The 57,671-nt window shown below is 63.0% G+C and carries 49 protein-coding genes, 1 tRNA gene and 2 pseudogenes (2 of these 52 cut by a window edge); 27 read left to right on the plus strand and 25 right to left on the minus strand.

Annotation, left to right across the window (positions count from 1 at the left end; genetic code table 11):
• Nucleotides 1–1,180: the 5' portion of an MFS transporter gene (locus tag AC5ZGW_RS00250; RefSeq protein ID WP_130227453.1), read on the minus strand. The gene continues 113 nt to the left of window position 1, outside the view; only the first 1,180 of its 1,293 coding nucleotides appear in the window; the start codon lies at nt 1,178–1,180; the stop codon falls past the left edge of the window.
• A gap of 241 nt (nt 1,181–1,421) precedes the next feature.
• Between AC5ZGW_RS00250 and AC5ZGW_RS00255 the strand changes: the two genes are divergently transcribed.
• A complete protein-coding gene (locus AC5ZGW_RS00255; RefSeq protein WP_130227454.1) occupies nt 1,422–2,480 on the plus strand; it encodes an AI-2E family transporter in 1,059 nt (352 codons plus the stop codon).
• A 99-nt stretch (nt 2,481–2,579) separates the two neighbouring features.
• Here AC5ZGW_RS00255 and AC5ZGW_RS00260 read toward each other — a convergent pair whose 3' ends face one another.
• The 4 genes from AC5ZGW_RS00260 to AC5ZGW_RS00275 all read right to left on the minus strand — a co-directional run bounded on the left by AC5ZGW_RS00260 (nt 2,580) and on the right by AC5ZGW_RS00275 (nt 9,249).
• Nucleotides 2,580–5,231, minus strand: a complete 2,652-nt coding sequence (locus AC5ZGW_RS00260) for a flavin-containing monooxygenase (RefSeq protein WP_130227455.1) — start codon at nt 5,229–5,231, stop codon at nt 2,580–2,582.
• A gap of 316 nt (nt 5,232–5,547) precedes the next feature.
• Entirely contained in the window at nt 5,548–6,138 is a 591-nt protein-coding gene (locus AC5ZGW_RS00265; RefSeq protein WP_130227456.1) for a GNAT family N-acetyltransferase, read from the minus strand.
• Between the two features lie 264 nt (nt 6,139–6,402).
• The gene (locus AC5ZGW_RS00270) at nt 6,403–8,703 is read right to left on the minus strand and encodes a TonB-dependent receptor (protein WP_130227457.1); all 2,301 of its coding nucleotides are present in this window, start codon (nt 8,701–8,703) and stop codon (nt 6,403–6,405) included.
• 198 nt (nt 8,704–8,901) lie between these two features.
• A complete protein-coding gene (locus tag AC5ZGW_RS00275) occupies nt 8,902–9,249 on the minus strand; it encodes a DUF2946 family protein (RefSeq protein ID WP_349645094.1) in 348 nt (115 codons plus the stop codon).
• Here AC5ZGW_RS00275 and AC5ZGW_RS00280 point away from each other — a divergent pair.
• The 8 genes from AC5ZGW_RS00280 to AC5ZGW_RS00315 all read left to right on the plus strand — a co-directional run bounded on the left by AC5ZGW_RS00280 (nt 9,145) and on the right by AC5ZGW_RS00315 (nt 16,074).
• Nucleotides 9,145–9,405, plus strand: coding sequence for a hypothetical protein (locus tag AC5ZGW_RS00280; protein ID WP_165435331.1), 261 nt, complete (start codon nt 9,145–9,147; stop codon nt 9,403–9,405). The genes AC5ZGW_RS00275 and AC5ZGW_RS00280 overlap by 105 nt on opposite strands.
• 270 nt (nt 9,406–9,675) lie before the next feature.
• Nucleotides 9,676–10,494: a chromate resistance protein ChrB domain-containing protein gene (locus tag AC5ZGW_RS00285; RefSeq protein ID WP_130227459.1), complete on the plus strand. Its 819-nt coding sequence runs from the start codon at nt 9,676–9,678 to the stop codon at nt 10,492–10,494.
• Nucleotides 10,491–11,882, plus strand: coding sequence for a chromate efflux transporter (gene chrA, locus AC5ZGW_RS00290; protein WP_130227460.1), 1,392 nt, complete (start codon nt 10,491–10,493; stop codon nt 11,880–11,882). The genes AC5ZGW_RS00285 and chrA overlap by 4 nt, the downstream gene beginning before the upstream one ends.
• Before the next feature lie 78 nt (nt 11,883–11,960).
• A complete protein-coding gene (locus tag AC5ZGW_RS00295; protein WP_409334847.1) occupies nt 11,961–12,191 on the plus strand; it encodes a PepSY domain-containing protein in 231 nt (76 codons plus the stop codon).
• Nucleotides 12,192–12,260: 69 nt separating this feature from the next.
• A complete protein-coding gene (locus AC5ZGW_RS00300; protein ID WP_130227461.1) occupies nt 12,261–13,205 on the plus strand; it encodes a DUF1259 domain-containing protein in 945 nt (314 codons plus the stop codon).
• A 94-nt stretch (nt 13,206–13,299) separates the two neighbouring features.
• Nucleotides 13,300–13,989, plus strand: coding sequence for an ABC transporter ATP-binding protein (locus tag AC5ZGW_RS00305; RefSeq protein ID WP_245474834.1), 690 nt, complete (start codon nt 13,300–13,302; stop codon nt 13,987–13,989).
• The gene (locus tag AC5ZGW_RS00310; protein WP_130227463.1) at nt 13,976–15,355 is read left to right on the plus strand and encodes an ABC transporter permease; all 1,380 of its coding nucleotides are present in this window, start codon (nt 13,976–13,978) and stop codon (nt 15,353–15,355) included. The genes AC5ZGW_RS00305 and AC5ZGW_RS00310 overlap by 14 nt, the downstream gene beginning before the upstream one ends.
• Nucleotides 15,352–16,074, plus strand: a complete 723-nt coding sequence (locus AC5ZGW_RS00315; protein WP_245474835.1) for a hypothetical protein — start codon at nt 15,352–15,354, stop codon at nt 16,072–16,074. Before AC5ZGW_RS00310 ends, AC5ZGW_RS00315 begins: the two co-directional genes overlap by 4 nt.
• 74 nt (nt 16,075–16,148) lie before the next feature.
• On the opposite strand, the gene AC5ZGW_RS00320 is transcribed toward AC5ZGW_RS00315, so the two are convergent.
• The gene (locus tag AC5ZGW_RS00320) at nt 16,149–16,301 is read right to left on the minus strand and encodes a hypothetical protein (RefSeq protein WP_165435332.1); all 153 of its coding nucleotides are present in this window, start codon (nt 16,299–16,301) and stop codon (nt 16,149–16,151) included.
• Nucleotides 16,302–16,782: 481 nt separating this feature from the next.
• On the opposite strand from AC5ZGW_RS00320, the pseudogene AC5ZGW_RS00325 reads away from it, so the two are divergent.
• A pseudogene (locus AC5ZGW_RS00325) lies at nt 16,783–18,380 on the plus strand (GMC family oxidoreductase).
• A gap of 17 nt (nt 18,381–18,397) precedes the next feature.
• Here the strand turns inward: AC5ZGW_RS00325 and AC5ZGW_RS00330 are convergent.
• Nucleotides 18,398–19,669, minus strand: coding sequence for a cytochrome P450 (locus tag AC5ZGW_RS00330; RefSeq protein WP_130227464.1), 1,272 nt, complete (start codon nt 19,667–19,669; stop codon nt 18,398–18,400).
• Nucleotides 19,670–20,820: 1,151 nt separating this feature from the next.
• Here AC5ZGW_RS00330 and flhA point away from each other — a divergent pair.
• Together flhA and AC5ZGW_RS00340 are read left to right on the plus strand one after the other, a co-directional pair.
• Nucleotides 20,821–23,049, plus strand: a complete 2,229-nt coding sequence (gene flhA, locus AC5ZGW_RS00335; protein ID WP_130228853.1) for a flagellar biosynthesis protein FlhA — start codon at nt 20,821–20,823, stop codon at nt 23,047–23,049.
• A gap of 310 nt (nt 23,050–23,359) precedes the next feature.
• Nucleotides 23,360–23,554, plus strand: a complete 195-nt coding sequence (locus AC5ZGW_RS00340) for a hypothetical protein (RefSeq protein WP_130228852.1) — start codon at nt 23,360–23,362, stop codon at nt 23,552–23,554.
• Between the two features lie 128 nt (nt 23,555–23,682).
• On the opposite strand, the gene AC5ZGW_RS00345 is transcribed toward AC5ZGW_RS00340, so the two are convergent.
• From AC5ZGW_RS00345 to fliI, 4 genes are all read right to left on the minus strand, one after another.
• A complete protein-coding gene (locus AC5ZGW_RS00345) occupies nt 23,683–24,582 on the minus strand; it encodes an anti-sigma factor (protein WP_130228851.1) in 900 nt (299 codons plus the stop codon).
• Between the two features lie 18 nt (nt 24,583–24,600).
• The gene (locus AC5ZGW_RS00350; protein WP_130228850.1) at nt 24,601–25,146 is read right to left on the minus strand and encodes a sigma-70 family RNA polymerase sigma factor; all 546 of its coding nucleotides are present in this window, start codon (nt 25,144–25,146) and stop codon (nt 24,601–24,603) included.
• 178 nt (nt 25,147–25,324) lie between these two features.
• Nucleotides 25,325–25,741 (minus strand): flagellar export protein FliJ, encoded by a 417-nt coding sequence (fliJ, locus tag AC5ZGW_RS00355; protein WP_028162102.1) that lies wholly within the window; start codon nt 25,739–25,741, stop codon nt 25,325–25,327.
• Nucleotides 25,742–25,849: 108 nt separating this feature from the next.
• Nucleotides 25,850–27,175, minus strand: a complete 1,326-nt coding sequence (gene fliI / locus AC5ZGW_RS00360; RefSeq protein ID WP_028162101.1) for a flagellar protein export ATPase FliI — start codon at nt 27,173–27,175, stop codon at nt 25,850–25,852.
• A 369-nt stretch (nt 27,176–27,544) separates the two neighbouring features.
• On the opposite strand from fliI, the gene ctrA reads away from it, so the two are divergent.
• The 6 genes and pseudogenes from ctrA to AC5ZGW_RS00390 all read left to right on the plus strand — a co-directional run bounded on the left by ctrA (nt 27,545) and on the right by AC5ZGW_RS00390 (nt 31,451).
• Complete coding sequence (gene ctrA / locus AC5ZGW_RS00365) at nt 27,545–28,246, plus strand: response regulator transcription factor CtrA (RefSeq protein WP_016848562.1); 702 nt, start codon at nt 27,545–27,547, stop codon at nt 28,244–28,246.
• Between the two features lie 181 nt (nt 28,247–28,427).
• The gene (locus AC5ZGW_RS00370) at nt 28,428–29,024 is read left to right on the plus strand and encodes a DUF4126 domain-containing protein (RefSeq protein ID WP_130228849.1); all 597 of its coding nucleotides are present in this window, start codon (nt 28,428–28,430) and stop codon (nt 29,022–29,024) included.
• Between the two features lie 137 nt (nt 29,025–29,161).
• Nucleotides 29,162–29,554: pseudogene (locus tag AC5ZGW_RS00375) on the plus strand (DUF350 domain-containing protein); the annotation flags it as partial.
• A gap of 2 nt (nt 29,555–29,556) precedes the next feature.
• Complete coding sequence (locus AC5ZGW_RS00380) at nt 29,557–29,943, plus strand: hypothetical protein (RefSeq protein WP_130228847.1); 387 nt, start codon at nt 29,557–29,559, stop codon at nt 29,941–29,943.
• 115 nt (nt 29,944–30,058) lie between these two features.
• Nucleotides 30,059–30,286 carry a hypothetical protein gene (locus tag AC5ZGW_RS00385; protein WP_130228846.1) on the plus strand — a complete coding sequence of 76 codons (228 nt, stop codon included), beginning with the start codon at nt 30,059–30,061 and terminating at the stop codon, nt 30,284–30,286.
• A 7-nt stretch (nt 30,287–30,293) separates the two neighbouring features.
• Nucleotides 30,294–31,451 carry a glutathionylspermidine synthase family protein gene (locus AC5ZGW_RS00390; protein WP_130228845.1) on the plus strand — a complete coding sequence of 386 codons (1,158 nt, stop codon included), beginning with the start codon at nt 30,294–30,296 and terminating at the stop codon, nt 31,449–31,451.
• A 170-nt stretch (nt 31,452–31,621) separates the two neighbouring features.
• Here AC5ZGW_RS00390 and AC5ZGW_RS00395 read toward each other — a convergent pair whose 3' ends face one another.
• The 6 genes from AC5ZGW_RS00395 to chpT form a co-directional block, all read right to left on the minus strand.
• Nucleotides 31,622–32,494, minus strand: a complete 873-nt coding sequence (locus AC5ZGW_RS00395; RefSeq protein ID WP_130228844.1) for a CheR family methyltransferase — start codon at nt 32,492–32,494, stop codon at nt 31,622–31,624.
• Nucleotides 32,491–33,654, minus strand: coding sequence for a protein-glutamate methylesterase/protein-glutamine glutaminase (locus AC5ZGW_RS00400; protein ID WP_130228843.1), 1,164 nt, complete (start codon nt 33,652–33,654; stop codon nt 32,491–32,493). Before AC5ZGW_RS00400 ends, AC5ZGW_RS00395 begins: the two co-directional genes overlap by 4 nt.
• Before the next feature lie 85 nt (nt 33,655–33,739).
• Nucleotides 33,740–34,105: a response regulator gene (locus tag AC5ZGW_RS00405; protein WP_028165519.1), complete on the minus strand. Its 366-nt coding sequence runs from the start codon at nt 34,103–34,105 to the stop codon at nt 33,740–33,742.
• Nucleotides 34,106–34,186: 81 nt separating this feature from the next.
• Entirely contained in the window at nt 34,187–34,657 is a 471-nt protein-coding gene (locus tag AC5ZGW_RS00410) for a chemotaxis protein CheW (protein WP_130228842.1), read from the minus strand.
• Between the two features lie 28 nt (nt 34,658–34,685).
• The gene (locus tag AC5ZGW_RS00415; RefSeq protein ID WP_474418699.1) at nt 34,686–37,424 is read right to left on the minus strand and encodes a hybrid sensor histidine kinase/response regulator; all 2,739 of its coding nucleotides are present in this window, start codon (nt 37,422–37,424) and stop codon (nt 34,686–34,688) included.
• A gap of 292 nt (nt 37,425–37,716) precedes the next feature.
• Nucleotides 37,717–38,361 carry a histidine phosphotransferase ChpT gene (chpT, locus tag AC5ZGW_RS00420; protein ID WP_165435464.1) on the minus strand — a complete coding sequence of 215 codons (645 nt, stop codon included), beginning with the start codon at nt 38,359–38,361 and terminating at the stop codon, nt 37,717–37,719.
• Between the two features lie 140 nt (nt 38,362–38,501).
• Here chpT and cysQ point away from each other — a divergent pair, with 140 nt between their 5' ends.
• Complete coding sequence (gene cysQ / locus AC5ZGW_RS00425) at nt 38,502–39,326, plus strand: 3'(2'),5'-bisphosphate nucleotidase CysQ (RefSeq protein WP_130228840.1); 825 nt, start codon at nt 38,502–38,504, stop codon at nt 39,324–39,326.
• A gap of 10 nt (nt 39,327–39,336) precedes the next feature.
• Here the strand turns inward: cysQ and AC5ZGW_RS00430 are convergent, their stop codons facing one another.
• Nucleotides 39,337–39,843: a YHS domain-containing (seleno)protein gene (locus AC5ZGW_RS00430; RefSeq protein ID WP_245474975.1), complete on the minus strand. Its 507-nt coding sequence runs from the start codon at nt 39,841–39,843 to the stop codon at nt 39,337–39,339.
• Nucleotides 39,844–39,953: 110 nt separating this feature from the next.
• On the opposite strand from AC5ZGW_RS00430, the gene AC5ZGW_RS00435 reads away from it, so the two are divergent.
• From AC5ZGW_RS00435 to AC5ZGW_RS00445, 3 genes are all read left to right on the plus strand, one after another.
• Nucleotides 39,954–40,559 (plus strand): DUF1134 domain-containing protein, encoded by a 606-nt coding sequence (locus AC5ZGW_RS00435; protein WP_028165514.1) that lies wholly within the window; start codon nt 39,954–39,956, stop codon nt 40,557–40,559.
• Between the two features lie 117 nt (nt 40,560–40,676).
• Entirely contained in the window at nt 40,677–41,963 is a 1,287-nt protein-coding gene (locus AC5ZGW_RS00440; RefSeq protein WP_130228839.1) for a coiled-coil domain-containing protein, read from the plus strand.
• Between the two features lie 107 nt (nt 41,964–42,070).
• Nucleotides 42,071–42,145 (plus strand) — tRNA-Val (locus AC5ZGW_RS00445).
• Nucleotides 42,146–42,322: 177 nt separating this feature from the next.
• Here AC5ZGW_RS00445 and AC5ZGW_RS00450 read toward each other — a convergent pair.
• The 4 genes from AC5ZGW_RS00450 to AC5ZGW_RS00465 form a co-directional block, all read right to left on the minus strand.
• Nucleotides 42,323–44,599 (minus strand): xanthine dehydrogenase family protein molybdopterin-binding subunit, encoded by a 2,277-nt coding sequence (locus tag AC5ZGW_RS00450; protein WP_130228838.1) that lies wholly within the window; start codon nt 44,597–44,599, stop codon nt 42,323–42,325.
• Between the two features lie 11 nt (nt 44,600–44,610).
• Nucleotides 44,611–45,597 (minus strand): FAD binding domain-containing protein, encoded by a 987-nt coding sequence (locus tag AC5ZGW_RS00455; protein ID WP_496113847.1) that lies wholly within the window; start codon nt 45,595–45,597, stop codon nt 44,611–44,613.
• 3 nt (nt 45,598–45,600) lie between these two features.
• Entirely contained in the window at nt 45,601–46,272 is a 672-nt protein-coding gene (locus AC5ZGW_RS00460) for a 2Fe-2S iron-sulfur cluster-binding protein (RefSeq protein WP_130228357.1), read from the minus strand.
• Between the two features lie 96 nt (nt 46,273–46,368).
• Nucleotides 46,369–47,148, minus strand: coding sequence for a helix-turn-helix domain-containing protein (locus AC5ZGW_RS00465; RefSeq protein WP_245474918.1), 780 nt, complete (start codon nt 47,146–47,148; stop codon nt 46,369–46,371).
• A gap of 796 nt (nt 47,149–47,944) precedes the next feature.
• Between AC5ZGW_RS00465 and AC5ZGW_RS00470 the strand changes: the two genes are divergently transcribed.
• The gene (locus AC5ZGW_RS00470; protein WP_028165428.1) at nt 47,945–48,664 is read left to right on the plus strand and encodes a response regulator; all 720 of its coding nucleotides are present in this window, start codon (nt 47,945–47,947) and stop codon (nt 48,662–48,664) included.
• Nucleotides 48,661–50,196 carry a sensor histidine kinase gene (locus AC5ZGW_RS00475; RefSeq protein ID WP_130228355.1) on the plus strand — a complete coding sequence of 512 codons (1,536 nt, stop codon included), beginning with the start codon at nt 48,661–48,663 and terminating at the stop codon, nt 50,194–50,196. Before AC5ZGW_RS00470 ends, AC5ZGW_RS00475 begins: the two co-directional genes overlap by 4 nt.
• Before the next feature lie 80 nt (nt 50,197–50,276).
• Here AC5ZGW_RS00475 and AC5ZGW_RS00480 read toward each other — a convergent pair whose 3' ends face one another.
• The 3 genes from AC5ZGW_RS00480 to AC5ZGW_RS00490 all read right to left on the minus strand — a co-directional run bounded on the left by AC5ZGW_RS00480 (nt 50,277) and on the right by AC5ZGW_RS00490 (nt 54,842).
• Nucleotides 50,277–50,741 (minus strand): HEAT repeat domain-containing protein, encoded by a 465-nt coding sequence (locus AC5ZGW_RS00480; RefSeq protein WP_130228354.1) that lies wholly within the window; start codon nt 50,739–50,741, stop codon nt 50,277–50,279.
• A gap of 13 nt (nt 50,742–50,754) precedes the next feature.
• Entirely contained in the window at nt 50,755–52,575 is a 1,821-nt protein-coding gene (locus AC5ZGW_RS00485) for a glycoside hydrolase family 15 protein (protein WP_130228353.1), read from the minus strand.
• A gap of 101 nt (nt 52,576–52,676) precedes the next feature.
• On the minus strand, nt 52,677–54,842 hold the full coding sequence (locus tag AC5ZGW_RS00490) for an amylo-alpha-1,6-glucosidase (protein ID WP_130228352.1): 2,166 nt from the start codon (nt 54,840–54,842) through the stop codon (nt 52,677–52,679).
• Between the two features lie 469 nt (nt 54,843–55,311).
• Here AC5ZGW_RS00490 and AC5ZGW_RS00495 point away from each other — a divergent pair, with 469 nt between their 5' ends.
• The 3 genes from AC5ZGW_RS00495 to tal form a co-directional block, all read left to right on the plus strand.
• Entirely contained in the window at nt 55,312–55,932 is a 621-nt protein-coding gene (locus tag AC5ZGW_RS00495) for a histidine phosphatase family protein (protein WP_130228351.1), read from the plus strand.
• A 103-nt stretch (nt 55,933–56,035) separates the two neighbouring features.
• Nucleotides 56,036–56,728: an HAD family hydrolase gene (locus tag AC5ZGW_RS00500; protein WP_130228350.1), complete on the plus strand. Its 693-nt coding sequence runs from the start codon at nt 56,036–56,038 to the stop codon at nt 56,726–56,728.
• A gap of 4 nt (nt 56,729–56,732) precedes the next feature.
• Nucleotides 56,733–57,671, plus strand: partial view of a transaldolase gene (gene tal / locus AC5ZGW_RS00505; protein ID WP_130228349.1) — the 5' portion only. It continues 147 nt past the right edge of the window; the window shows 939 of its 1,086 coding nt (coding positions 1–939); the start codon lies at nt 56,733–56,735; its stop codon lies off the right edge, out of view.

Below are 57,671 nucleotides of genomic sequence, written 5' to 3' on the forward strand. Positions count from 1 at the left end.
CGGCGAGCGCGCCGATCAGGGTCGGGCCGGCCGCGCCCAATACGCGTCCCATGCTGAAGGCGAAGCCGGAGCCGGATCCCCGCAGGGCGGTCGGAAACATCTCCGGCAGCCAGATCGTGAACAGGCCGAACACGCCGTTGGTGAAGAAGCCGAGCACGGGAAGCAGGACCAGGAACAGCGCGAGATTGTCGAGACGCGCGATGGCGATCTCGTAGCTCACCACCACCGAGATCAGCGAGCCCATGAAGAACAGCACCGCCGTCCGGCGGCGACTCGCGAGATAGCCGGTGATCCAGGGCATCAGCAGGCAACCGGCCAGCGTGCCGACATTGGTGATGAGACCGGCCACCGCGCCCATCTGCTGCGCATGGGCTGGCGTTGCGCCCGCCGCGGTGAGCTTGGTGATGATGACCGTCGGCGCCCAGAAGTTGGATGACCATAGGCCGAAGATGATGCAGGCCATCATCAGCGCTGCCGCCCATGTGGTGCGCGCTTGCGCGCCCGAGAACAGCGCCGCAAGCGAGGTCTTCGTCTTGGATGCGCGGCTGTGCGCCGGCTCAGGAATATTTCTGCGCAAGTACGCGATCAAGAGCGCCGGCAAGATGCCGAGCATGAACATGCCGCGCCAGCCGAGCAGGCTTCCCCCGATCAGCGTGACGGCTGCGGCGAGAAACAGTCCGGTCGGCGTTGCCGTGTGCAGCCAGCCGGCGAGCCGCACCCTTGTGTGTTCGGGCACGGATTCCTGCAGTAGCGGCGTGCCCGCCGCCCATTCGCCGCCGACACCGAAACCGGCCATGAAGCGAAACAGGGCGAACATGACGACGCCGGTCGCAAGGCCGCACAGTGCCGTGAACAACGAATAGACCAGCACCGTCCAGCACATGATCCGGACCCGGCCATAGCGGTCAGCCGCCCAGCCCCACACCATCGAGCAAGCCCAGCCGAGCATGAAGATCGAGAACAGGAGGCCGCCATAAATGCCGATATTGGCGTGATTCGCCTCGATCCCGCTCGCCGGCAACAATTCCGAGAGCGCGCCGACCAGGATGTAGCTGTACATGGAGGAGTCGAAGCCATCGAGCATCCATCCGAACCAGGTCGCCCAGAACACTTTCCTGGGCGATACCGCCCCGCCCTCCGCGACCTCCGACGCTATCGTCTCAACGGCACTCTCGGTCATGTTTCCTCCACGTTTCTTTTTCGGGCGGACTATGACCGCGTTTGTACGATGCGACATCTCCGGCAAATGGGACGGAGGCATCTTGTGGGAGAATGGCAGCGGGCTGCGACGCCGTGCGCAAGCGAGCGCGATTTTTTCGAGGGGACCGGGACGCAATAAAGCAATATACAGGCCGTGAACAAAGTCGGCGCCGGGTTCGTTGTATCGACAGCGGCGCAGCAAAGGTGAAAGCGAGACGGCCGTGCGAAGGATTGAAGACCAGGGTTTCCTGCTGCTGCTGTTCGTCGTCACCCTGGCGTTCGCCTGGATCCTGCAGCCGTTCTATGGCGCGGTGCTCTGGGCCATCGTCGTGGCCGTCATCTTTGCGCCGGCCAACCGGAGGATATTGAGATCGGTGGGCGGAAGGGAGACCCTCGCCGCCTCGATCACGGTCCTGCTTATCATCGCGATGGTGCTGCTGCCGCTCGCGATCATCGCGACCTCCCTGGCTCGAGAAGCTGCCGGTCTTTACGCAAAGATCCAGTCCGGGGAGTACAACTTCTCCGCCTACGTCCAGCGGGTTTTCGATGCGCTGCCTGCGTGGGCGACCGGCTGGCTGGATCGCTTCAATCTGGGCGATCTTTCGGCCCTGCGCGAAGCGTTGACGTCCGGCCTCATGAAGGGCGGACAGGTCCTGGCGCCTCAGGCGCTCAGCATCGGGATGAACACATTCGACTTCGTGATCAGCCTGGGCATCATGCTGTATCTTCTGTTTTTCCTGTTGCGCGACGGCAAGGCAGTGGCTGATAGGATCAGAGAGGCCGTTCCACTCGAGGCCGATCGGAAGTCCGCGCTGTTCACGCGCTTCGCCGATGTCGTCCGCGCCACCGTCAAGGGTGGCGTGCTGGTCGCGATGGCCCAGGGCGCGCTCGGCGGACTGGCGTTCTGGTTCTTGGGCGTTCACGCGCCGATCTTGTGGGCCGTGCTGATGGCGTTCCTGTCGCTATTGCCGGCGATCGGCGCCGGACTGGTCTGGATCCCTGTTGCCATCTATTTCCTGGCCACCGGCGCCATATGGCAGGGCCTCGGTCTTATTGCCTATGGCGTGCTCGTCATCGGCCTGGTGGACAATCTGCTGCGTCCCTTCCTGGTCGGCAAGGGCACCAAGCTGCCCGATTACGTCGTGCTGATCTCCACGCTGGGCGGAATCGAAGTCTTCGGTCTGAACGGCTTCGTCATCGGCCCGTTGATCGCCGCCATCTTCATGGTGAGCTGGGAAATCTTCGCCACATCGAGGCGGACGTCAGGCGATAACGCGTAGCGCGTAGGATGGGTAGAGCGAAGCGAAACCCATCATTCATGCCGCTTGCTCCATCGCGATGGGTTTCGCTTCGCTCTACCCATCCTACTCCTTGTCTCGCTACTCCGCGGCCACGGCGATAGGCACTCTCCCCTCGTCACTCAGCCCGGCAAACCGGCGCAAGGCTTCGGCCATCCGTACACGTCCGCTGACGCCGGTGATGATCACGTCGACCATGGTGAAGGAACAGTGGAAGTGACCTCGCGCGTTGAGCTGCTCGACCGGCACGCCGGCAGCGGCGAGCGCTTCGGCATACGCCATGCCCTCGTCACGCAGCGGATCGAACTCGCAGGTCACCACGAAGGCCGGAGGCAAGCCCTCCAGCTTGCCGCGTAGCGGCGAGGCGCGCGGATCGGTGCGGTCGCCGGGCGAGCAGTAGAGATCCCAGAACCAATACATCAGCGAACGCGTCACGAAATAGTCCGTCGCATTCTCGGCATACGAGGGCCTTTCGAACGTACAGTCGGTGACCGGGGTCAGCAGGAGCTGGCCCGCAATCTCGGGGCCGCCGCGATCGCGCGCCAATTGGCAGGTGACCGCCGCGATGTTGGCACCGGCACTCCAGCCGGCGACCAGCACCGGTCCTGGCGCACCGCCGAGCTCGGCCGCATGCTCGGCAATCCAGCGCGTCGCGGCAAAGCCGTCCTCCGCTGCCGTCGGGAAGCGGTGCCAGGGCGCATGCCGATAGCCGACGCTGACGAAGATCATTCCGCTGCGCCGGCACATGTCGCGGCAGAACGGTTCGTCCGATTGCTCGTCGCCGAGCACCCAGCCGCCGCCGTGGAAATAGACCACGACCGGATGCGGTCCCGGCGTCGCCGGCCGATAGAGCCGATAAGGCAGCGGACCGTCATTGCCGGGAAGCGTGCCGTCGACGATCTCGCCGACCGGCCGGCCCGCGGGACGGCCCTTGTTGAACTCGTCGAGGAAGTCGCGCGCGCCCTGGGCGCCGAGGGACTCGATCGGCGGCAACTTCATATCCGCCAGCATGTTCAGCACCAGCCGCACATCCGGCTGCAGGCGAACGACCTCGCCGTCATTGCATTGCTCGGCAACGTTCGGACCCGTGAGCTTGAAGCCGAGCATGCCGCGGCTGACGATCTCGTTGCAGATGCTGCGATACGGGCCGACGCCGCCGGTATAGGGCATCACGCCGCGCGCCTTGCCCGGAACGTTCGCGCCCGTGTACCAGGTGTTGGCGAGCCGGTGCAGCGTGACCGTCGCGCAGTCGGCCATGTGCCGCGCCCAGCCGGCCTGCGCCGTCTCGGTGGCTTCCATCGTGGTGAAGCCCGCTTCGCGCAATGCGGTCAATCGATCGACCACCCAGTCGATGTGCTGCTCGATCGACACCGCCATGTTCGACAGCACCGACGGGCTGCCCGGCCCCGTGATCATGAACAAATTGGGAAATCCGGCAACGGTGAGCCCGAGATAGGTCTGCGGTCCCTGAGCCCAGACGTCGGACAGCGATTTTCCATCACGCCCCGTGATCGGATGCACGGCCTTGATGGCGCCGGTCATCGCATCGAAGCCGGTGGCGAACACGATCACATCGAGATCGAAGCTGCGCTTGTCGGTCGTGATGCCGGTCGCGGTGATCTCCTTGATCGGCTCCTGCCTCAAATTCACTAGCGTGACGTTGGGACGGTTATAGGTGGCGTAATAGTTGGTATCGAGGCAGGGACGCTTGGCGCCGAACGGATGATCGTGCGGAGTGAGCGCCTCGGCCGTATCAGGATCCTTCACGGCCGCACGGATCTTCTCGTGAATCAGTTCGCTGACCAGCGCGTTCCCATCGACGTCCACGCCCTGGTCGGCCCAGAGTTGCGTGAGCACGTGAACGAGATCGCCGGCGGCCCACGCCTTTTCGAAGCGCTCGCGCCGCTCGGCATCGCTCAACTGCCAGCTGACGACAGTTTGCTGCGGATATGGCACGCCCGTGAGCGACCAGCGCGCCTGCTCGCGGTAGCCGGCGCGATCGCCCTCCAGCATGGAAAGCCGATCAGCCGGCCGAGGGCCGTTGTGCGCGGGCAGTGCGAAATTCGGCGTGCGCTGGAAAACTGTGAGATGCGCCGCCTGCTCCGCGATCAACGGGATCGACTGGATCCCCGACGATCCCGTGCCGATGACCGCGACGCGCTTGCCGGCAAGATCGACGCCGTCATGTGGCCAGCGGCTGGTGAAATAGACGTCGCCCTTGAACTCCTTGACGCCATCGATCTCCGGCGGCTTGGGCGACGAGAGACAGCCCGTGGCCATGATGTAATTGCGGCAGGAGACGGCTGCGCCATTGTCTGTCGTGAGCAGCCAGCGTTCGATGGACTCATCCCACATCGCCGCCGTGACTTTGGTGCCAAAGCGGATATGGCGCCTGAGATCATAACGATCGGCGACGAAGCCGAGATAGCGCAGGATTTCAGGCTGCGTCGCGTATTTCTCCGACCATTGCCACGCGCGTTCCAGCTCCGGATCGAACGTGTAGCTGTAGTCGATGGTCTGAATGTCGCAACGTGCGCCGGGATAGCGGTTCCAGTACCAGGTTCCGCCGACGTCGCCGGCCTCCTCCAATGCCACCGTCGTGAAGCCGGCCTTGGCCAACCGGTGTAAGAGATAGAGGCCCGCAAAGCCGGCCCCTACCACTGCGACGTCGACCTGTTGCGCCGTGCCGTTTGTCGCCTCAGAAGCACGTGCTGCAACCATTGCGTCTGGCATGCCATCCTCCCGTGCATTTGATTTTTCGTGAGGCTACATCTGCTTCCCTCGGCTTGTCATCGGACAATTCAATCTTTGGTTGGTGCGCTGCAGCTACTCTTTGTTCTTGTTGGGAAACAGTCGAGCGCGATGACAGACCCTCATGGTGAGGAGCGCGTCTTCGCGCGTCTCCGGACGATGCTTCGCATCGCCTTGAGAACCATGAGGCGCCGATCTCGCCCGGAACTCATCCCTCGAGACGGCCGCAGTGCGGCCTCCTCGGGATGAGGTAGAAGCCGTGGCCCGGATTGGACTTAACGTTGGTGAACCGGCGCCGTCAGCGAGCCCGGCGCAGCATTGGAAACAGCGGCGGCGATGCCCCTACCTGGATCGTGCCGAGGACCTCGAAGCCGTGTCGCTGATACAGCGGGATGTTGGCCGGGTTGGTGGATTCGAGATAGGCCGCGACATGATCCCGATCGAACAGCCGAACGGCGTCCCCCAGCAATGCCCCACCACGGCCTTTGCGTCGATGCGCCGGATCGACGCCGATCAGCGGTAGATACCAATGAGTTTCCTTGGGATGATAGGCCGCCATCCCTTCGAAAACCGCAGCCATCTCGGACTCTCGCCCGGCCGGCATGGTCGCTGCGAGCGCCGCCTCGTCGGGTTCGATGCCCGGCGGCAGCCACAGTGCCGCGCCTGCATAATCGTCGACACAGCGCGCCGTGTCCTGCTCAAAGGCGCGGCCGCCGAATGCGCGCACCAGGGCCGGGAAAGATGCGAGATACTGATCCGGATCCGGATAGGCCCAACGCGTCACCGGATCGGCGCTGAAGGCAAGCACCAAAACGGAAATGGCCCGCTCGATATCGGCGGGCGCAACAGCAGTTACGACGGGACCAGAAACTGCGTTCGCCGGACTCATCACAACACCTCCATCGCGGCCCCATTGCCAGGTTCAAGACCAACATCGAACCACAAATCTGGGGCGTCAATCGGGAGAGGCGGTCAACAAGACGTGCGTGAGAGCGTTTTCGAGCGAAGTGGAAACCGGTTCGCGTGAAGAAAACGCGTCAAAACAAGAATCTAGAGCTTCGGTTCTGATGCAATCAGAACCGAAAATGCTCTAGCGGTTCGTCCGCGAAATGCGCGTCGGCGACGCGGAAAACCGCGTCGCCTCGCCAAGGATTCAGAAACTAACCGTCAGCCGGCCGTTGATCGAGCGCCCCGGCCCTTTGACATTGTAGCCATAGGCCGCCGACGATCCCATCATCGAGACCACCTTGTAGTCGACCAGATCGGCGCCGCCGAGCGGCAGGTAGTAATTCTGATCGAACAAATTGTCGATACCGAGATCGATCCGGACGTGCTGCCATTGATAGCCGGTGCGCAGATTGACCAGCGCGTAGGAAGGCGTCGTCAGTTCGTTGTGAACCTGGCTGACCTGGTCCTTGGAGCCGACGAGCTGCAGTTCGATGCCGTTGGTCCAGCCGCCAATTGCGTGCTCGAACGCAAGCTTCGCGTTGATCGGCATCACGTGGTAGAGGTCGACGCCGTCCTGCCGCCGGCCGCGCACATAGCCGAGCGTTCCGCGCAGCTCGCCCCGGCCGTAGCTCGCATTGTCCCACAAAGCGAGCCGGCCTTCGAGGTTCACGCCATACAGCGTAGCGTCGTGGTTGGCGAAACGCAGATAGACGAAGCCAGTGGTGGCGGTGAGGTTGTCCGGATTGTTGGCAAGGCAACTGCCGGTCGCGCAGCGATCGACGTCGATATAGTCCTGGACGTAGCTCGCATAGGGAGTGACGCTGAAGCTCCAGATCTTGTGCGCCGGATCGTGCCAACCTGCGGTGAAGCTCACCGTGTGCGCCTTTTCCGGCTTCAGGTCGAGATTGCCGACATAGCCGTTGCCGTCGCCGAACCACCCGATCATCTGCATGGCCATGGCGTTGGTCGACCAGGCATAGCGTTCGTAGAGGTTCGGCGAGCGTGTCTTGCGCGCAAAGCCGAGTTCGTAATGGCTGAACTGATCGGGCTCATAGCGCACCAGGGCGGAGCCATCGAAATGAACGTCGGTCCGGGCCCGATCCTGGGCATTGAAGGCGGCGGCATCCGCGCCATACATCATCGCATTGTACCCATGGACGTCACCGGTGTTCATCCACACCACGTCGTTGCGCAAGCCGACGATGGTGGTCCAGTTGCGGTCCCAGTGCCGCTCCCATTCGGCGAAGGTGCCGACGCGGTCGCGCTGGCCACCATTGAGGTTGATGAAGCTGTTCGGCCCCATCATCATCGAGCCCGCAACCGGATCCCACCAGTCGTCAATCCGGTTGAGCGTCAGCTCATTGCCGACCCGCAGCAGGTCGATGTTGGACGCCGCGAACGTGGCTTTGACGGCGTATCCGCCATCGATCCCATCGGTGTCCATCGGCATCTCGCCGGTCTTGTCCGGCGCAATGAAGCCCATCGTATGCCGGATCTGATGGACGAACGCGCTGGCCTCCAACTTGCCCCAGTCGAAGTCTCCTTCGTAACGGCCGTTCGCGTACAGGCCGCGGTTGTAGACCATGTCCATGTACTGATTGACGTAGCCCTGATAGGGGATGAACTGGCCGCCGACCTGGAACGTGAACAGGTTGCCAAAGGTACGCTTGGAAATGCTGAGCGCGTGGTTCTGGGTCTCGTAGAGCGTCGATTTGATAGTGCTGCCGTCGCCCGCCTTGTAGTTGCCGGAGCGCACCCAGCCGCCGGTGTAGGTGACGCTGGTGTCACGGTTGGCGAGCGTTGCAGTGGCGTCGACGCCGTAGGCATTGCCGTTGCTGCGGAAGAAGCCTGAGACGGTTGCGGTCGATAGCCACCCGGACGGATCGTTCGCGAACACAGGAGGCGCGGTCGTGACATCGATGCGCGCCCCGATGTAGTCGCCGCCGGTGCTGACCGGCGCGATGCCGAGATAGGCCCGCATCTTCGCGATCATGGTGGGATTGACGAAAGACAGCGGCGGATTCATTTCGTTCGGACATGCGGGGCTGATCAACATGCTGTTGATCGCGACCTGGACCCGGTCGGCGCCGAACCCGTTGATCGCGGGCAGGCTCGACACGCCGCCGGCACCCCACACTGCGCCTCCCGGCAATTCCGTGACGAGCGAAGCTGAATCGCTGGTCGACAGACCCCGATCGAACGCGGTCCGCGCCGTCACGGTCGCGTTGCCCGCAGGCTGCGCCGGATTCTCGGCCGGGCGCTGGGGTGCCTCCGCGAGATGGCCCGCCGCGGGACCCGACGGACGACGCGCATTCGATCGTTGATGCACGGAATGTCGTCGATGCGGTGCGGCAACGTCGACCGGGGGAAGCGTATGGGCCGACTGTGCCGCGACGCTCGTCACGGCCGGCGGCGCCAGCGTGATGGTGGCGGTCAGCGCCGATGAGATGAGGGCGCTGGACAGGTAGAGAGTGGATCGGCCAAGGCCGGACGAAGGCTTGCTCATGATGATAAGGACTCGGGTGTGGCGCGGCATCGCCGCGCATAGGGGTGACGCCCCTGCCCGGCGATCGGGCCGGACAGGCAAACGAAATCGGGACATGCCTTCGCGCGCCGTCGAGGACGGCGATCGAGCGATGCGTGTTGGTTGAACGAAAAGGCGTCGCGCTTCGATGAATTGTCGAAGCGGTGGCGCCGGCTCGCCTTACGACATCGAAGGCGGTGCGCGCGCCTGCGTGTTGGAGCCTGCGCGGGAGGCTACATCGGTATGTCTGCGCGCGTGCCAGACCATCCGGACCGGTTGCCGATATGGCGTCGCGAACACGATGGCCTGCGGCGCATCAAATGACGCATTTGCCTGAGCCGCGCAGCAAATCAGACAGGCGATGCCATGCGCGCGCTGGCTGGCATCTCGATTGGCGTTTGCTGCCGACGCGACTGAATCGCTGTGACAGATTTCAGCGAAGCCGACCGGATCGGAAATGGCGATGGCCGCAGCCCAGCAGGTGGCGATCGGCGCCAGAACCTGAACCGCCAGCGCGATCAGAACGATCGGAAAAAATCTTTGCAACCGCTGCCGCATCAGCCCCACCCCATCAAGTTCCTAACACCCGAGGGTTTCAGAGTCGAGATAAGGCATTTCGGCCACCGCATTTCCTCGTCGCGAATCTACGTGTCGCAGATCGGCAGGGAGGTATCTTTGATCTAGCTCACACTGCCGGCAATTGAGAGTATTGCCGACACCGCATGGCGAGCCGGTTCGCTGCATCAGGCCACCGCCAAATTGGCCGCGGAGCGCCGAGTGGCGCGGAACCGGTCGGAACTATCAGATCAAGGATTCGTCAGGACTACCGACGCATCGCGGCATCGATTGACATGGCAGGCCGCAAGGAGTTTATTTTGTCTTCCGGGGATTAAGCGATCTCCCCGCGAGGCGACATGCCCAAGCATCGCGTCCTTAACTTATGAGGGACGCAGCATGTCTTCATACACATCCATTTCCCCTGACAAGCTTTCACGACGGATCGGCACCGCAAGTGCGCCTGTCCTGATCGATGTCCGCCTCGATGAGGACTTCGCGGCGGACCCGCGCCTGATCCCGGGCGCGACGCGCCGCTCGCATCTCGACATCAACGACTGGGCACGAGAGCTGGCCGGACGGTCGGCCATCGTCATCTGCAACAAGGGCGAGAAGCTCTCAGAAGGCGCCGCCGCCTGGCTCCGTCACAACGGCATCGCGGCGGAAATCCTGGAAGGCGGCCATCTCGGCTGGAAGCAGGCGGAACTGCCCACCGTGCCCGCCAACAGGATTCCACGGCGTGACGGGCGCGGTCGCACTGTCTGGGTGACGCGATCGCGGCCGAAGATCGATCGCATCGCCTGCCCCTGGCTGATCCGCCGTTTCGTCGATCCCGCCGCGGTCTTCCTGTTCGTCGCACCTGCGGAAGTGGTTGCGGTCGGCGAGCGCTTCGCGGCAACGCCGTTCGACATCGAGAATGTGTTCTGGAGCCACCGCGGCGAACTCTGCACGTTCGACGTGATGGTGCAGGAATTCGGCCTGTCGACGCCTGCACTGGAGCGGCTGGCCGTCATGGTGCGCGGGGCCGACACCGCGCGTCTCGATCTTTCTCCGGAGGCGTCGGGCCTGCTCGCGGTCTCGCTCGGCCTGTCGCGCATGTACGACGACGACCTCGAGCAGCTCAACGCCGGCATGCTTCTCTACGATGCCTTCTACCGCTGGTGCCGCGACGCAACCAAGGAGACCCACAACTGGCCGACCAGCAAGGTGAAGCCATGACCGCGCTCACCGCCGAATCGAAGGCCACTTCGCACAACGAGGTGCACGGCATCTCTTTTGCCGATGCGCTCGTTGTCTGGCTGCGCGTCGCGATCCTGAGCTTCGGCGGCCCGGCCGGGCAGATCGCGGTGATGCATCGTATCCTCGTCGAGGAGAAGAACTGGATTTCGGAAGCGCGCTTCCTGCACGCGCTCAACTACTGCATGCTGCTGCCCGGACCGGAGGCGCAGCAGCTTGCGACCTATATCGGCTGGCTCCTGCACCGGACAGTCGGCGGGATCGTGGCGGGAGGCCTGTTCATCCTGCCTGGCGTTTTCGCCATCATGGCGCTGAGCTACATCTACGCCGCCTACGGCAATGTCGGCTTCGTCGAGGCGCTGTTCTTCGGCCTGAAGGCGGCGGTGCTCGCCATCGTGATCCAGGCGGTGGTCCGCGTCGGCAGGCGTGCGCTCCGCAATCCGGTCATGGTTGCGTTGGCGGCGATCGCCTTCATCGCAATCTTCTTCTTCGGGGTGCCGTTTCCGGTCATCATCGTTGCCGCCGCCATCACCGGCTTCGTTGGCGCGCGGCTCGGAAGGCCGGAGTTCGCAGCCCTCGAACACGGCGGAAAGAGTTCTGCCGTGATCGACAGCATGCTCGGCGAAGCTGTGCCGGATCACGTCCGGCCGAATGCCGCGCGCACCCTGCGTGTGGGCGCGGCATGGCTTGCGCTCTGGCTTGTTCCTGTCTTCGCCTTGCTTATCGCCCTGGGACCGAGCGATGTGTTCAGCCAGATAGCGATCTTCTTCAGCAAGATGGCGATGGTGACGTTCGGCGGGGCTTACGCCGTGCTGGCCTACGTCGCGCAACAGGCCGCCGAATACTATCACTGGGTAACCCCGCGCGAGATGCTCGACGGCCTCGGAATGGCAGAGACCACGCCGGGGCCGCTCATCATGGTGGTCCAGTTCGTAGGCTTCATGGCCGCGTTCCGTGAGTCGAGCGGGCTGTCCCCGATGCTGGCCGGCACACTCGGCGGATTGCTCGCGACCTGGGTCACTTTCACGCCGTGCTTTCTCTGGATCTTCGTCGGGGCGCCCTACATCGAGGCGTTACGCGGCAACAAGGCGCTCGCCGGCGCACTCTCGGCGATCACCGCCGCGGTCGTCGGCGTCATTCTCAATCTCTCCATCTGGTTCGCGCTGCACACGATCTTCCGGCAGACTTTTCCGGTGCAAGGCTTCGGTCTCTTCTTCGATGCGCCGGTACTGCGCAGCGTGGATTGGCCGGCGCTTGCGCTGTCGCTCGCGGCGGCGACTGCGATTTTTCGCTTCAATGTAGGAATGCTTGTCGTCCTCGCAGCGTCCTGCATCACCGGCGTCCTGTGGCGCCTGACTGGCATCATCTGACCGAAGCGCATGTGGCGGCGAGCCGAATGACGATAGCAGTAAACAATGGGCTGGAGGCACAAGCTGGGAGCAAGGACCATGATGCGACTGATCTCTGGCGCAGCCCTTTGCCTGACGATGGCGGGCGTGCTGTCGCCTGCCTATGCCCTGACGCAACAGGAACTCGTCGCGAAGCTCGAGTCGGCCGGCTACTCGCAGGTCGGTGAGATGAAATCGACCGCCGAAGGCATCGTCGTGAAGGCCGTCAAAGACGGCAAGGAGGTCCAGATCGTCGTCGACAGCAGCGGTCAAATCAAGGAACGGCGGTAGGGCCGCGCGCCGCGGTCGCAAGCACAAGCATCTCGACTACAGGAACGCCAACAAGAGGAGCCAATCCCCATGACCATGAAACCTCGTTTTGCCGCCATCGCCGCGGCCTTGCTGTTACCGAGCCTCGCATCGGCGCAGTCCGTCGATTGGAACATCTTTGCGGAGCCGTTCATCTCGGAAGCTCACGCGCAGTCGATCGATTGGAAAAAGGTGGACACAGCGCTCGGCAAGACCGCTACCGTCAGCGGAGAGGCCCATCGCTATGGCCTGCCGCGGTCCGATCTGCATGTCACGCTCGACGGCGTGACGATCAAGCCCGCGCTCGCGCTCGGCGGCTGGGTGGCCTTCACTCCCATGGATGGTCAGGCGATGGTGATGGGCGATCTCGTCCTGCTCGAATCCGAGATCACGCCAGTCATGACGAAGCTCTTGAACAGCGGACTGGACATCACGGCGGTCCACAACCACATCCTGCGCGCCTCGCCGGCAACGTTCTACATGCATGTCGCCGGACATGGCGATCCGGTGAAGCTGGCTAGCGCGATCCACGAGGCGCTGACGACCGGCAGCAAGACGCCGTTCGAGCCGCCGGCGACCACCGCCGGCCCTGCCCCCACCGTCGACCTCGACACCGCGAAGCTCGACGAGATCATGCACGCCAAAGGGAACGTCACCGGCGGCGTCGATCAGTTCACGATCCCGCGCCGCGAGCCGGCGACCGAAGCAGGCATGACGGTCACCCCCGCGATGGGCGGTGCCAACGGCATCAACTTCCAGCCGACCGGCGGCGGCAAAGCCGCCATCACGGGCGACTTCCTCGTCACCGGCGACGAGGTCAATCCGCTGATCCGAGCCCTGCGCGCCGGCGACATCGAGGTGACCGCGATCCACAGCCACATGCTCGACGAGCAGCCGCGGATGTTCTTCATCCATTTCTGGGCCAACGACGACGCGCAAAAGCTCGCCCGCGGCATCCGCGCCGCGCTCGATAAAACGGCGGTGGCGCAGAAGTGAGAGGGCCGCCCATGGGTACGCCCGCCGCGATTGGGCCGGGTCCATGATCTCCGCGGCTGCTACTGCTCACGATACGTCCCGCGAGTTCCTTCGCGTGGAAGACCTCGTTAAGCGGTACGGCCAGGAGGCGGCGGTCGCGCATGTCTCATTTTCCGTCGCGGCCGGTGAAATCCTTGGCATTGTCGGTCCGAACGGGGCCGGGAAGACGACCTTGCTGGAATCGCTTGTGGGCTTGCTCGCGACGGAGCAAGGCACTGTTTTCTGGTGCGGCGAGGAATTGCCCCCACCGCGGAGAAAGGAAGCGCTGTTCTATCTGCCCGATGGCATACGGCCCTATCAGGACCGGTTCGCGATCGACGTCATGACTTTCTTTGCGCGGGTCCACAAGCGAACGGCAGCGCAAACGGCCGCAACGATCGCTGCCGTCGGATTGACGCCGGCCCTCGGCAAGCGCGTGCATGCGCTGTCCAAGGGCTACAACCGCCGGCTGCTGCTCGGGCTCGGTCTGCTGACACCGCATGACGTGCTGGTGATGGACGAACCGTTCGATGGCTTCGACATCAGGCAGACGCGCACCATCATCGACGTGATCCGCCAGGAGGCGGCGCGTGGACGCACCTTCATCCTCGCCATCCACCAGCTCGCGGATGCCGAGCGTGCCTGCGACCGCTTTCTGCTGCTCGCCGGAGGAAAGGTACGCGGTATCGGCACTCTCGGCGAATTGCGCGCGATAACCGCGCTGGCGAACGGCTCGCTGGAGGAGATTTTTCTTGCGCTCACCTGAACCACATCGCGCTCGCGAGGCGCCGCTTGCTCCGCTGCTTGCAAAGGAATTGGCCGAGATTGTCTGCGGCCGGGCGCTCTGGACGATGCTTCTCCTGGTCTGTCCATTGATCGGCTACAGCTTCGTTCAAGCCGTCTCGCTCTATGGCGAAGCGAGCGCGTCGGCGCAGCAATCTCCGGTACTGGCGGCAAGCCTGTCGCCGCTCGACGGCGTCCTGGTGCCGACATTCGGCGCGTTCTACGTCGCGGTCACGCTGCTGTTCCCATTCGTGGCGATCCGCGCGCTGGGCCAGGAAAAGGAATCGGGCGCGCTGCGCCTGTTGGTCCAGTTGCCCTATCGATCCTCGACGCTCATTCTTGCCAAGCTCGCCGCCGTGCTCGCGGCCTGGATTCTGGTAAGCATTCCCGCCCTTTCAGCACTCGCGATCTGGGCGATGATGGGCGGGCATCTTGCGGCGTCCGAGACCGTGAATCTCTTGTTCGGCCATCTGCTCTACGGCCTGCTCGTGGCCGCGATTGCATTATTCGCCGCGACCATTGCCGATAGCGCGGCCACTTCAGCCATCATCGCGCTGGCAGTGACGATCGGATCATGGGTGCTCGACTTCACCCTCGCCGGCCATTCCGGCCTCGCGGCCTTTGTCGCGCAACTATCACTGACGCAGGCGCTGCGCCCGTTCGAACAAGGCTTGCTCTCCGCCGGGCTGGTGCTCGGCGTGACCGGCGCAATCGCAGCCCTGTCCGCCCTCGCGTCCATCTGGTTGCCGCCCGGCGTCCCAACGCAAACCAAGTGCATGCGTTCTGTCCCATGCGTGCTCGCCATCTTGCTGGCGCTCGGTCTGGCGACGCAGATCAGGCAATCGGTCGATGTCACCGAGGACCGGCGAAACTCCTTCCCGGCTGCCGATCAGCGGCTGCTCGCCACGCTCCAACTGCCTCTGATCATCAAGGTGAATCTCGCCCCCGAGGATCCACGCTACGCCGATCTGCAACGCAACGTGCTGGCAAAGCTCGATCGCGCGATGCCGAACGTCTCGATCATTGTCGCCGGCAGCCATCGCGATGCCGCCAGCCAACCGGCCAATGATGCTTATGGCGAAATCGAATACTCATACGGCGCCCGATCGGATGTCAGCCGCTCGACCAGTCCGCGCGAAGTCCTGCCGCTGCTGTATGCCCTCGCCGGCAAGCAACCGCCCGCGCCCGCACCCAGTGACGAATATCCGGGCTATCCGCTGGTCGCCACGGCAGATGCTGCACTCTTCTGGTTCGTCGGCGGACTACCGCTGTTGATCGCGGGCGCCTGGTGGTGGAGCCGGCGCCCGCCGGCCAAATCCCTGTTCACCTGCAAAGGAGCCCAATCATGACCGCAGGAGGAAGCATCAAGGCCATCGCTGCTGCGATGGTTCTCGCAGCGCTGGCGCTGCCGGCACTCGCCGGGCAGCCGACAAAAATCGACTTTGTCGACGAAACCGTGGGCACAGAGCCGAAATCGCTCGTGCCGGTCGTCGGCATCTGGCACATCGAGAGCGATAGCGGCAAGAAGGTGCTTGCGGTGGACGGCCGGCAGTGGAAGGAGGGACAATCGTCTGCCGGGATCGCCGACAAGGCGCGCGCGCTGTATGGCGAGCGCTACGCCGAATTCCTCGATCGGGTCCAGGCCTATGCCTACTTCCCCTACGTGATCGCGCCCAACATCGAAAACTTCACCAACGGCGAGATCACCGTGCGCTTCCAGGGATTGTCCGGCCGCATCGATCAGGGTGCCGGAATCCTGTTCAACCTGAAGCCGAACGGCAACTACCTGACCGTCCGCGCCAATTGTCTGGAAAACAACCTCGTGCTCTGGAAGTTCGAGAACGGCAAGCGCTCGTCGGTCAAATGGGTGCGCAACACGCCGACCGCCACGCGCCAATGGCACGACCTCAAGGTTCGCATCATCGGTACAAAGGTCGAGGGCTATCTCGATGGCAAGCTCTATCTCGAGCACACATTGGCGCAGCCCGTCTCGGGTCGCGTCGGCCTGTGGTCAAAGGCCGATAGCCACGTACAATTCGCCGACTACATCGTCACGGCAGCCGACTGAGAAATACGGTAAACGCTTTCGCCACCGATGAGCGCATCATCTGCGGACCGAAGATCGCGCTCCGATACGCGAGCCTAGGCGGCGACGCGACCGGCCTCCAACCGAAACTCCAAGTCCTCGATAAGCTGCGCCAACCGTTCGCGCGTAAACAGATCGGTCGGTTCCTGTGCCAGCCTTCGGGTTTGCGCAAGCTTTTGTTCCAACTCTTTACGCTCGCGGCGCAACATTTGGAGCTCCTTGCTATGTGGGCGAAGTCCGTCAAATTGATCGGGAGAAGTTTACAACTTGTTAAAGCGGCGAGCGCTCCGCATCCGACAAACGGAAACCGTTTGCACGGAACTCATGCTTGAACAAAGATGAGATCATGATCCGATTCCGTCTAATCGGTTCATGATCCAGCGTCCCGTTCTCCGTTGCTTCAACGAGTACAGCCAAAAAACGTAATCCGCCATCCGTTGCGCCTCTGCCCCGTGCGTTACGCCATCACTCTCACGCGTGGAAGTTACGATGCGTGTGGCTCGACCAACCCACCCCGTGATTCTCGCGTCCTCAGACGCCAAGTGTTGCGGCTGTAACCTTTGCCTGGGCGGGACACACTTCGGTGATGCCGCTCATCGATAACAGCGGCGCTTCGGACTCCTGATAGAATTCGCCGAGGAATATCAGTCAAGCGCCGTCCCATGATGGCGATCGTGCAAGAGGAAGATCATGGCCGACGACCTTGCCGCTCGTGTTGAGGCCAATCAGCAGAAACTGAGAGCTGAGTTGAAGTCCCACTATGACTTCATCATTTGCGGGTCGGGGTCATCGGGTTCAGTAGTGGCGCGGCGTTTGGCGGAAAATGCCGACGTCAGCGTTCTCCTGCTCGAAGCCGGCGGCAGCGATGACGTGCCGGACATCATGAGCGCGTCGCGTTGGCCCGCCCTTCGCCGTGGCGAACACGACTGGTCCTTCAACGCGATGCCAAATCCTCGGCTGAACGATCGCGCCATTCCCATGTCCATGGGCAAGGTGCTCGGTGGCGGATCCAGTATCAACGTGATGGTTTGGTCGCGCGGCCACAAAGCGGATTGGGATGGCTTCGCGGCGGAAGCCGGTGATGACGGCTGGAACTATCAATCCGTGCTGCAGATCTATCGGCGCATCGAGGACTGGCACGGCGCACCGGATGCAGCCCGCCGCGGCTCCGGGGGGATGGTCTTCGTGCAACCGGCGCCTGATCCGCATCCTCTCGCCGCCGCGATGATCGAGGCCTTTGCCACCGTCGGCGTTCGGACGTTCGATGACCAGAACGGCGTGATGATGGAGGGCCATGGTGGCGCCGCCCTCACCAACCTGTGCGTCCGTGATGGCCGACGGCAATCCATCTTCCGTTCCTATGTCTCTCCTATCATGGATCGTTCAAATCTCACGGTCCTGACAGGCGCACTCGTCACTCGTCTAACGTTGGCCGGCAAGCGAGTGACCGGCGTGGAGGTCGCGTATGAGGGCAAGATGCGTCGCATCGGTGCTGGCGAAGTCGTGCTGTCGCTGGGCGCCATTCACACGCCCAAGCTGCTCATGCAGTCCGGTATCGGCGATGAGGCCGAGCTGAAACGCTTCGGCATTCCTCTTGTCCAGCATCTGCCCGGCGTTGGTCAGAACTTCCAGGATCACTTCATGGCACCATGCGTCTGGGAGTCGTGTGGGCCTATTGAACGCCGCAACAATTTGACGGAAGCGACCGCACTTTGGCGCAGTGACTCCGCGCTCGAGGTGCCGGACCTGCAGACGCTCATAGTCGAGGCACCCTATGCCAGTCCGCAGGCCGCCAAGGATCCGCTGCCGCCCGATAGTTGGTCACTGACAAATGCGGTACTGCGCACCGCCAGCCGGGCTGCCTCCGACTGACCGGACCCAATCCAGACGACCCAGTCGAGATCGATGCAAACTGCCTCGACGATCCCGCCGATCTGAAGGCGCTGAAGACCTGTGTCGAGTTCTGCAGGGCTATCGGCAATTCACCGGCCTTGCGACCTTTCATGAAAAGAGAACTCGTGCCGGGACCGGTCGACGATTCCGGGCTGGAAACGTTCATCCGTAATGCGACGGTCAGCCACTCGCACCAAACCTGCACTGCCAAGATGGGGCGCGATGCCATGTCGGTGGTCGACCACGACTTGCGCGTTTACGGCCTCGATCATTTGCGGATCGCCGACGGATCGGTCCTGCCGCGGGTGACGACCGGCAATACCATGGCCCCATACGTTGTCATCGGCGAGCGTGCTGGCGAGTTCCTGAAAGCCACTCACCGCCTCGGGCCATGAGCGGACTCCGGTGTTCGCTATCTGGCAATCCGAACAGGCAGGGTCTCGTAGCCATTGACGAAATTCGAATACACTCGCCTCGGTTCGTCGACCACTTCTATACGCTCGAAACGCTTCAGGATTTCTTCCCAGATGATCTTGAGCTGCAGCTCGGCGAGCCTAAGCCCGACGCAACGGTGAATACCAAAGCCGAACGACAGATGCTGGCGCGGTCGCTCCCGATCGATGATGAACTCGTAAGGCTTCTCGATGACCTCTTCGTCGCGGTTGCCCGAGACATACCACATCGCGACTTTATCGCCCTTCCTGATCCGCTTGCCGCGGAACTCGATGTCGGAAAGTGCCGTCCGCCGCATATGGGCAACTGGCGTCTGCCAGCGGATCACCTCCTGCACGAAACTATCGATCAGGGCAGGGCTCTTCCTGAGCTTCTGATACTGATCCCAATGCCGGTTGACCGCATAGATGCTGCCCGACAAGGTATTGCGAGTAGTCTCGTTCCCGCCGACGATCAAAAGCAGCAGATTACCGAGGAAATTTTTCGGATCCACGTCGCGTGCGGCCGGGCTGTGCGCCATCAGCGACAACAGATCGCTTTTCGGCGGCTGGTTGATGCGCGCGTCCCAGAGCCGGCTGAAATATCGCGCGCATTCTTCAAGTTCAGCCTGCCGCTCGTCCTCGGTTGCAACGACTCCTCCGGGGCCCGGAATGGTCGTTGCCAGATCAGACCAGCGCGTCAGCTTTCGGCGATCCTCGAAGGGAAAATCAAACAGGACGGCCAGCATCTGCGTGGTCAGCTCGATCGAGACCCGGCCGACCCAGTCGAACACCTCACTGGTCGGCAGATTGTCGAAGCATTCGACAGAGCGCTCACGGATGCCGATTGCCAACTGTTCGAGATGTGTTGACGTGAATACTGGAGCTATCGTCTTGCGCTGAGCGGCATGGCGCGGAGGATCCATGCTGATGAAGCTCTCGCGGCGCAGGTCGGGTGTCACGTCGACCAGGGTGATGCCGCCAAGCGCCGAGGCCGAGGAGAACACCGCATGATTAGCTTCAACATCGATGATGTCCTCGTATCTGGTGATGGACCAATACGGGCCGAACATGCTGTCGCTGGTGTAGTGGACCGGATCTTCCTTGCGCAGCCGATCGAAATAGGGCCAATGGGTGTTGGAGCGGAACAGCTCGGGATCTGCGGGATCGAGCTCTTCCAGCGGCAGGGAGAGAGCCCGCTCTCGGGCCCTGTCGTATCGGCTGTCTTGAGTGGGATCGAGTGTCCTGTGCATGGCCGGCTCCTCGTCGGTCCTTTCCTTTTTCTTGTGCGGAGCGTCTGATCTTCTGCGGAGTGCTTGATGGGCACGAATCAAATCCGTTTGTCTGCATCTCGGCCCGTGCGCCGGTTTTCGTGATGCAATTCGCTGACGCGCAATTACGCGTCATGGCTCGATGCTGCTTCGGCTTCGCCCAATCCCGGCGAGCCGTTGCAAGCGGCGTCTCAAGATAGGCCGCGCGCCTCACTCTCCGTCATTCCGGGGTGCGCGCAGCGCGAGCCCGGAATCCATCTAGCCGCATGCACGAGCGGAGAAATGGATTCTCTGATGTGCAATTGCACATCATAGCTCGACGCTGTCGCATCGCCCCGGAATGACGAAGAAAAATTCACCTGCGATTTCAACCTGATTTGCCCCGTCCAGCCCTGTAGCGAAAAACATTCCGCTTCCGCCGTCGGGCAAATCAGTGATTTAACTCCGCGCGTCTCACGGCAGATGAGGGGCGGGTCGCGATCGTCACGAACGTTGCGGTGAGATGCGGTGGACGCGGGTGTTGCGAAAGACGAACGCAACATCAGCGGACGGCGAAGTCGTGTGGTCCTGGCGCCCCGACGCTGGCGCTAAGTTTTGTTCGTTGAACACAGCGATGGTGGCAAGAAAGCCCGGTCACCAGGGAGAGCACGAAGTAAGCTGTAAAACCATCGCGCAGGGAAAGCCGGAATGCTTCGGTTGAACCTGTGGTCCTACCCCCGTGCTTTTTGTTGCACGGGACCCACGGGTGCAACCAGCACCCGGCTTTCCCTGCGCCCTCTGATTGATGAGAGGGTGAAACGAGACGCAAAGCTCGGGCGCAACGCACCGCGAGAACGCGAACTCACATCTCTCCCCAACTCCACCGTCATGCCCCCGCGAAGGCGGGGCATCGTATCCGGCGGCCACTCGGCTCAAGCACTGCTGCCTCTGGAATACTGGATCGTCCGGTCAACCCCGGACGATGACAGCGGAGAGCTGTTTGACATCTTGAATCAGAACTCGCGGCGACGCCGTAGGGTGGGCAAGCCTCCCGAAAGGACAGTGCCGTTAACCCTTTACTAACCATACGCTGGGCAAAAATTGCCGGGTGAAGTCGAGTGTCGTCGGTCGCGGATGACGGGAGGGGATCCCCCGTGGACGCCAGCGCGGTGCCTCACTTTCGGAGCGGCGGCCCGCAAGCCGCCGCGCAGACATTTGGCGGCCGCGCCCGGCAGGCGCGGGGGGATCGGGCTACCATGGTCGACGTGACGGCGGGTCAGGGCACGGCATCCGGCGGCTTCTCCCTGGCCGACATCACCAATATCCTGAAGCGCGGCGACATCGCGCTGGCGTTCGGCATCCTCACCATTCTGGTGGTGCTGATCCTGCCGTTGCCCGCGATCGTGCTCGACCTGTTCCTGGCGATCTCGATCACGCTGTCGGTCCTGATCCTGATGACCGCGCTGTTCATCCAGGCGCCACTGGAATTCTCCTCATTCCCGACCATCCTGTTGATCTCGACCATGCTGCGGCTGTCGCTCAACCTGGCCTCGACCCGGTTGATCCTGTCGCGCGGGCATGAGGGCACGGCAGCCGCCGGCCACGTCATCGAGGCCTTCGGCAATTTCGTGATGGGCGGCAATTTCGTGATCGGGATCATCGTGTTCGCGATCCTGGTCATCGTCAACTTCGTCGTCATCACCAAGGGTTCGGGCCGCATCGCCGAAGTCGCGGCACGCTTCCATTTGGATTCGATGCCGGGCAAGCAGATGGCCATCGACGCCGACCTCTCCGCCGGCCTGATCGACGAGAAGGTCGCCAAGGAACGGCGCAAGGAGCTGGAAGACGAAAGCGGCTTCTTCGGCGCCATGGACGGTGCCTCGAAATTCGTCCGTGGCGACGCGATCGCCGGCCTGCTCGTGGTGTTCATCAACGTCGTCGGCGGCATCATCATCGGCGTCGCCCAGCAGGGCCTCGGCTTTGCCGAAGCCGCGCGCACCTACACGGTGCTGACCGTCGGCGACGGCCTGGTGACGCAGGTCCCGGCGCTGATCGTCTCGACCGCCGCGGGCCTCCTGGTCTCGAAGGCCGGCGTCTCCGGCGCCGCCGACAAGGCGCTGATGAAACAGCTCTCGGGCTATCCTCAGGCGCTCGGCATGTCGGCCGGCGTCATGATCGTGCTGTCGCTGCTGCCGGGCATTCCGATGATCCCGTTCCTGGCGCTGGGCTCCGGCGCCGCCGCGCTGGCCTGGACCGCGCGCAAGCAGAAGCATGCCGCCAAGGCCGTCCAGGCCGCCGCTGCGGCCGCCCCTACTGCTGCGGCAGCGGCAGCCGCAGCAGCCGCCGAGGAGCCGATCTCGAGCGCGCTAAAGATCGACGACCTCAAGATCGAGCTCGGCTATGCGCTGCTGCCGCTCGTCAACGGCCCCGACGGCACCGACCGATTGACCGAGCAGATCAAGGCGCTGCGCCGCTCGCTCGCGGTCGAGATGGGCTTTGTGATGCCGGCGGTGCGCATCCTCGACAACGTCCAGCTCGAGGCCAACACCTATGTCATCAAGATCAAGGAGGTCGATGCCGGCACGGGGCGGATCTGGCCGAACCAGTTCATGGTGATGGACCCCGGCGGCAACCAGGTCGCGATCCCCGGCATCCATACCGTCGAGCCGACGTTTGGTCTGCCTGCGACCTGGGTCGACGCCGCGCTGAAGGAAGAGGCCTCGCTGAAGGGCTACACCGTGGTCGATGCCGCCACCGTGCTGTCGACGCACCTGACCGAGCTGCTCAAGAACAACATGTCGGACCTGTTGTCCTACGGCGAGGTGCAGAAGCTGCTCAAGGAACTGCCGAAGGAACAGGGCGAACTGATCAAGGATATCGTGCCGAGCCAGGTCACGATCTCCGGCATCCAGCGCGTGCTGCAACTGCTGCTGGCCGAGCGCGTCTCAATCCGCGACCTCTCGACCATCCTCGAAGGCATTGCCGACGCGCTCGCCTTCTCGCGCAATCCGGCGACCATGGTCGAGCATGTCCGCGCCCGCCTGGCGCGGCAGATCTGCGCGCAGAACACTTCCTACAACGGCTACCTGCCGCTGATCGCGCTGTCGGCGCGCTGGGAGCAGGCGTTCGCGGAATCGATCGTGGGCACGGGCGAGGACAGGAGCCTTGCGATGCAGCCGTCCAAATTGTCGGAATTCATGACCGCGACCCGCAACGCCTTCGAGCAGGCCGCGCGCGAAGGCGAAGCGCCGGTGCTGGTGACCTCGGCCGCGATCCGGCCCTTCGTTCGCTCGCTGGTTGAACGCTTCCGCTCGCAGACGACCGTTTTGTCGCAGGCGGAAATCCATCCGCGGGCACGCTTGAAGACCGTCGGGAGCGTGTGACCGGCGCGCAAATCAGTTGCAAAGCGACGCAGCATTTTCGTCACATGCAACTTGTTTGTAGAAAATGGCTTAATTTCAACAGCTTATCGTCGCCGCGCCCCGCTCTCGATCTAACGCATTGCAATAACTGAACAATATCCCCGCCAGCGCGGATTTCAATCGCGTCGGATCACGTCTGTTCACGGGCTTGTGATCGCCTCTACGGAACGGAATCCGCGATTCCTATGTTGGAAGGGCGCAAGGATGTTGAACCTGTCGGAAGAGGCGACCGACAAAAAGTAAGCGACAGGGAAGGCGGCAGGAGACTTCCATGAACCACTCGATCTACAGCGCGGATCGGACGACCCATCTGAAGATTGTGGTCGTTGCACTCGTAGCGGGTGTGGTTGTGGCCGGCCTTGGCATCATGGCGCGCAACGGCGTGGACGAGTACCAGACCGCGCGGGTGATGAAGGCCGGCAAGCCGGTGGCCATCACCTCATCGAACAATTCGCTCGTACGCTAGAGCAGGAGAGGAATTTACGGAATTCACGTGGTTCTTTACAGCCCCCCAAAGGCCACGTGGATATTAAGACCCCCAACTACCCCCAAGTTGACTATCGAAAACGCCCGCTCCCCACGGGCGTTTTCTTTTTATTTTGAATCAGCGGTTCCCGGCGGCACGCTCTCGATCAGCCTGCCGGAGAAGATCGGTGCCGAGGTCGGCATGCCCGTCGGCGACCCCCCCTCCGGCTCGACGGTGACTGCGTAGGTCGCATCATTGATCGTGGCGGCATCGATGGACGACAGCACCGGGCGCTCGGTGAAATCATCAGCGCCGATCACGCCGAGCGAGCGCGGCTGCGGCAGCTTGTCCGAGATCAGCCACAGCTCGAAGCTCTTGCCGGGCTCCGGCGGCGCGCCGACCCGGCGCACCGTGAAGTTCCTGGTGGCGGCATCGACGGTCAGGATGAAGGCTGGGGAGTTGCCGTCCTGCTGCAGCACGGCGACAAATTGTCCCGAGGGCGGCGGGGGCGGTGTCTTGACCTCCACAATCTCTGTGCGGGGCTTCGGACGGATGGCGTCAGGCAGGGCATCGGGCCGGTAGACCTGAAGCCCCAGCACCACCAGGAGCGCAGCAGCAATCGTGCTCACCGCCGACGCCACGCCGCGCCAGCGTCTGAGCCGGCTTGTGAGCTGGACGACCCGACCGTCATCGACGAGCGGTGCCTGCTGAACGGGCGCCTCCGCGACGACTCTCGGCTCCACCGGCGGGGGCGAAGGTGACGGGGCTTCCGGCGGCAGGGCCAAGGGCGCTTGCGGTGCGGAGGATTGCGCGATCACGCTCTTGATGTTCTCCCACACGATCGGCCGCGGCTCGACCAGGCCCACCATCTGGTTGAGCGGGCCGAGCCTGAATTCCCAGGCCTGCACGAGGGCGGTGAACTCCTTGTCCATCGCCATCATGGTCTCGACCTGCGCGCGCTCCTCCGCATCGAGCGAGCCGAGCGCATACTCGGCGGCGAGCGCGATATGGTCCTCGTTATGAGCCATCACACGATATCGGGGCTCTCAAACCCCAAGACACTCCCTGATCTCCAGCAGGCTGCGGCGCAGCCATGTCTTCACCGTGTTCACCGGCGTCTCGAATTTGACGGCGAGCTGCTCGCGGCTCCAGCCGTTGTAATAGGCAAGCAGCACGAGCTTCTGCCGGTCCGGCTCCAGACGGCCGACGCATTCCAATAAGCGGCGCAGTTCCTCCGTCATCTCGCGTCGCGCCAGCGGATCGGGCGTCTCGGCCGCGACCTCCATCGCCGCAGGCTCTTCCTCCAGCGAGATTTCGCTCTTCTTGCGGACCATGTCGATGGCGCGGTTGCGGGCAATGGATGCCATCCAGGTGATCGGCGACGCCAGCGCCGGGTCGAATTGTCCCGCGCTGTTCCAGATCTTGACGTAAGTATCCTGAATGATTTCCTCGGCAAGATCCTGTCGCCGCAAGATACGCAGGACGACGCCGAAGAGTTTCGCCCGCGTGGCCACGTACAATCGCTCGAAAGCGGCCTCATCCCCCTTCGCAACGGCAGCGATCAGCCAGACCAGTTCAGCCGGCGTCAGCATTCAGCATCCCCCAAATCGCGATCCCTGTTCGCCTGATGCCGGGAATTAATCCTATCCCTTCGTAGCATAGTTCGGCAGGCCGCGGTCCACCAGCCGATGGATTCGGGACCTTTCCAAAGCAAAACCCGGGCCTCGCAGCCCGGGTTCGGTTCCCATCCAATGTGGAGAGGTTCAGGATTCAGGCAACGCCGAGACGCGCCCGCATCAAGCCGATCGAGTCCATGTCGGCCTGCTCCCGGGCGCTCTCTTCAGCGCGCTCGCGGGCCTGGTCGCGTTCGTCCAGGAGCTCGACCTTCTTGAGTTCCTCGAAGGCTTCGCCAAGCTGCGCCTTGGCCTCCTCGAGCTGGATGCGCAGCTCGTCAGCGGAGCGGGTGAGGTTTTCGCGGCGCTGGATCGCAGCCTTGGCATAGGTCGGATAGGCAAAGTGAGCGGGATCGTTGATCCCGGCTCGCTCCTGCTCGACCTGGATCTCGCGTTCAAGCTCCACCGACATGCGATGGAAATCGGCGATCATGCCTTCGATCTGGGTGACCCTGCGGCGCTTCTCGTCGACCTGAAATTTCTTCAGGCGGATCAGCGTGTCACGTGACTTCATCGACTCATACTCCCCAGAAGTCCCGATTTCGAACGCGGGACAAGGCCGGCTCCCCCTGGACCCCGCCGGCGCAGCTAATGACATGCCGCGGATGATGGCCCGACAAAGTTAGCGTTCCGTTTCCAAATTCGAGAGGATTTGCGCCAGTTGCCGATAGCCGTCGGCCAAACTGACAGACTCGCCCTTGCCCTGGCGCAGGAAGGCCTCCAAAGGCTCGTGCAGGCGGATTGCCTCGTCCACTTCCGGGCTGGAACCGGCCCGGTAGGCGCCGAGCCGGATCAACTCCTCCATATCGGCGTACGTCGCCATCACCTGACGCGCCCTGGTGATAACGGGGAGAAATGCCGGGTCGGCCGAGCGCGGCATCGTGCGGGAGACCGATTTGAGGATGTTGATCGCAGGATAGCGCCCGCGCTCGGCGATCGAGCGCTGCATCACGATGTGACCATCGAGGATGCCGCGCACGGCATCGGCGATCGGCTCATTGTGGTCGTCACCATCGACCAGCACCGTGAAGATCGCGGTGATGGCACCGACCCCGGTCCCCGGCCCTGCCCGCTCCAGAAGCTTCGGCAGTTCGGTGAACACCGTCGGCGTATAGCCCTTGGCGGTCGGCGGCTCGCCGGCGGACAGCCCGATCTCGCGCTGCGCCATGGCAAAGCGCGTCACCGAATCCATCAGGCACAGCACCTCCTTGTCCTCATCGCGAAAATACTCCGCGATCGCGAGCGTGAGGTAAGCGGCCTGCCGCCGCATCAAGGCCGGCTCGTCGGAGGTCGCGACCACGACCACCGAGCGCGCGAGGCCCTCCTCGCCGAGGTCTTCCTGGAGGAATTCCTGCACCTCGCGGCCGCGTTCGCCGATCAGCCCGATCACCGAGATGTCGGCATCGACGTTGCGCGCCAGCATCGAGAGCAGCACCGACTTGCCGACGCCGGAGCCGGCGAAGATGCCGAGCCGCTGGCCGCGGCAGCAGGTCAGGAACGTGTTGAGCGCGCGGATGCCGAGATCGAGCGGGCTGCCGACCCGCTTGCGCGAATGCGCCGGCGGCGGTGCGTTGCGGAAGGGAACGGGAGAGGCGCCCTGCGGCAGCGGACCCTTGCCGTCGATCGGCTCGCCCATCGCGTTGACGACGCGGCCGAGCCAGGCCGCCGACGGCCGCACGAAGCCGGCGGCGTTGGCGATGACAGCACGGCAGCCACGCCTGACGCCTTCGAGACCACCGAACGGCATCACCACCGCGTTGCTGCCGGAGAAGCCGATGACCTCCGCCGGGATGAAGCGATTGCCGCCAACGTCGATCACGATGCGGGCGCCGACCGACATCGCATGGATGGGGCCGGCGATCTCAACCATGAGCCCGCGGACGCCGACCACGCGGCCATAAATATTGACGCCGTCGATGTCGCCGATCTGTTCCGCGAGCGCTTTCATTGCGAAAACCTTAAGTTTCGCCGATTTCTCCGCATCCGCTTAACTTCGTGTTTACCCGCATCATTAATCATTGCGTCACTGTCTTTGGGTGACTGAGGTCGCTTGCCTGTTCAGAAGAAGGGCGAGTCGCAAGAGTCGGTTAGTCCGGCCTCTTAAAGTGGAGCTTGAACGAGAACGGATGAGAAAAGCTGCTTCTGCGCAAGATCTTAGGGCGATTCGAAAAAAATTGCACCGCGGACCTTGCGGATGGGAATCAGTTTTTGTTAACCATGTCTCGTCAGGATCCGAATCAGTTGTGCAAAGGCGTTTTGTGAGTGCCGCAAGTGCGGCCGACCTGACGCCCAGGAGCGGCGACTAAAGGGGACTGGCATGCGCGTTTTGCTGATAGAAGATGACAGCGCCGTCGCGCAGTCGATCGAATTGATGCTCAAATCCGAGAGTTTCAACGTCTATACGACGGACCTCGGAGAAGAAGGCGTCGATCTCGGCAAACTCTATGACTACGACATTATCCTTCTCGACCTGAACCTGCCCGACATGTCCGGCTACGACGTGCTGAAGCAGCTCCGGGTCTCCAAGATCAAAACCCCCATTCTGATCCTCTCCGGCCTCGCCGGCATCGAGGACAAGGTCAAGGGTCTCGGCGTCGGCGCCGACGACTACATGACCAAACCCTTCCACAAGGACGAGCTGGTCGCGCGTATCCACGCCATCGTGCGCCGCTCCAAGGGCCATGCCCAGTCCGTCATCCAGACCGGCGACCTCGTGGTTAATCTCGACACCAAGACGGTGGAAGTCGGCGGCCAGCGCGTGCATCTGACCGGCAAGGAATATCAGATGCTGGAGCTGCTCTCGCTGCGCAAGGGCACCACGTTGACCAAGGAAATGTTCCTGAACCATCTCTATGGCGGCATGGACGAGCCGGAATTGAAGATCATCGACGTCTTCATCTGCAAGCTGCGCAAGAAGCTCGCCAACGCCTCCGAAGGCCGCAACTTCATCGAGACCGTATGGGGCCGCGGCTACGTGCTGCGCGAGCCGCATGAGGCGGACGAACGCATCCCGGCCTAATCGCCCCGATCTCGCTGCTCCGACGAAAACCCCGCCGAAACGGCGGGGTTTCTGTTTTGCGCCAGCCTCAAACTGGTCGGTAATATTGTTCGCCATGGCGACCCTCAACCTGGCGGGGCCAATCGAAACTTCGCAAAAGCTGTTACGATCAGCCGAACTGGGCTGATGGAGTTTGCGGCACATGTCGAACTTCGATCTGGCACTGTCGGTTGGGCTTGGCATCGGCTTGGCCGCCGCAACCGGCTTCCGGCTGTTCCTGCCGCTGCTGGCCCTGAGCGTGGCCGCCTACACCGGACACGCGAATCTGAATGAGGGCTTTGCATGGCTCGGCACACCTGCCGCGATCATCATGCTTGGCACCGCGGCGATAGCCGAGATCGCCGCGTTCTACATTCCCGGTGTGGACAACCTGCTCGATACGGTGGCGACGCCCGCTGCTGTCGTCGCGGGGACAATCGTTTCCGCCGCTGTCATGACCGACTTGCCGCCGATGGTGAAATGGACGGCGGCCATTATCGCGGGAGGCGGCGTTGCCGGCATCACGCAAGGTTTGACCGCGATACTCCGGGCAAAATCATCCGTCTTCACCGGCGGCCTTGGGAATCCGGCCGTCGCGACGGCCGAACTCGGGAGCGCCTCGCTGATGGCACTTCTAGCCCTGGCCGCGCCGCTCGCCGCGCTCGCGCTGGTCATCCTGTTTTTCTGGCTCGCATTCCGCCTGCTTCGGGGCTCGACTCGGGGATCGCATCGGCCAAACGAACCCATAAGCGGGGATTGAACCCACCATCGTCATGCGCCGACCAATCGCTCGTGCAATTCTGTTGTCGGGCGAATCGGGGGCGCGATTGCTAAGGTCAGATTTGGTTTTTGCATCGCCGCGCCCAAAGGATGAAACGGCGCGTTGAATGATCCTGCACGCTTGCCGGGCTTCCGGCTTTCTTGGTCTATTTCTGCACGGCGCTCGTCGCCGTCATGGCCTACCTCTTCGTCTATACCCGCGTCACCGCGCACAACGAATTCGAGCTTATCCGCGAGAACAATACGGCAGCAGCGATCGCGCTGGGCCTCAGCCTGTGCGGCTTCGTACTGCCGGTGGTGAGCGCGATCGCGCACTCGGCCAATGTCATCGATTGCCTGATCTGGAGCGTGGTCGCGCTGATCGTCCAGATCATCGTCTATTTCATCGTCAAGGTCCCCGTGCCGAACCTGTCGGGACGGATCGCAGACGGCGAACTCGCACCCGCGATCTGGCTCGGGCTTTCCTCGCTCGCCGCCGGCGCCCTCAACGCCGCTTCGATGATCTACTGACCATGACAAGCCTTCCACCACCCAAGGAGTTCGGAACGCGAAAGTCGGCCCCTGTGCCGCCGCGCCCACCGACCAAACGTTCGGCCGAGATCGTCCTGATCCTGATGGGCACGCTCGCGGTCGGCGGCACCGCCTATTTGCTGATGCCGAGCGAGAACTGCGAGCGCCCGCCGAACGGCGCCGCGCCGTCGTTTTCGCAGGGCGACACCGAATGCCGGCAGCGCGGATCGTCCTCCTCCAGCCACGGCTCCAGCGGCGGCTCGCGCTACTCCAGCAGCGGCTCCTCCTCGAGCCACTCCGCCTCAGGCACATCCGACTCCGGATCGAACCATGTCAGCCGCGGCGGCTTCGGTTCGTTCGCGCACGCCTTCGGCTTTTCCGGTGGTTGAGAGAAGCGTACCCTTCGCACATCACCGTGAAATGACTGCTTTTGCTTGCCTTGGCATCGGCCGCTGTTGGAGACTGGTGCCACACCGCAAATGGCGGAAGAACGGGACTGCCGTCATGAAACGCTCGCGCCGGGTCGTCCTGAAACTGATGGGAAGCGTTGCGGTCGGCGCCGCCTCGATGGGGCTGGTACCGCGCACTGATTGCGGCCCCGGCAACACGGCCGCACCCGGCCCCGGCGGCAAACCCAGTTGCCGCGCGGTCTATGGCGGCTTCGGCGGGACGCCACGCCGCTTCAACGCCCGTGGTGACGTTGAATTCGACCCTTCGTATGGCGGAAGCTGATATCCGCATGCGGCGCATTCCTTGTTCGGAACGTGACGACTGGCCGGCGACCGCCGAGCGCGCCGGCTTCAGTTTCCACACCATAGGCGGCGAACGCTATTGGGACGAACGCGCCTATTACGCCTTCGCGCTGGACGAGATCGAGCGCGGGATCGAGGAGCCGACCGGCGAGATCGACGCGATGTGCCTCGAACTCGTCGGCCGCGCCACCGAAGATGAAAAATATCTACGCCGATTGAAGATCCCGGAAGCGTTCTGGCCGCTGATTGCGGAAAGCTGGCGCCGCGACGACGGAAGCCTCTATGGCCGGCTCGATCTCAGCTTCGACGGGCGCGGACCGGCCAAGCTGCTGGAGTACAATGCCGACACGCCGACCTCGATCTTCGAGGCGGCGGTGTTCCAATGGACCTGGCTCGAGCAGGCGATCGAGCGCAACATCATCCCGAAGCGATCCGACCAGTACAATTCGATCCACGAGCGGTTGATCGACGCCTGGAAGAAATTGGCATCCGGCGAGCACCTGCATCTTGCCGGCATGACCGGCAATGCCGAGGACGCCGCAACGCTGGCCTATCTGGAGGACACCGCCTCGCAGGCCGGCCTTGCGACCACGCTGCTCGATATCGAGGGCATCGGCCTTACCGAGGACGGCCGCTTTGTCGACCTCGATAACCGCGCAATCGAGCTCGCATTCAAGCTCTATCCTTGGGAATGGATGTTTCACGACACCTTCGGCACCAGGCTCGCGAGCGCGCCGACGCGCTGGATCGAGCCGCCGTGGAAGGCAATCCTGTCCAACAAAGGCATCCTGCCGCTGCTGTGGGAGATGTTTCCGAACCATCCCAATCTGCTGCCGGCCTATTTCGAGGATGATCCGAACGCGCAAACGCTCGGCAGCTCGTTCGTCCGCAAGCCGATCTATTCGCGCGAGGGCGCCAATGTCGCGCTTGTCAGCGCCGGCACCACGCTGATCGAGCAGGAGGGGCCCTACGGCGCCGAAGGCTTCATCCGCCAGGCGCCGGCGCCGCTGCCGAATTTCGCAGGCCAATATCCGGTGATCGGGAGCTGGTTGATCGATCACACCCCATGCGGGCTATCGATCCGCGAGGACGAGAATCCGATCACGGGGAACACGTCGCGCTTTTTGCCCCACGCGATCCTTTGAGGGGTGGTCCCTGCGTCATTGAGAGCCAACGGGTCGCGCGAACGCGCGCCCGATGACAGGCTCCGCGAAGCAATCCATGCCTCCGCAAGTGGTGAGATGGATTGCTTCGCTGCGCTCGCAATGACGATCACGGGCGACGGAGTTGTAGGGTTGGGTGTCGCCGCTTAACTCTATCGCGCCGCGGAAGCGACAGCCTTGAGCCCGATCGGCGCGCCGGTGCGCGCGACCGGCGCGGTGCCCAGGCAATAGAGACCGCGGCGGTCCGGATAGGGCTTGAAGACGCTGCTGATACCAACCACGGACTCGGCCGCCCCCAGCGCCAGCACGCCGTCGGGCTCGAGCATTTTTGCAAGCCGCGCGAAGATATCCGTCTTCGTCTCCTGATCGAAATAGATCAGCACGTTTCGGCAGAAGATCACATCGAACGTGCCGAGATGGGAGAAGTCCTGCAGCAGGTTGAGCTGGCGATGCTGCACCATGGCGCGGATATCGGCATTGAGCTGCCAGAACTCGCCGATCTGGGTGAAGTATTTCACCAGGAACTGGATCGGCAGGCCGCGCTGCACCTCGAACTGGCTGAAGATGCCGGCCTTGGATTTTTCCAGGACTGCCTGCGACAGGTCGGTCGCGACGATCTCGAGCCGCCAGCCCGCGAGCGCCGCGCCCATTTCCTTCAGACACATCGCGATCGAGTAAGGCTCCTGCCCGGTGGACGACGCCGCGCACCAGATGCGCAGCGAACGCCGCGCGGCCCGCGCCTGGATCAGCGCCGGCAGCACCGCCTGCTTCAAATGGTCGAACGGAATCTTGTCGCGGAAAAAGAACGTCTCGTTGGTGGTCATCGCCTCGACCACTTCCGATGTCAGCGCCTCGGCGCTAGCGCCCTTCATCTTCTGGACCAGCTCCGGAATGCCTGATAATCCCGATTTGCGCGCAAGCGGCACCAGGCGGCTCTCGACCAGATATTGCTTGTCGGACGACAGGTCGAGGCCGGACCGCTCCTTCAGGAGCTTGCGCAGATAATCATAATCCATCGGCGTCACGAACGATCTCCCGCAAACAACCGGTTAAGCTTCGGTCCGATCTCCTTGAGCGGTAGCACGGCCGCGCAGATCCCCGCATTCGCCGCCGCGCCCGGCATGCCCCACACGACACTGGTCGCCTCGTCCTGCGCAATCACGCTGCCGCCGGCGGCCACGATATCCTTGCCGCCGCGCATGCCGTCCGACCCCATGCCGGTCAGGATCACCGACATGATGCCGCCCTGCCAGACATCGATCGCGGACATGAACATGGGATCAACCGCAGGCTTGCAGAAATTCACCGGCGGTCCGTCATCGAGTGCGATCGCGATCTCGGCGCCGCGGCGCGCAACGCGCATATGGCGGCCGCCCGGCGCCAGATAGATCTGGCCGGCCTTGACGATCTCGCCGTCAACAGCCTCATGCGCCGGCCGGCGGCTGGCACGCGCGAGATGCTCGGCCAGGATCGTCGTGAAGGTCGGCGGCATGTGCTGGGTGATCAGCACCGGAAAGCGGTCGATCACCGGTCCGATCTCGGCGACCAGCGCCATCAGCGCCTGCGGACCACCGGTCGACGAGCCGATCAACAGCACCTTCGGCGCCAGCATGCCGAAGGGGCGGCGCACCAATGCCTGCTGCGAAGTCGCCGGGCGGGTCGCGGCTTCGCGCGCCTTGTCCTGCACCGGCGCCAATGCCGGGCTTGCGGCGACGGGTGTCGCGCGCCGGCGCACCTTGGCACCGAGATGGCGGATCTTCTGGATCAGGTCGTGCCGGAAGGTTTCTGCGGCGCCGGCCTCGCGCGTACTTTCCGGCTTGGGGATGTAGTCGGCCGCGCCGAGCGACAGCGCCTTCAGGCTGATCTCCGCGTTGCGACGGGTCAGCGTCGAGGCCATGATGATGACGAGATCACGCTTCTTGGCCAGCAGCTTCGGCAGCGCCGAGATGCCGTCGAGCTCCGGCATTTCGATGTCGAGCACGGCGACATCGGGATTGACGCGCTCGAGCTGGTTGACGGCGTCGAGACCGGTGCGGAATGAGGCCGTCACCTCCATGTCGGATTCCGCGCCGATCCAGCGCGAGATCATGCCGCGGATGACGACGGAGTCGTCGACCACCATCACCCGCAACGGCTCCTCCCGCGTCGAAGTCCGGGACGGGGCATTTGTCAACGCAACACTCATCAATTCACCAACGGCTCAACGGCAGGCCTTCTCCGGATCATGCTCCCATGCCGATGGCTTTCAGCCGCCGGATCGAACACGACACTCAGATCAGGCCGACCTCCTGGAACTTCGCGGTAACGATGTCCCGGTCGAACGGCTTCATGATGTATTCGTTGGCGCCGGCATGCAGCGCGCGGGCGATATGCGCGACGTCGTTCTCGGTGGTGCAGAACACCACCTTGGGCTGATCGCCGCCGGGCATCCGGCGCAGATTGCCGAGGAATTCGTAGCCATCCATCACCGGCATGTTCCAATCGAGCAACACGGCGGCGGGCATGGCGCGCTTGCAGGCTTCCAGCGCCTTCTCGCCGTCCTCGGCCTCGACAATCTGAAAATCGAGGCCTTCCAGGATGCGACGCGCGACCTTGCGAATGACGCTGGAGTCATCGACGACAAGACAGGTTCTCATGTTGGGCCTCTACTTCCTCATCCCGCGAGGGACGTTTCCGTTTCAGTTCTTCAATAGGCATGCCCGCCTATCGCGCGGAGACTAGGCCGCCTTCGCATCCGGCATCAGTTCGAGCACGCGGTCGACATCGAGGACGACCATGAGCTGGCCGTCGAGGCGATGGACGCCGCCGGCGAGCTTGGCCATCCGCGGGTCGAGGTTGACCGGATTCTCCTCGCGGCTGTCATCGGGCAGCCGCAGCACCTCGCCGATCTGGTCGATCAAGAGGCCATAGGATTCGCCGCGAAGATCGACGCCGACCGCCATCGGCGGCTTGCCGTCATCGTTCTTCGGCAGGCCGAGCCGCGCGCGCATATCGACCACCGTGACGATGCGGCCGCGCAGGTTGAGCACGCCGGCGATCTCGCTGGAAGACAGCGGCACACGCGTCAGCCGCTCCGGCATGAACACGTCCTGCACGCGTGAGATCGGCAGGCCGAACAATTGTCCGCCGATCACGGCGGTGACGTATTCGGCCATGGTGCCTTCGCTGGTGTCGGTCTTGCTGGTCATCGTTTCAATTCCTTGTGCCCGACTCAACCTATGCCGCTTTCCTGATCTCGGCGGTCTGTTCCTTCAACGCCGCGATCAGGCCGGGACGGTCGAATTTGGCGACGTAATCATGGAAGCCCGCTTGCCGCCCGCGCTCGATCGCGGCCGGCGAGACCATCGCCGACAGCGCGATGATCGGAACGCCGCTCAAATGCTGATCGGAACGGATGCTCTCGGCGAACTCGAAGCCGTTCATCTCGGGCATCTCGATGTCGGTCAGCACCACGTCGAACGCCTGTCCCGAACGCAGCGCGGCCAGCCCTTCCTGTGCATTCGGCGCGGTACGCACCTTGTAGCCGGCGGCCTTCAGGACCGGGGCCAGCATGTTGCGGAAGAACGCGCTGTCGTCGACCAGAAGCACCGATTGCGCGTTGGAGGACGGCCGCATCTCCTTGCGGCTGAACCAGTCGGAGAAGGCCATCGGCAGGAAGTGACCGACGTCGATCACTTCGGTCGCCTGGCCCTTGATCACGGCCGAGCCGAGAATGCCATCCTGCGAGCCCGCGACCTCGATGTGCAGCCGCTCCTCAACGATGTCGATGATCTCGTCGACCACGAGCCCCATCGAGCGGCCGTCGTCGGCGAACACCAGGATCGGCTGCGAGCCGGAGGTCTGCACATTGACATCAGCCATCTGCACCAGCGGCATCAACTGATCGCGGTACTGCACCATGTAGCGGCCGTTGGAGAGCTCGATCTTGTCGGTGGCGATCTCCTCCAGGCGCGTGACGAGGCCAAGCGGCACCGCCTTCGGCTGGCTGGTGCCGGCACGGAACACCAGGAGCGAGGTGAGCTGCTCGCCGCTGACATGGGCCGCAGCGCTGTCGTCCGCCATCTCATGGGCGGCCGAGCCGGCAGCACCGAGCGCCTTGGCGATGCCGTTGGGGTCGATGATCATGATGACAGCGCCATCGCCGAGGATGGTGTTGCCGGAGAACATGTCGATGTGACGCAGCTTGGTCGACATCGGCTTGACCACGATTTCCTCGGTGTGAAACACGCCGTCGACCACGATACCGAAAGTCTGGCTGCCGACCTGCGTCACCACGATGAAACCGTTCTCGGGATCGCTCGACGAACCGTCATCGATCCTGAGCAGCTTCTTCAGGTGCATCAGCGGCAAGAGCTTGTTGCGCAGGCGCAGCACGGCGGTGTCCTTGATGCGCTCGATGCGGTGCTCGGAATTGGCCCGCGCGCGAACCAGTTCAACGACGGAGAGCTGGGGGATCGCAAAACGGTCGCCGCCTGCTTCGACGATCAGCGCCGACACGATGGCGAGCGTCAGCGGGATCTTGATGGTGACGGAGCAGCCCTCGCCTGCGACCGACTTGATGTCGATGGTGCCGCCGATCTGGTCGATATTGGTGCGCACCACGTCCATGCCGACGCCGCGGCCGGAAACCGAAGTGACTTGCGCAGCCGTCGAGAAGCCCGGCGCGAAGATGAACTTGTGGATCTGCGCTTCCGTCATCTTCTCCAGTTCAGCCTCGGTGACGAGGCCGTTGGCCAGAGCTTTCGCCTTGATCCGTTCGGTGTTGAGACCGCGGCCGTTGTCGGCGATGCAGATGATGATGTGGCCGCCCTCGTGATAGGCGGAGAGACGGATGGTGCCCTGCTCCGGCTTGCCGGCCGCCGCGCGCTCGGCCGTGGTCTCCAGACCATGGTCCGCGGAGTTGCGCACCATGTGCGTGAGGGGATCCTTGATCAGATCGAGCACCTGGCGGTCGAGCTCGGTGTCGGCGCCGTGCATCTCCAGTTCGATCTGCTTGCCGAGTTCGCCCGAGAGGTCGCGCACGATGCGCGGCAGCTTCTGCCAGGCGTTGCCGATCGGCTGCATGCGCGTCTTCATGACGCCCTCCTGCAGCTCGGCGGTGACGTTCGAGAGACGCTGCAACGGCACCTTGAACTCGGTGTCCTCGTTGCGGCGTGATATCTCCAGGAGCTGGTTGCGGGTCAGCACCAGCTCGGAGACCATGGTCATCAGGTGCTCCAGCGTATCCACGTTGACGCGGATCGACTGGTTTGCGACCTTGTCGGACTCGTGCATGTCTTCGGCGGCCGCCGTCTTCCTCGGTGCCTTCTTCTCCTTGGCAACCTCTGCGGCCGGCTCATGTGCGGCAGGCTTGGCTGCGGGCGCGGCAGCAGGCGGGGGCGGCGCCACTTCGGTGGCGGTTTCGCGGAACGCGCGCTCAAGCTCGTCGAGTGAGACTTCACCGGGACGCAGCGGGCGCTCGAGCGTCTGTACCACCAGCGTGCCCTCGGTCGCCACGGGCTGCAGCGGCGGCGCGGCCATGACAGGGGCCTCCGGCTCTGCGGCAGGTTCGGTACTGGCCTCGGCCGCCATCGATTCGAAACTGCGCTCGGCCATCTCGTGCAGCTTGACGATGAGGTCTTCGTCCGATCCTTCCGGCTCGGCCTCGGTTGCCTCCAGTCCTGCGAGGATCTCCTTGATGCGGTCGATGCTCGACAGGATCAGCGTCACCGCTTCCGCCGTGACCGGCATGCCGTCGCGGAATTTGCCCATCAAGGTCTCGCCGGCATGCGCCAGCGCTTCCAGTCGCGGGAGCCCCAGGAAGCCGCAGGTACCCTTGATGGTGTGCACTAGGCGAAAAATATTATCGAGAATCTTCGCGTTGTTCGGCTCTTGCTCGAACTTCACCAACTGATTGTCGACCGTGTCCAGGCTTTCGCTGGTCTCGGTCAGAAACTCTCGCATCAAATCGTCCATGAACCTGGCCTTCGTACGCAGCGGCACGCGACATCGACGCGCCTTACGGAACTTGGACCAGCTTCCATGCAAAGCGTTTAAGTTTGGTTGAGTATGTGGAAAAGAACGGGATCAACAAAGAGATAAGAAGAAAAGATCGAAATCAACGGCAAGTTGCAAACGATTGGTTAACGCTATGGCCGCCGTCGCGGCGCGCGGCGCATTCGCTTCGCGCCTCCGATCGCGCTCTACGTCGTTGTTTGCGCATGATCTCTTGGGCGGCCTGCGCGCCGTGAGATCATGCAGCAATTCGTCAGGACGCGCTGACCACCACAGTCTCGCCCTCGAGGGCGAGCTTGACGGTCAATCCGCAGGCCTGCGCCAACAGCCGCGCGTAATAGGGCTGCACCGCGTGGGCATCGACCGCGGCCGACGTGCTGCCGAGAATATCGACGATGTTCTGCGGCACGCGGGCGTTCAGCCCGGCCGAGGTGATGCGAAAGCTCATCGTCTCGCCCTCGCCGACCGGATCGATCGTCAGCGTGCCGCCGCGCGGAATCGTCTGCTGCGCGATCACGAGCATATTCAGGAGCAGCTTGACGCGATTCTTGGGCATGAGCAGCCGCGGCAGATTCCAGGTCAGCGTCACCTTGCCGTCCTCGATATGCCCCTTCGCCATGGCCTGCGCGTCGCCGAGATCGATCTGCGCGCCGGCCGACCCGGCGGCACCGAAGGCAAGCCGGCAGAACTGCAGGCGGGCAGATGCGGTCTTGGCGCTCTTGCGGATCAGGTCGAGTGCAAAATCGCGGTCCTCGGGTTTCGGATTGTCGTCGATGACCTCAAGGCCATTGACGATCGCGCCGACAGGACTGATGAGATCGTGGCAGACGCGCGAGCACAACAGCGCCGCCAGTTCGAGGGCATCGGGAGCGGGACCGAGAGACGAAGTGCCAGACATGAAGTGTTCCTGGAATGCCGCGATACACGCGGACGGGAGCGAATCACGCATGCTTTTGGATTTGATACACTGGGGAAGCGCATGCTGCCAGCTTGCGGCGGAAGTGAGATGGGAACGGTAGTAGCCGATGAGAACCGCTTATGAATGAGGCATGCCCGCCCCGGATCGACGGCAATGCCGCGGCCGCGCTGATCGAACCACTGACGGAACTGGTGATGCGGGCTGGCGAGGCCATCCTGGCGGTCAATCGCAGCGCCATGAAGGTTGAGGGCAAGAGCGACGGCTCGCCGGTGACCGAGGCCGATCTCGCGGCCGACCGCATCATTGCCGAGGGCTTGGCGCGGCTTGCGCCAAACGTGCCGTCGCTCTCCGAGGAGCGCACGCGTCTGGCGAGACCGCCCTATAGAGACAGCTTCTTCCTGGTCGATCCGCTCGACGGCACCAAGGAATTCGTCGCCGGCCGCAACGAGTTCACGGTCAACCTCGCCCTGGTGACCGAAGGGACGCCGCTGCTTGGCATCGTCGGGGCGCCAGCTCTGGGCGTGATCTGGCGCGGCATTGTCGGCCGCGGCGCGGAGCGGTTGATCGTTCGCGATGGCGCGGCACCGATCGTCGAATCGATTCGCACCCGCCCTCACCCGCCGCGCGGAAACCCCTGGACCGTGGCGGTCAGCCGCTCCCATGGCGATGCGCGCACGGAGGCCTTTATCGCCGGGCGGGGCGGCGCGGTGCGGGCCGAACTCGGCTCAGCGGTGAAGTTCGGACGGGCGGCCGAAGGCAAGGTGGACATCTATCCCCGCCTTGCGCCGACCTGCGAATGGGACGTCGCGGCCGGCCATGCCGTGGTCACCGCCGCCGGCGGCAAGATCACGGATTCGCACGGAGCGGCACTGCATTTCGGCCTGCGGGACGACTTTATCGTGCCGGAATTCATTGCCTGGGGCGATCCCGCAGCCGCCCCTTAGAGGCGGGCAACTACTGCGCCAGCGTCTGCTCCAACTCCGGCCAGCGGGCGGTGGCATCTTTCAAAAAACGTTGAGGATCGGCGACAAAGGCGTCCCGATTGTCCTCCCGGCCGAACAGATAGAGCCGCTGCCCGGTGACCGCCCAAAATCGTGGATTGCCGGCATAGGTGACGCCGCGGCCGAGATCGACCGGGTCATAGCCGCCGAATTGCGGACCGTAGATTTCCGGATGAGCGACAAAGGAGGCGCGGTTGCCTTCATTGCGGAAGCGCCAGACCGCGCCTGCCTGCGCAGCCTCAAAGTCCGGCAAACCCTCAAGGGCAGCGGCATCGGTAAAATATGCCACTGGGTCGAATCCCTCGATGGCGAGGCCGGAATAGTGATTGACCACCACCCGCTCGGTCGTGGCAGCCCGGACTGCCGAATCATTCCCGATCCAAGCTAAAAGACCGACGGCGAAGATGAAAAAGGCTATTCCGGGGCGCCGGCGGTATATTTCCTGCCGTTGTACCGTCATAGTTGATATCGATAACATTGGAATCGAGGGGACACTGGGCGCAAGCTAGAGCCGACCTTGTTGGCGTCAGGTTAAGGCGGCGACCAGAATTTCGATCGCAGGGGTTCTTTATGAGTTTCGCATCACGCCTTGCCGCGGCAGCGCTCGCTGCGCTGATGTGCTGGATTGCGCCGGTTGCCGCCCAGCAGGCCCCGCCGCCGCAATACCCGCCGCCGCAGCGCGAGCCCGGTCCGAGCACCTATGGGCCAGACGAACTTGTTACCGCCGGCCACAAATTCTTCGGTAACGTCTCGCGCGGGCTTGCCTCCGTCATCGAACGCGCGGTCAGCCAATGGGGTCTGCCCAATGGCTACGTGCTCGGCGAAGAAGGCTCCGGCGCTTTCGTCGCCGGCCTGCGCTATGGGGAAGGCACGCTCTACACCAAGAATGCCGGCGATCTGCGGGTCTATTGGCAGGGGCCCTCGGTCGGCTTCGACTGGGGCGGCGATGGTGCCCGCACCATGACGCTGGTCTACAACCTGCCCTCCACGCAAGCGATCTACCAGCGCTTCGTCGGCATCGACGGCTCGGCTTACATCGTCGGCGGTTTCGGCATGACCGCGCTGACGGCCAACAACATCGTGCTGGTGCCGATCCGTTCCGGCATCGGGCTCAGGCTTGGTGCCAATGTCGGCTACCTGAAATATACCCCGCGCGCGACCTGGAACCCGTTCTGACCCCGCCGTTAACGCCTTGACGTGAATCCCTCACCACGGGCAGGCATTTGGCTGGCGTTTTGCCGGCCGCCCGTGGCATTGTGATTAACGAATTATTATCGCGGGAGTAACCCATTCATGGTCGAACCGATCATGTATCTGGCGATCGGTTTTCTGGTCTCGATGCTGTGCGGTCTGATGATCGTGCCGCTGGTGCATAACCGGGCGGTGCGGCTGACGACCCGGCGTATCGAGGCCGCAACCCCGCTGTCGATGGCCGAGATCCAGGCGGACAAGGACCAGTTGCGCGCGGAATTCGCGATGTCGGCGCGGCGGCTCGAAATGAACGTCGAGCAGCTCAAGAGCAAGACTACGAGCCAGCTCGCCGAACTCGGCAAGAAGACCGACGCGATCAACCGCATGAAGATCGAGCTCGGCGAAAAGAACGCCGCGATCTTCGCGCTCGAGGCGCGCGAAAAGGCGATGAAGGATCAGGCCCGCGCCACCGAAGAGGAGTTCGCCGCCAAGGCCGAGCAGTTGCGCGCCGTCGAGCAGGCGCTGACGAACAAGCAGAGCGAGCTCGGCAAGATCAATGCCGACCTGAACGACCGCTCGATGGCGGCGGATAGCCGCCAGATCGAGCTGATCTCCGTCCGCACCCAGATCGAGGAATTGAAGGACCGGGTCAGCGACGCTGAAAGGGACTTCGCCGCCACCCAGGCCCGCCTGGCCGAGGAACGCAGCGCATCCGAAGCCGCGACCCGCGAGCTCGCGGAGGCGCGAAGCCGAGCCGAGAGTCTGAACCAGCGCGTCACCGACCTCGACCGTCAATTGAGCGTCCAGGTTAATGAAGCCCAGATCCTCGGCAACCGCGTCAACCAACTGGAAGGGCGGCTTGCGAGCCAAGGCAAGCTCTTGGCCGAACGGGAATTCGAGAACAACCAGCTCCGGCAGGCCAATGAGGCAGCCGAGCGCACCGTGAAGGAACTGCGCGCGGCGATGAATGGCGGCAAATCGCCGGCCCTTGAAAAGCTAAAAAGCGAGAAGGCCGCTCTGGAAGAACAGCTCCGCATCATCAGCGACGAGCGGTCAAAGCTGCAGCGCGACATCAACGCGATCCAGGAACAGGCGGAGAACTCCTGGGCGACCGAGCGCATGGAGAACGCGCTGCTGCGCGAGCGCATCAACGACATTGCCGCCGAAGTAGCAAAGCTGGCGATCCAGCTCGAAGGGCCGGATTCGCCGATCGAGGCCATGCTGGCCGCGGAGCCGGCGGTCCCGGCCAAGGGCGGACCGAAGACGGGACCGAAAGCTGCCAATGGTGTGCCCGCCGCAAGCGGTCTGCCCGAAGGCGGCGGAACGCTCGCCGAACGCATCCGAGCGCTGCAATCCCACGCTTCCCGCGCCCGCCAGCAGGGGGCATAAGGCTCTTTCACGCTTTGGGGTCGGCTTTGGCTTGACACCCCGCCCCTGCCCTTCGTAAATCGCGGCTCCGGCCGAAAGGCCGTTTCCGGCTTCCGCGCCGAGATCCCGGACGCATAGCTCAGCGGGAGAGCGTTCCCTTCACACGGGAGAGGTCCAAGGTTCGATCCCTTGTGCGTCCACCATTAACTTTTTAAAAGTCAACGACTTAGCGGACTAGTTCCCTAACGAAGTACCCCAAGAGAGCTCAGGTACAATAGGGGCACGTCGGTATGGCGCGGTTGCCCAGAATCGCTGTGCCACGATATGATTTGCCGGCAAAATCAATGCCTATTCCGACGAACATATAGTTCGAGCGGAGTTCAGCCGACGGGCAGTTCGGGAAAGATCTTGTCGAGCGTGATCGGAAAGTCGCGGACCCGCACACCGGTAGCGTTATAGATCGCGTTTGCGACTGCAGCTCCTGCCCCACAGTTGCCGAGCTCGCCGATGCCCTTGGCGCCAAGCGGATTGCCCTTGTCGTCCTCCTCGGGAAGGAAGACGGCTTCGACGCTTGGAACATCGGCATGCACGGGCACATGGTACTCGGCGAGATCGTGGTTGACGAAATGACCATGGCGAGGATCGAGCACGGTCTCTTCCATCAGCGCCGCCCCAACGCCCCAGATCATGCCGCCGATCATTTGCGAACGCGCCGTCTTCGGATTGAGGATGCGCCCGGCGGCGAAGACGCCAAGCATGCGCCGCAGCCGTGGTTCGCCCGTGTCGATATCGACCGCGACCTCGGCAAAATGCGCGCCGAACGCATGCTGGGAATAGGTGCGATAGGTTTCGCCGCGGGCCGCAGAACCCTCGGCCATTAATCCGTCCGGCGCGATCCGCTCCAGAAGACTGCCAAGGCTTTCCGAGCGTGAGCCGAGGTGGAGTTTGCCGCCCTCGAAACGAGCTTCCGAAATGTTCGCGCCATGCAAGGGTGAACGTTCGTGTGATGCGGCTGCGGACGCGATCTGCTCCCGCAATATCAGACAGGCATTGTGAACCGCCGTGCTCGAACTCGATGCGCCCCACGAGCCGCCCGAACCGGCGGTGCGCGGTAGGCTGCTGTCGCCGAGTTCGACCTTGACGGCCGAGAGCGGTACGCCCAGCCGCTCGGCCGCGACTTGCGCCAGGATCGTATATGTGCCGGTACCGATATCGGTCATGTCAGCCTGCACCGTGACCTGCCCCCGCGCATCGATGGCGACACGAGCCGAGCCCGGTCCGAGATAATTGGCGCGGATCGCGGCTGCCATGCCATAGCCGATCAGCTTGCGGCCTTCCCGACGGCTGCCTGGCTTCACCGGGCGATCACGCCAGCCGAAGCGCTCGGCCCCATCGCGCATGCACGCGATCAGGTTTCGGCTGGAGAAGGCCACGTTGCGCTCCGGATCGCGCTCCGGCTCGTTGCGGATGCGTAATTCGATCGGATCGAGGCCGAGCTGTTCGGCAAGTTCGTCCATTGCGCATTCAAGCGCGAGCAGGCCGGATGCTTCGCCGGGTGCCCGCATCCATTCACCACGATTGGTGTCGAGGCGTACAAGGCGATGCATCGTACGGCGGTTCGCCGCTGCGTAGAGCGCGCGCGTCGGCACCGCGCTCTGCTCAGTGAACTCCTCGAAACGGGACGTCGAGGAGGTGACCTCATGCTCGATCGCGGTCAGGCGGCCATCGCGGTCCGCGCCGAGCCTGATCCGCTGTTTCATTGCCGGGCGATGGCCGGCATTGGCGAACATTTGCTGTCGCGTCAGAGCGACCCTAACCGGCCGGCCAAGAACGCGCGCGGCCAGTGCGGCGCAGACCGTCTCGGCATGAACGATCAACTTGGAACCGAAGCCGCCGCCGATGAAGGGGCTGATGACCCTGACATTCTGCGGCGAGATGCGCAGCGTGTTGGCCAAGCCGGCCTGGATATTCGCCAGCGTCTGCGCCGAAGTATGGACGGTCAGTCGGTCCCCATCCCATTCGGCGATGGCCGCATGCGGCTCCATCGGATTATGGCTTTCGAACGGCGTCGCATAAACGGCGTCGAGCTTGACCGGCGCCTCGGCGAAAGCGCGGTCAAAGTCGCCAAGTATCGAGTCCGTGGGAAAGCCGGCATTGGTACGTTCGGGCCGGTAGATTTCGGCATTCGGCGCTGCGGCATCGAACGCGCCCGGTTCGCTCGCATAGCGCAGCCTGATCAGCCTCGCTGCCCCTCGCGCCTCCTCGAAGGTCTCGGCGACGACCAGCGCGACCGGCTCATCATGATAGCGGATGCGCTCGCTCGCCAGCACCGGCCGGGCCCGCGTGAACACCTCCGGCACAGTTGGCGTGACAGCCGCACCGAAGGCCGCTTGGCTCGGTGCGTTCCTGTGCGTCATCACCAGGATGACGCCGGGTGCGCGCTCGGCGTCGCCGGTATCGATTTCGAGGATACGTCCCTTGGCGATGCTCGCACCGAGGATGTAGCCAAAGGCCGCCGCGCGATCGAGCCTGTGCTCGTAGGCATAGCGTGCCCTCCCCGTGACCTTCAGCGCTCCGTCGATACGGTCCACGGGCTGGCCGATTGCCGTGGCAGCGCCGGGGCGCGATGTCGTCTGAACGATGTAATCTTTAGCCATCGTCTTATGCCTCAAACGTCTTGGGCGGCTTCAGCGAGCGTCCGGCGCAGCGTGCGCCGCGCCAGCTCGATCTTGAAGGCGGCGTGGCCTTCGGCGCGCGCGCCGGAAAGAGCCGCATCGGCGGCCGCAGCGCAGGTCTCGTCGCCCGCGGCCCGCCCGGCAAGCGCACGCTCGCCTTCGGCAGAGTGCCAAGGCTTGGGTGCAACGCCGCCCATTGCGATGCGCGCGCTGCGGATGCGTCCGGCGGCGACGTCGACAATTGCTGCGACCGAGACCAGCGCGAAAGCGTAGGACGCGCGGTCGCGGACCTTGCGGTAGAGCTGCCGACCCGGCGGCGGTGGCGGCAAGATCACAGCGGTAATCATCTCGCCGGCGGCGAGCGTGGTCTCGATGTGCGGCGTCGTTCCCGGCAGGCGGTGCAGTTCGCCAAGCGGAAAGACGCGTGTGCGGCCGTCGGATTGTATCGTCTCGACGCGCGCATCGAGCGCGGTCATGGCCACCGCCATGTCCGATGGGTGGACCGCGATGCAGGCCTCGCTGGCACCAAGGATCGCGTGAAGCCGGTTGAAGCCGCCGCGCGCGCTGCAGCCCGAGCCGGGGTCGCGCTTGTTGCAGGGCATGCCGCGTTCATAGAAGTACGGGCACCGCGTACGTTGTAGCAGATTGCCGGCGGTACTGGCCTTGTTGCGAAGCTGAGCGGAGGCACCCGAGAGAAGCGCCTGCGAAAGCAGCGGATAGCGCCTTCTCACCCGCATGTCGGCTGCGAGATCGCTATTGGGAACCTGTGCCCCGATACGCAGGCCGCCTTCCGGGGTCTCCTCGATCAAGCGCAGTGGCAGGCGGCTAATATCGACGAGATGTATCGGCTGCTCGATCTCCAGCTTCATCAGATCGATGAGATTGGTGCCGCCGGCGATGAATTTGATACCGAGACGCGCGGCCACTGCGGCGGCCGCCTCGCGCAGGCCGGATGCGCGCTCATACGTGAACGGCTTCATCGTTCAGGTCCTCTCGGCGACATCGCGAATGGCCGCGACGATGTTGGGATAGGCGGCGCAACGGCAGAGATTGCCGCTCATGCGTTCGCGAATTTCGGCATCGCTCAGCGTGGTCTGTGCAACGAGATCGCCCGTGACATGGCTTGGCCAGCTCTCCCTGGCTTCGTTCAGCATGCCGACGGCCGAGCAGATCTGGCCCGGCGTGCAATAGCCGCACTGGAAGCCGTCGCGCGCGATGAACGCGGCCTGCATCGGATGCAGCGCCTCGCCCTGCGCCAACCCTTCGACTGTCGTGATCTCGTCGCCTTGGTGCATGATCGCAAGCGTCAAGCACGAGTTTATCCGCCTGCCGTTGATCAGGACTGTACAGGCGCCGCACTGACCGTGGTCGCAGCCCTTTTTGGACCCGGTCAGGCCAAGCTGATGGCGCAGCGCATCGAGCAGCGTGGTGCGCGGATCGAGTTCGACCGAAGTCCGGCTGGCGTTGATGATCAGACTTGCGGGGATTCTCTTCGTTCCGGCTGCAGGCTCGAGAAGACCGCTAGACTGAGCGAACGCCGGCGCGGCGTCAGCTATCCCAACAGTGAGCAGCGCCGTAGCTGCCGCGGCCCCCTGAATCACGATCCTTCGTGTCGGCCCCTCATCGGTCGGGCGTCGGTCTCTGCAGTCGGCCATGTCGAGCTCGCTCCCTTGCGCATCCCCTGCTTGCTCGGCGCAAGATAGGTGCGCCGACTCGGGCGTTCTTTCACGATTCCGGCGCTCTTGCAGGATTCAGGAAAAAAGCTGTTGCCGGTAGGCTCGGGGCGTCATGCCTCGCTCGCGTTTAAATGCCGTGGTGAAATGGCTCTGGCTGGAGAAGCCTAGTGTGGCCGCGATCAGCGCAAGTTCGCGGTCGGAATCCGCAAGAAGCTGCTCGGCGCGGCGAATCCGCCGCGCAATCACAAAGGCATAGGGAGCCATTCCGATCGCCGTCCTGAAGCGGCGCGCGAAGGAATCAATCTCCATGTCTGCGATCGCCGCGAGATCGCTCAGCCTGATCTCCCCGTTGAGGTGCTCCTCGACATACTCCTCAATCCTGCGGAGCGTCGCCTTGCCGAGCGCGCCATGTGCACTTGGACGGGGTTTGCCACCGTCGATCGCCATGACCCGATGCATCGCAATGGCGGCGAGATGCTCGACATAAGCAGTGTCCGGCTTGCCGCCGAATGCAACGTCGTTATGCAGCGCCGTCAGCAGCGCAGCGACAACCGCATCGGCGCGATTGACCAATATTGGTAACGTCTCCGCCGAACGCTCGCATCCGAACCGAGCGTGATCGAGCCAAAGGGCAGAGTAGACGAGATCCGGCTCGCAATAACTGCCGGAGCGCTCGACACCTGCGGGGATGAAGGAGAGCGCGCCCGGCCTGTCCCGGCCGTCATAGACGAGTTCGCCGGAGCACGAAATCCGCGTTCGCGCGGTCTTGCCTGTATGGGTCAGCACGATCAGATGCGAGGGCGCTGTCCAAGTCAGCTCGGCTTCCCGGCAGGACCAGCGTCGATGGTCGAACACGATTGCACCATCAAGCCATGAGCATGTATGCGGTGGCCCCGATCGGGTCTCATCTGTGACGCGGAGTTCCCCCTCTCCGATCATCGGGGTCAAAGCCATGGCATGTACCTTTCCTTGATCAACTCAATTCGCCTGGCCTCATCGAAACGGCCGAAGTGAATTCGGGCACTTCCGCATACGAACTTGAGATCTCGCTCGGACGTCAAACGGTCGCCCTCCGTGACGAGGCGTGAAATGGCCGTGTTATTTGCGCCATACGTCAGATCAAGGGGCGTCGTCGAGGTAGACGCATTCCGCAACACGAAGACGAGCAGCAAACTTATCCGAAATGCGGATCTGCCAGAAATCGGTCCCTTCCGTGTGGGGTAGTCTTCATCGCTCTCGGCTGATGAGCCCCTCGGACTTTCGGGAACTATCCTGCCAAAAACAGCATCGATCGCAACGCACATGCAGAGCTCCTGCCTTGTCGAACGTGCGCACGATGGGATCTGGTTGTCGCAGAACTTTGCCGACCATTACCGGCAATTGTCGCGATCTGTCTCAGGAACGCCGCACTGCATAGTTCGCGACAAGTTGGAGCCGTGCTTCTGTCCCCTCCCCTTCAATCACCTTGCTTTCAATACGGTTTCGCGGAGCTCCATCAAGTCCTATGCCATACGGCTTTGCGACAAAGTGGCTCACCGGGACCGGATACTGCGACTGCTTGTACTCAACCCTACGCGACCGATACATTCTGTTACACTTTTCCGGTGGGTTGCGCGCCGGACTTCGGTATGATGTGGAACGGAGCAACTGGATGGACTCGGCACCGCACATCGCCGTCGTGGATGATCATCGCGACATCCGCGATCTCGTCGGCAAATATTTGATGCAACATGGCTACCGCATCAGCCTTGCGGAGAGCGCCGCCGCACTTCGCCGTCTGCTCGAACGAAGTGCTTTTGACCTGGTGGTTCTCGACGTCATGATGCCGGGCGAGGACGGATTGTCTCTCTGCCGCCATCTCCGCAGTACCACGGACCTCCCCGTGATCCTGTTGACTGCTATGGTCGAGCAGACCGATCGGATTGTCGGCCTCGAAATGGGCGCCGATGACTATGTGTGCAAGCCGTTCAATCCCCGCGAACTCCTCGCCCGTATCAAAGCAGTGCTTCGCCGTGTCCAAAGCCTGCCGCCGCAGAAAGGCCGGCTCGCGACCAAGATCGTACGTTTCGATCGATGGACTTTTGACGTCAGCCGGCGCGAGCTGGTGGGACACGATGGCATTGCTGTCCCGCTCAGCACGGCAGAGTTTCGGCTGCTGTGCGCCTTTCTCGATCATCCCGGCCTGGTGCTCAGCCGCAATCAGCTTCTCGACCTGACGGTCGGCCGAGATGCCGATCCATTCGATCGGAGCATCGACAATCAAGTCAGTCGTTTGAGGAAGAAGATCGAGGCCGATCCGAAAGTACCAGCGTTGATCAAGACTCACTGGGGCGGTGGATACAGCCTCGTTGCGCAGGTCGAGCAGCCATGATGGGGTTATGGAAGCGCAGCCTGGCGGCCCGCTTCATCTGCTTCACGCTGCTGTCGCTGATGCTGTCGCAAGCGGTTGTGTTCTTCATTTCCTGGGATGAGCACGGGCAGACGATCCGGAAGGCCGCCAAGGGCGAGATGTTCAGCCGGTGCGCCTCGCTTGCCCGGGTCTTGGAGGCGACGCCTCCAGCGCTTCAGTCGGATATCCTGAACGCCAGCAACACCAGTTCAGCGAGATATTGGATATCGACCAACGGCCTGAAGGATGCCCCCGCCTGGCGAGAGGAGGCGTGGGAGCGTTTGGCACAACCGTTGCCACGCGTATCCTTCCCCGGCCACAGCGCGCCCGTCGAGGTGAGACCGGATTTCGTCCGAAATTCGGCCAGCAGTAGCAGCGCCACCTCCTCGCAATGGATCGATCTAAAGCCGGAAGCTTGGCCGCTGTCCCGGCCGGCGAAATTTCTCTATCTCGATGACGCCACCGGCATGGGTTTGGCCGTGCAGCTGGCGGACGGCGCATGGCTGAACACTGCATTTGCCAAACCCGCGCAAGACGGCTTCTGGACCTCCCAATCCACCGTCACGCTCGGCCTGTCGGCGTTGTTGTTGTCGATCATTGCCGTATTCGCCGCACGCGGCATCGCGCAGCCACTGCGTCGCCTGGCGGTAGCGGCTGAAGCCCTTGGCCGCGGTCAGGAGATCGTACCGCTGCCGGAGACCGGCCCCGACGATATTCGGCGTACGGCCGAGGCATTCAATCGCATGCAGGCGCGCCTGCATCGTTTCGTCGACGATCGAACCAGAATGCTGGCCGCCATCGGCCATGATCTGCGCACACCTCTGACCTCACTCCGTCTGCGTGCAGAGTTCGTGCCCGATCAGGAAGTGCGGGAGAAAATGCTCTCCACGATTACAGAGATCCAGACGATGACGGAAGCAACCCTCGCATTCGCCCGCGAGGATGCGACCGCAGAAGCCACCCGTACGGTGGACCTCTCAGCCCTTGTGGAAAGTCTTTGCGACGATCTCGCCGAACTCGGCTACGATGTTTCGTTCTCGGAGGGGACGAAGATCAGCTATAGCTGCCGACCAGACGCGCTGCGCCGCGCGTGCCGCAACCTCGTCGAAAATGCCATCCGTTATGGCGAGCGGGCGCGGGTCAGCGTGGAGAGGCGAGCGGATAGCATCGAAATCATCGTCTCCGATGATGGCCCCGGTATTCCGGACAACGCCAAGGAGCAGGTCTTTACGCCTTTCTTTCGGATGGAGAATTCGCGGAATCGCGAAACTGGAGGCGTCGGTCTTGGTCTTTCCATTGCGCGGACCATCGTCCGCCACCATGGCGGTGATATCACATTGATCAACCAGCAGAAGGGACTGCGCGCGGCCATTAGCCTGCCACCGCTGGATAGCGGAGCTCCTCCCAATAGCGGACCTCCTCCCATCGGGGTCCGGGTCGCGGCCGCAGGAGTGAAGGACAATATCAACGCTCTCGAACCGGCAACCCGCAGCGTGAGCGTCTACCTCAAGTAAAATCCAAGCATTCCGCCCGCGTCAAAAGAATTGCTGGAGGCGCGCGAACAAAATCCGCGCGAGGCGATGCCGCCCGAGGCTCAAGCGCACAGGGATTTCAGCTCCGGCGGCGGGGCGCCCTTCCCCTCAAGCATCCCCAGCGCTAGCGCCGCCTCCACCCGCACGCTCGGATCCTGATCATCCGCTAGCTGTCGGAGCGGCAGAATGGCTTGTTCGATCCCCGGGAAGGCCGGACCGAGGCGTCCGAGGTGCCAGGCCGCCAGGCTGCGGACGAAGGCAAGCTCATTGCCCAACTCCGCGATGAGGACGATGACCGGCGCTCCCCCCGGCGGCTCCACCCGGGCGAGTGCCGCCGCCACCCAGACGCGCACGAACCCAACCGGGTCCTGGAGGGCCGCAGCGAGGTCGGACACAGCCTCGGTTGCCGCGGGGCCGATCTCGCCCAGGGCATATGCGCCGAGGCGGCGCCGGAGCGGATCGCTGCTCGAAAGCTCCCTCACCCACTCTGGGACGGAAGTCCCTATGTAAGCGACCTGCGCACTCATGGCCCGTCCCTACTCAAGGACCCACGCCGAGCCGGCGGTCCAGGTTGAATGCGGCGCTTATCAGCCCGATGTGAGTGAATGCCTGCGGGAAGTTGCCCAGTGCTTCGCCACACGGACCCGTCTCCTCCGCGTACAGACCGAGGTGATTGGCGTAGGTCAGCATCTTCTCGAAGATGAAGCGGGCCTCCTCGGCGCGGCCCGCCCGGGCCAGCGCTTCCACCAGCCAGAACGTACACATATTGAACGTCCCCTCGCTCCCGGTTAGACCGTCGCCGGCTCCTCTGCCGATCTCGTAGCGGTGCACCAGGCTGTCGGAGACCAGCTCCGCCATGGTCCGATCCAGCGTCCCACGCATGCGGGGGTCGGTCGGCGACAGGAAGAAGACGAGCGGCATGATCAGGTTGGATGCATCCACCGCGTTGGTGCCGAAGTGCTGCACGAAGGTCTGCCGCTCGGTGTCCCAGCCGCGCGTCATGATGGCCTCGTAGACGCGGTCGCGCTCCACGGCCAGGTGGGTGCGGTCCAGCGGCAGGCTCCGCTTCTGCGCAAGGCGGATCGCTCGGTCCAGCGCCACCCAGCACTGCACCTTGGAGTACACGAACTGCTGCCGTCCACCACGCACCTCCCAGATGCCATCGTCGGCTCGCTCCCAGTTGTTCGCCACCCAGTCCAGCATCTTGCGCAGGTGGCACCAGAAGTCATAGGCGATCGGCGTCCCATACTTGTCGTACAGGTAGACGGCGTCCATCAGCTCGCCGTAGATGTCGAGCTGTAGCTGGCCGACAGCGGCATTGCCGACTCGCACCGGGCGTGAGCCGCGGTAGCCGTCGAGGTGGTCGAGGACCTCCTCGGGCAGCTCGTGTCCGCCGTCGATGCGATACATCGTCTGCAACGGGTCGCCTCGGGCGCCCTCGACGGCCCGCTGCTCCAACCAGGCCATGAACTGCTCTGCCTCCGACGTCAGCCCCAGGCGCAGGAAAGCGTAGTTGGTGAAAGCGGCGTCGCGCACCCACGTATAGCGATAGTCCCAGTTGCGCACCCCGCCGATCTCTTCCGGCAGCCCGCAGGTCGGCGCCGCCACGATCGCGCCGGTCGGCGCGAACGTCAACAGCTTCAACACCAGCGCCGAGCGGTTGACCATCTCGCGCCAGCGACCTGAATAGTTGCACTTCCTCAGCCACTGCCGCCAAAAGGCCAAGGTCTGCGTCAGCGCCTCCGTGCCGACCAGCCGCGCCTCGAGCAGGACGCCGTCATGAACGCTGTCGTGGCCGTTCTCCTCCACCTGGCGGAGGATGAACGTGGTCGTCTCGCCGGGGTTGAGGACGAACTCGGCAGCGACGCCGTCGCCCTGCCGACCAAGCGGGAAGCGGCTGACCAGCGAGACTTTCATGCCTTGCGCCTCGAAGATCGCTCCCCGGCCTTCCAGGACGACCTGGTGGGGCCGGCGGGCAAAGTCGAAAGCCGGCCGGCAGTCGAGCCGGAAGCGGACCGATCCGCGCACCGCCCGCACGACCCGGACGATCTGGTGGATCTTTCTGGTCTCGCGCGAGCCTTGGACCGGCATGAAATCCACGACCTCACCGACGCCCTGGTCGCTAAGAAAGCGCGTCACCAGGACGTTGCTGTCAGGCATGTACATCTGTTTGTGCTGCGCCTCGTAGAGACTGGCGATGCGGAATGAGCCCCCTTTCTGGTCGTCGAGGATCGCCGCGAAGACGCTCGGCGAGTCAAAGTGCGGCAGGCAGCACCAGTCGATGGAGCCGTCGATGCCGACCAGGGCAACGGTGTGCAGGTCGCCGATGACGCCGTAGGACTCGATCGGCTTGTAGCCCATGATCTCGTCTCCTCCGCTCGCTCGACGCGGCAACGCCAAAATACTCGGAGGCGTTCCGCCGGCCTTGCCTTGCGTTGATTCGATGCGCATCGCACAGCGTTCTACGCTGAACGTGGAAATTCCAGCCGTGCACCGAAGGGCCTCCTTTGGACGGCTCCTGGAGCGCCTCGCAGGACCTCAAAGCGCGTCTCATCGCCATCGCGCCAGAAACGGATGTCGAATAGCCCTGTACCGAGACGCAGATCGAGTACAGTCAGATCGGGCAACCATTGCGGCAGAGATGGATCAACGTACAGCTTTCCCTTCGGAGCGTCCGGCGCGAACCCAAGTATCGCCTGCAGAAACGCGAAGACCGACCCCGCTGCCCAGGCCTGTGGGATGTTGGCGCCAAGATATTGAACGGGAAAGCTTCTTCGATCACGCTCGATCGTCGTATAGAGCTCTGGCAACTGATTGGACAGGAAGTGGCTTCCAGCATCGCTGATATCGCGTGCGACCCTTGCGGCCTCTGCGTGGAATCCATATCGTTTAAAGCCGAGAGCGATAACGGCATTGTCGTGGGGCCAGACCGACCCGGTTTGGTAATTATATGGGTTGAACGCTGGGTTCGAGGCCGACAGCGTGCGGATGCCCCAACCGCTCCACATGTCCGATGCCATGAGACGTTGCACGACCTTTCCGGCGCGTTCCTGCGGAACGATGCCTGACCACAAGCAATGGCCGGCATTGGAGGCAACCGTAAGAACCTTTTTCTTTTCGCCATCCAGGGCCAGGGCGTAGAAACCCAACTCCTCATCCCAGAAGGTCTCGTTGAACCGTTTGAAAAGCGCTGCGGCTTTGCTGCGCAGATCCGCGGCACGGCGTGTCTTGCCGAGTTCATCGAACACTTCCGCCATGCGCAGCCAGGCGTCATAGACATAGCCCTGCAACTCGCAGAGCGCCTTCGGTCCCTTGACCAGCGACCCGTCAGGATGAACCACACTGTCTCCGGAATCCTTCCAGCCCATATTCTCGTAGCCGACCGGAGAGCGGGTCTGATACTCCTGGAATCCATCGCCGTCGCTATCACCGTGCTTGTCTATCCAGGACAGGCATCCCTCCGCGGTCTCAAGATGCTGATCCAACAGCGCCTTGTCGCCCGTTGCCCGCCAGGCCGCATGTAGCGTGATGAGATAGAGCGGCGTCGCATCGGCCGTGCCGTAATATGGCGTGTGCGGAATCAGTTTGAAATGAGCGAGTTCTCCGTAGCGGATTTCATGCAGGATCTTTCCCGGCTCAGCGTCGCGGTAATCGTCCCGTTCCTTCGCCTGGAGCGCGCCCAGGATGTCGAGCGTTCCACGGGCGAAATCTGGATAGATCAGCATGTTCTGTAGCGACACGATCAAGCTGTCCCGGCCAAACGGAGCTACAAACCACGGCAAGCCGGCGGCAGGCAGGAACACCATGTGATCGGTGCCGGCGATCGGGAGCCGAAGCGCCGCCATGTCCTCCAGCGCCTGGCGATAAAGGCGGTAGAACTCCTCGTTACTGCAGCGGATCTTTAGTACCGATTGCAGCCAGTCCGAGAGCGCCTCGGCGTGGCGGGTTCGTTCATGGTTGTGCACACATGCGTCCGGTGCAGCGAAGTGTCGGTCGCCATCCTCCAACGCATAGAGCAAGCAGCAATGCCAGGCTTCGCCCGCCTCGAGGCTGATTTCGAAGCTCAGCCGGCCATTAGCGTACTCGATTTCGCTCTGGCGATGTACAGGAGCAACGGTTACCGCGCGGACGAAATCGCTGTTGCGATAGCATGTGCGAAGTTCCTGCTTCGCCGACGACCATGTCGTGGTGATCCGCCCGCGGCGCACAATATCGCCCGACTTCACCTCGAAGATGTCGGCGAAATCCGACCGTATCGCGATCTCGAGCTGGAAGCGTACCTGCTTCGTGCCGTGATTTGTAATGTCGAGATCTTCGTGCATCCCGCCATTGATATATCGGCTGATCACAAAACCGAGCGTGCGCGGCGGGATCAAGCCGTCGGCGGTAGGAATCCTGGTGTTCGTAAGATAAATTCGGGACGCATAGTGGGTGATGGAACCTCCATTGAGAAGATCCCAAGGTTCACCATTTGCGTAGACGGCCCAGCTGCTGATTACTCTTGTATCAAAGAAATAAAGTCCCTTTTCGGTTGGCCAGTTGATTTGTCCGTCTGGTTCGCTGACCAGCACTGTTTGCCCCTGATGGATCGAGATTTGATGTGGACCAACCTGAACCTTAAATGGCATAGGATGCTCGCGAATTCAGCCGCTTGGTGCCGCGATCACAACAATGGCAACAACAACGACCAGATGAGGCTGCAAGCTTCTCCCATAAGGCGGAAGCATTGTTAAGGCAGAAGCATTACGCGTTTCGGTCTCATCTGCCAGCCGGATTTCGGTTTCCGACAAGAACGAACGATGCCTTGTCTCCCCTCTGGCTCGGTGGGGATCTTATGTCCGCGCACGCGCTGGCTCAAAGAACTCAAGTCGCAATCGCAAATGCCTAATAGCGAATAGGTCAGCGCTTCAGACCTACATCCCTTTAGTGGCGAACTGTCGTAACACTGGACGGCTGGTCGTTGCTTCTCCGAAGAAGTCGCGCTACCACTTGGTGGGTGCGGACGCGCCTTGATACGGCGTTGACGATAGAGATGCCTTGGTACGAGTGTTCTTTCCGCCGCACGCGCCGGGAGGACGGAGCTGAAGGGGCGAGACCATGAGCGCCGTCCTTCCGATCATTTGCCTTGCAAGGCATGGCGAGACCGCCTGGAGCCTCTCAGGCCAGCATACCGGCCTCACAGATTTGCCTCTCACCGAGCGCGGCGAACTCAATGCGCAGAGTTTGGGCTCGCGGTTGCAGGGTTTCACTTTCGCAAAAGTGTTCACGAGCCCCCTGAAGCGAGCGGTCCGGACGTCTGAGTTGGCTGGCTTCGGCGTCGAAGCGGAATCCGACCGCGATCTGGTGGAATGGAATTACGGCCAATACGAGGGGCGTCGCACAAAGGAGATCCATGAAGAGCGTCCCGGCTGGCAATTGTTTCGCGACGGCTGTCCGGGAGGAGAAACACCAAATCAAGTCGGCGCCCGGGCCGACCGCATCGTGGAGCGCGTTCGCAACGTCCCTGGGAACGTGTTATTGTTCTCGAGTGGACATTTTCTCCGAGTTTTGGCGGCACGCTGGTTAGGTCTCGATGCGGAGGCCGGACGATTCTTCACGCTCGACACTGCAAGCCTGAGCATACTTGGGTACGAACACGATCGGTCAGAACCAGTGATCCGGCTGTGGAATGACACCAGACACGTCGAAGGTCGATTCGCACCAGCCTTTGCGCGTTGAGATTTAGAAGCGCCCGTCGGAGTAACATAATCTTGAATATGACCCGCGCGTGTTAGGCGCGCACGCTGAGCATATTGCAGAGAGTTGCGTAAGGGTAAGACCGATGAATCAGGTCGTCTTTCTGGTCGACGTCGACAATACGCTTCTCGACAACGACCACATCCAGGCTGACATCAAGGCCCACCTCGAGCGCCAGTATGGTGCCGCCTGTCGCGACCGGTACTGGGCAATTCTCGACGACCTGTTTGTCGAACTGGGATATCGAGACTATCGTGGTGCACTGCAGCGGTACCGTGTCGAACACCCGCAGGACATGCATCTGTTGTCAATGTCTTCGTTCCTGGTCGATTACCCGTTCGCCAATCGTCTGTACCCGGGATCGCTGGATGTGCTCGAACGACTGCGTCAGTGGGGCCCCACCGTCCTTCTCACTGATGGCGACGTTGTTTTTCAACCGCGCAAGGTTGAGCGCTCCGGCCTTTCAGAGGCCGTCAACTCGCATGTGTTGATCTACATCCACAAGGAACTCGCGCTCGACGATGTCGAGTCCCGTTATCCGGCACTGCACTACGTCCTGGTGGACGACAAGCCGCGAATCCTCGCCGCGGTCAAGGAAGCCTGGGGCAGTCGCGTCACCACCGTTTTTCCCCGACAGGGACAATATGCGCATGACGCGAACGCGCTCGCCTCCTTCGCCACACCGGACGTGACGGTGGACCGGATCGGAGACCTGCTCGACTATGATCTGGGTCGCCTGCTTGCGGCTGTCCCTCGACTCGAAGCTGTGCGGAGGTGAAGCGATGAAGGCAACGCAAAAGCTCCACGAGCTCGGACAGAGCGTTTGGCTCGACAACATCACCCGTGACCTGCTGACGAGTGGCACTTTAAAGCGCTACATTGCCGACTTGTCGCTGTCGGGGCTCACATCGAACCCGACAATCTTCGATCACGCGATCAAGAACAGCTCACACTATGATTCTGCGATCCGCAGCAAGCTGAACGAGGGAAAGTCGGGTGAGACGCTATTCTTCGAACTAGCGATCGAAGATCTAGCGCAGGCAGCCGACCTGTTCCGCCCGATTTGGGACCGCACCAATGGTGTAGACGGATGGGTCTCGCTCGAGGTCTCGCCACTCCTTGTACATGATACGGCCAGCACAATCGCAGCCGCCAGGGAGTTGCACGCACAGGCGAAGCGCCCCAACCTCTTCATCAAGATACCCGGCACCAGGGAAGGGCTGCTCGCCATCGAAGAGGCAATTTTCGCCGGCGTGCCCGTGAATGTGACCCTGTTGTTCAGCCGAGAGCACTACCGCGCCGCGGCGGAGGCATATCTGCGGGGCATCGAGCGGCGCATTGCAGCCGGTCTGAATCCAAATGTTGGCTCCGTTGCGTCGGTCTTCGTCAGTCGCTGGGATGCCGCCGTCGCCAACAAGGTTCCCGCGCCTTTACACAACAAGCTGGGTATCGCAATCGCGAAACGAACATACAAGACAGCCTGCGAATTGCTCGGCTCCTCACGCTCGCGGCGTATTTACAACGAGGGTGGGCGGCCACAGCGCCTGCTATGGGCGAGCACCGGAACCAAGGATCCCGCGGCATCCGACGTCCTGTACATCAAGGCGCTGGCCGCGCCGCTCACGGTCAACACCATGCCGGAAAGCACGGTGAAGGCCCTCGCCGACCACGGAGACGTCGGAGAGATGTTGGCGGCCGATGGCGGCGACTCCGAAGAGGTG

The organism is Bradyrhizobium sp. Crot121 (assembly GCF_059512385.1).

Coding starts and splice junctions, on each gene's coding strand:
- AC5ZGW_RS00260 (WP_130227455.1), bottom strand. CDS start 5,231: ATGCCAGACGCAATGGTTGCAGCACGTGCTTCTGAGGCGACAAACGGC.
- AC5ZGW_RS00265 (WP_130227456.1), bottom strand. CDS start 6,138: ATGAGTCCGGCGAACGCAGTTTCTGGTCCCGTCGTAACTGCTGTTGCG.
- AC5ZGW_RS00270 (WP_130227457.1), bottom strand. CDS start 8,703: ATGAGCAAGCCTTCGTCCGGCCTTGGCCGATCCACTCTCTACCTGTCC.
- AC5ZGW_RS00285 (WP_130227459.1), top strand. CDS start 9,676: ATGTCTTCATACACATCCATTTCCCCTGACAAGCTTTCACGACGGATC.
- chrA (WP_130227460.1), top strand. CDS start 10,491: ATGACCGCGCTCACCGCCGAATCGAAGGCCACTTCGCACAACGAGGTG.
- AC5ZGW_RS00295 (WP_409334847.1), top strand. CDS start 11,961: ATGATGCGACTGATCTCTGGCGCAGCCCTTTGCCTGACGATGGCGGGC.
- AC5ZGW_RS00300 (WP_130227461.1), top strand. CDS start 12,261: ATGACCATGAAACCTCGTTTTGCCGCCATCGCCGCGGCCTTGCTGTTA.
- AC5ZGW_RS00315 (WP_245474835.1), top strand. CDS start 15,352: ATGACCGCAGGAGGAAGCATCAAGGCCATCGCTGCTGCGATGGTTCTC.
- AC5ZGW_RS00320 (WP_165435332.1), bottom strand. CDS start 16,301: ATGTTGCGCCGCGAGCGTAAAGAGTTGGAACAAAAGCTTGCGCAAACC.
- AC5ZGW_RS00330 (WP_130227464.1), bottom strand. CDS start 19,669: ATGCACAGGACACTCGATCCCACTCAAGACAGCCGATACGACAGGGCC.
- AC5ZGW_RS00340 (WP_130228852.1), top strand. CDS start 23,360: ATGAACCACTCGATCTACAGCGCGGATCGGACGACCCATCTGAAGATT.
- AC5ZGW_RS00345 (WP_130228851.1), bottom strand. CDS start 24,582: ATGGCTCATAACGAGGACCATATCGCGCTCGCCGCCGAGTATGCGCTC.
- AC5ZGW_RS00350 (WP_130228850.1), bottom strand. CDS start 25,146: ATGCTGACGCCGGCTGAACTGGTCTGGCTGATCGCTGCCGTTGCGAAG.
- fliJ (WP_028162102.1), bottom strand. CDS start 25,741: ATGAAGTCACGTGACACGCTGATCCGCCTGAAGAAATTTCAGGTCGAC.
- fliI (WP_028162101.1), bottom strand. CDS start 27,175: ATGAAAGCGCTCGCGGAACAGATCGGCGACATCGACGGCGTCAATATT.
- ctrA (WP_016848562.1), top strand. CDS start 27,545: ATGCGCGTTTTGCTGATAGAAGATGACAGCGCCGTCGCGCAGTCGATC.
- AC5ZGW_RS00370 (WP_130228849.1), top strand. CDS start 28,428: ATGTCGAACTTCGATCTGGCACTGTCGGTTGGGCTTGGCATCGGCTTG.
- AC5ZGW_RS00380 (WP_130228847.1), top strand. CDS start 29,557: ATGACAAGCCTTCCACCACCCAAGGAGTTCGGAACGCGAAAGTCGGCC.
- AC5ZGW_RS00385 (WP_130228846.1), top strand. CDS start 30,059: ATGAAACGCTCGCGCCGGGTCGTCCTGAAACTGATGGGAAGCGTTGCG.
- AC5ZGW_RS00390 (WP_130228845.1), top strand. CDS start 30,294: ATGCGGCGCATTCCTTGTTCGGAACGTGACGACTGGCCGGCGACCGCC.
- AC5ZGW_RS00400 (WP_130228843.1), bottom strand. CDS start 33,654: ATGAGTGTTGCGTTGACAAATGCCCCGTCCCGGACTTCGACGCGGGAG.
- AC5ZGW_RS00405 (WP_028165519.1), bottom strand. CDS start 34,105: ATGAGAACCTGTCTTGTCGTCGATGACTCCAGCGTCATTCGCAAGGTC.
- AC5ZGW_RS00410 (WP_130228842.1), bottom strand. CDS start 34,657: ATGACCAGCAAGACCGACACCAGCGAAGGCACCATGGCCGAATACGTC.
- AC5ZGW_RS00415 (WP_474418699.1), bottom strand. CDS start 37,424: ATGGACGATTTGATGCGAGAGTTTCTGACCGAGACCAGCGAAAGCCTG.
- chpT (WP_165435464.1), bottom strand. CDS start 38,361: ATGTCTGGCACTTCGTCTCTCGGTCCCGCTCCCGATGCCCTCGAACTG.
- cysQ (WP_130228840.1), top strand. CDS start 38,502: ATGAATGAGGCATGCCCGCCCCGGATCGACGGCAATGCCGCGGCCGCG.
- AC5ZGW_RS00430 (WP_245474975.1), bottom strand. CDS start 39,843: ATGACGGTACAACGGCAGGAAATATACCGCCGGCGCCCCGGAATAGCC.
- AC5ZGW_RS00435 (WP_028165514.1), top strand. CDS start 39,954: ATGAGTTTCGCATCACGCCTTGCCGCGGCAGCGCTCGCTGCGCTGATG.
- AC5ZGW_RS00440 (WP_130228839.1), top strand. CDS start 40,677: ATGGTCGAACCGATCATGTATCTGGCGATCGGTTTTCTGGTCTCGATG.
- AC5ZGW_RS00450 (WP_130228838.1), bottom strand. CDS start 44,599: ATGGCTAAAGATTACATCGTTCAGACGACATCGCGCCCCGGCGCTGCC.
- AC5ZGW_RS00455 (WP_496113847.1), bottom strand. CDS start 45,597: ATGAAGCCGTTCACGTATGAGCGCGCATCCGGCCTGCGCGAGGCGGCC.
- AC5ZGW_RS00460 (WP_130228357.1), bottom strand. CDS start 46,272: ATGGCCGACTGCAGAGACCGACGCCCGACCGATGAGGGGCCGACACGA.
- AC5ZGW_RS00470 (WP_028165428.1), top strand. CDS start 47,945: ATGGACTCGGCACCGCACATCGCCGTCGTGGATGATCATCGCGACATC.
- AC5ZGW_RS00475 (WP_130228355.1), top strand. CDS start 48,661: ATGATGGGGTTATGGAAGCGCAGCCTGGCGGCCCGCTTCATCTGCTTC.
- AC5ZGW_RS00480 (WP_130228354.1), bottom strand. CDS start 50,741: ATGAGTGCGCAGGTCGCTTACATAGGGACTTCCGTCCCAGAGTGGGTG.
- AC5ZGW_RS00485 (WP_130228353.1), bottom strand. CDS start 52,575: ATGGGCTACAAGCCGATCGAGTCCTACGGCGTCATCGGCGACCTGCAC.
- AC5ZGW_RS00490 (WP_130228352.1), bottom strand. CDS start 54,842: ATGCCATTTAAGGTTCAGGTTGGTCCACATCAAATCTCGATCCATCAG.
- AC5ZGW_RS00495 (WP_130228351.1), top strand. CDS start 55,312: ATGAGCGCCGTCCTTCCGATCATTTGCCTTGCAAGGCATGGCGAGACC.
- AC5ZGW_RS00500 (WP_130228350.1), top strand. CDS start 56,036: ATGAATCAGGTCGTCTTTCTGGTCGACGTCGACAATACGCTTCTCGAC.